Here is a 54,146-nt window from a genome sequence, read left to right as displayed (position 1 = left end):
CAAGGACGTGCGAGCCGGCAAGAGCATTCAGTAACCCGCTCTTCTCTCGTAAAAAAAACGCCCCGGCATCGCGATGCCGGGGCGTTTTGCCATTCAGGTTCCAGCCCCTCAGGTCTGATAGCCGTTCGGGTTGTTGCTTTGCCAGCGCCAGGTGTCGACCATCATCTGCGCCAGACCCCGCTCGGCCTGCCAGCCCAGCTCGTCCCGGGCCAGGGTAGGCTCGGCCCAGCACTCGGCGATGTCGCCGGGGCGACGGGGCTTGATCTGGTAGGGAATGGGGCGACCGCTGGCGGTTTCGAATGCCTTGACCATCTCCAGCACGGAATAGCCCTGACCCGTTCCCAGGTTGTAGGTGAAGACCCCGGTGTCGCCCTCGATGCGGGCCAGCGCCTTGAGGTGGCCGATGGCGAGATCCACCACGTGGATGTAGTCACGCACGCCGGTGCCGTCCGGCGTCGGGTAGTCGTTGCCAAAGACCCCCAGCTCCTTGAGCTTGCCGACGCCGACCTGGCTGATGTAAGGCAGCAGGTTGTTGGGAATGCCGTTGGGATCTTCCCCGATGAGGCCGCTCTCGTGGGCACCGACCGGGTTGAAGTAACGCAACAGCACTATGGACCAGCGGGGGTCGGATTTGGAGAGATCCCGCAATATCTCTTCGACCATCAGCTTGGAGCGGCCATAGGGGTTGGTGGCGCTGGTGGGGAAATCTTCCCTCAGGGGCACAGAGGCGGGATCGCCATAGACGGTGGCCGAGGAGCTGAACACCAGGCGGAACACGCCGGCCCTGGCCATCTCTTCGCACAGCACCAGGGTGCCGGTCACGTTGTTCTGGTAGTAGGTGAGCGGGATCTGGCTGGACTCCCCCACCGCCTTGAGGCCGGCGAAGTGGATCACAGACTCGATCTTGTGGGCGGCGAACAGCCGTTGCAGGCAGCTCCTGTCCAGAATGTCCCCCTCGACGAAGGTGACCGGCTTGCCGGTGATCCGCTCGACCCGCCTGAGGGACTCGGGGGAGGAGTTGGAGAGGTTGTCCAGTACCACCACCTGCTGGCCGGCACCCAGCAGCTCAACCAGTGTATGGGAGCCGATATAGCCGGCGCCGCCCGTGACCAGAATTGTCATTTTTTATCCCGTGCTTTGCTGAAACTGGGTCAGAGTCTACCCGCCCTGCCCGCGCGGGAAAAGCTCGGGATACCTATGACCCCCTCAGTAGTCGAGGCCGACATCCCCCCTGACGGTGCAGGAGCAGGCGAGCGCCACCCCGCTCTCCAGATCCTGCGCACTCAGCGTCATCACGCTCTGGCGCTCTATCTCCCCTTCCGTGGTGCAGCGACAGGCCCCGCATACCCCGGCGCGGCAGGCGGCCATCATGGTCTCACCCGCCCCCTCCAGCGCCGCCAGCAGGGTCTGGCCCGGCAGGATCTTCACCCTCTTGCCGCTCTTTTTCAGGGTCAGCCAGAAGTGGTCGCTGTCGGCGGCAACTGGCGCCGCACTCGATGCCGCCGCAGGCAGGCCGAAGGACTCCTGATGCAGCTGCGCCGCCGGCAACCCCAGCTCTGCCAGCATGGCGCTCACCACCGCCATATAGGGGGCGGGTCCGCACAGGTAGACGTGACGGCTCAGGAGATCCGGCGCCAGTTCCCTCAGCATCTCCGGGCTGAGTCGGCCCACCCAGGGATGAGCCGTCGGTGCTTCTTCCAGTATCAGTGCGTGGCGCACGCCGGCATGGGGCTCGGCCAGCGCGGCCAGCTCATCTGCGAAGATCACATCCTCAAGGGTTCTGGCGCTGTGAATAAAGCGGATATCCGCGTCTGGCCGCTTGGCCAATTCGTCGCGCAGCATGGCCCACATAGGGGTGATGCCGGAGCCGGCGCTCAGCAGCAGCGGCCGCTCGCAGGGCAGCGCCGTCAGGTTGAAGTCACCGAAGGGGCCGTCCACCCGGATCTGGTCCCCCAGCTGCAAGGTTTGGTGCAGATGATGAGAGACCCGTCCCACGTCCTTGATGGTGACCTGCCAGCAAGGATCCTGCGGGCTGGAGGAGAGTGTGTAGGCGCGGCACAGGGGCTCGCCGTCAATCTCGGTGTGCAGGGTCACGCACTGACCGGCGAGCACGGGGGGCAAGGCGCCATCGGCAGCGACAAACTGCCAGCTGGTCACGTCGTGGGTCTCCGCACGACGGCCGATGCAGCGCAGGGTGAGAGAGGTGGAGGTCATCGCAAGGCTCCTCTTGTCTTGAAGCGATCGTCTTGAAAAAAAGGCGAGCCATCAGGCTCGCCAAAGGCTTACAACATGCTGAATGGATCAGGCCGCCAGGATCTCGGCCAAGTCAGCCTCGGCCGTGGTGGTCCCTTTCAGGCCAAACTGCTCCTCCAGCACCTTGAGCAGGGCCGGGGTGAGGAAGGCCGGAGCGGTCGGGCCGGTGCGGATGTCCTTCACCCCGAGCGCCAGCAGGGTGAGCAGGATGACGATGGCTTTTTGCTCGAACCAGGAGAGCACCAGGGTCAACGGCAGATCGTTGACACCGCACTCGAATGCCTCGGAGAGCGCCAGGGCGAGCTGGATGGCGGAGTAGGCGTCGTTGCACTGGCCCACGTCCAGCAGGCGCGGAATGCCGCCGATGTCGCCGAAATCGAGCTTGTTGAACTTGTACTTGCCGCAGCCCAGGGTGAGCAGCAGGCTGTCCTGCGGTATCCCCTTGGCGAACTCGGTGTAGTAGGCGCGCTCGGCACGGTCGCCGTCACAGCCCCCCACCAGGAAGAAGTGACTGATCTCCCCGGCCTTGACCTTCTCGATCACCGCGGGGGCGGCCTGCATCAGGGCGTTGCGAGCAAAGCCGATGGTGATGAAGTGCTCCAGCTCAACGTGCTTGAAGCCTTCCAGCGCCTGGGCCTTGGCGATAACGGCAGAGAAGTCCTCTCCTTCCAGATGGGTCACCCCCGGCCAGCCGACGATGGAGCGGGTGAAGATGCGATCCGAGTAGTTGCCCACGTTCGGGTCGATGATGCAGTTGGAGGTCATCACCACGGCGCCGGGGAAGTTCGCGAACTCCTTCTGCTGGTTCTGCCAGGCGGAGCCGTAGTTGCCCACCAGGTGCGGATACTGCTTGAAGAAGGGGTAGGCCAGGGCCGGCAGCATCTCGCCGTGGGTATAGACGTTGATGCCGGTGCCTTTGGTCTGCTCCAGGATGAGCTTGAGATCCACCATGTCGTGGCCGGAGACCAGGATGCACTTGCCCGGCACCGGAGTGACGCGCACCTGGGTCGGCTCGGGGTGGCCAAACGCCGTGGTTTCGCCGAGATCCAGCATCTCCATGATGCGGAAGTTGAGCAGGCCTATCTCCATGGCGCACTTGAACAGGGGATCCAGATCGCTGGGATCCGTGCCGAGCCAGCTCATGATGCGGTGGAATTCGGCGGCTACCCCGGCATCCTGCTGATCCAGCACCCGGGCATGCTCCATATAGGCGGCGGCGCCCTTGAGGCCGTAGAGGCAGAGCAGACGCAGCCCCATGATGTCTTCATTGACCTCGCTCTTGCCGCGATTGACCGCAGTCTGGGGCGCATGGGCCAGCTGTTCCAGCAGCTCGCTGCCCGGCTCGAAGCGGGCGGCGGCAGGCAGATCGCTTACCTGCACCGCCAGCGGTGCCAGCTTGGCGGCCAGCTGCTGACGATAGGCCATCGCCTGATTCACATAGCCGACGATGCGCGCCGAGTCGAAGTTGACGTTGGTGAGGGTGGCGAAGAAGGCCTTGGGCACGAAGGCGTCGATCTCGTCATCGATCATGCCGTGCTCGCGGGCGGCCAGGGACCAGGCGCTGAGCCCCTGCAACGCATAGATCAGCACATCCTGCAGATCCGAGGTTTCAGCCGTCTTGCCGCACATGCCTTGTGCGTAAGCGCAGCCATTGCCTGCGGGGGTACGAATTGTCTGTTCACATTGCACACAAAACATCATGCCTCTCCTAATTGGACATTTCAGTTGTTTGTTTTGTGGCGATTCTATTCCCCCGGCTCAAAACTTAATAGGCATTCAATTTACCAATTAACTTTTCATTGATGCAGATCAAATACAAAAAAGCCGCCCAAATTGGGCGGCAAGCGGGTGGATAACATCAAAGACAATTCGGGATTGCAGCAACAGGGGATGCGGAACGATCGGGCCGGCGCCACTCGTGGCATCCGGCCCTGACTTCATCAGGCCAGATAGGCCCGCAGCATCCAGACCAGTTTCTCCTGCTGCTGCACATAGTCGGAGAGGATGGAGGCGGTACCCTCGTCACCGGCTTCGGCGGCCTGCCCCAGGATGCGGCGCTGGGCCACCAGTAGCTCGCGGAAACTCTCCAGCAGGGATTCGACGCAGGCACGGCCGTCGTGCAGCCCCTTCTGCTCGGGGATGGCTGAGACCTTGATGTAGTCGCTGAAGCTGTGCAGGGGCACCCCATCCAGGGTGAGGATGCGCTCGGCCAGGGCATCGACCTTCAGCAGCAGATCGTTGTAGATCTCTTCGAATTTCAGGTGCAGCTCGAAGAACTGGTTGCCGCGGATGTTCCAGTGGAAACCACGAACGTTCATGTAGAGGATCTGGTAGCTGGCCAGCAACTTGTTCAGCTCGGCGGCCAGGGCTTGTGATTGAACGGTATCAAGACCAATGGGGCTCTTCATCATTCACCTCCAGGTGGTAAACATTATCGGGAACGGAGTCAGCATATCCCCGCACAGACTCAAAGGACAATTGCTTGTACCTTGCCCATTGATAGCGATTGGCTATCGTCAGCAGGAAAAACACCCGCTCTCATCGCTCAAGCCGCTCGATATAGAGGATCACCTCCCCCAGATGAATGCCGAACTTGCTGATCTTCGCGCGATTGATCAGGCGATCTTCATCCAGCAGATACATCCAGTCATCGAAGCTCACCCGCACCACATCCCCGTCCGGCAGGGCCAGATCGAGTTGATAGCGCCAGTTCAGGGCAAAGCCTGCCGTCTTGCCCACCGCCTCCCCCACCACGTCCGAGGCGGTGCCGCGCCAGTGACCATCCGCCCCTTTGCTCAGAAACCAGGTGCGGGTCTGCTGGCGACCATCATCGAAATAGAACTGCTCGAACAGCTCCCCCTTGCCCTCTCGCCAGCGCCCCTGCATCTCGACCCGAAAGCGACTGGTCACTTCGCCGCTACGGTCCGTCACCAGGCCATGGGCCACCAGCTTGCCATTGAAGAAACGGGCGAGATCCCAGTTCGGGCCCTGCCCTCTATAGTCATCGAGGCTGGCGCCACAACCAGTCAGCAACAGCAGTGACCACAGCAGCAGAAGGCGCCATGTGCGGTAGAGAGGCATGCGGGACTCCAGTATCAGGGTTGGCCGCGCAGGCGGCGGGTAAGGGCGGGATCGCGACTGTTGTCGGCGAGCCAGATGGCCAGAAAGGCGGCGGAAAACTGCGGATCGGCAAGGGAACCCAGGGGCTTGTCCTGCCACCAGAAGTGACCGGCTCCCGCACTGTCCACATAGAAGGTGAGTCTGTCCCCAGCCCCGACATCGGGCCAGAGGGCGGCGAGCCGGCCGAGCCAGCGCTCGCGATCCGTCTCGCTGCCAAGGCCAAGCCGCTGCCACTCGGCGGCGGTGGCGCTCAGCAGATCTTCCCGCTCTATGGCTCTGGCATAGGTGAGGGTCAGGGCCTGCGGATAGCGACCCGGCTCGTAGCGTCCGCTCGCGCTGTAGAGGGTGGCGTCATAGAGCTTGAACCAGAGCCAGCTCATCTCCCCCTGCCCGACCGGGCTCAGTTGTTGCCAGGGGGTGGCAGAGGCCTGCACCGCACTGGCAAACAGCAGCGTCAGCGCCGCCAGCAAGGTGCTAGCTCCACCCCATGTGCCAATGGGTGGGATCTTCCAGTTCATGCCAGTCCATCTCCTGTTCCTGCAGGGTATTGATATCCTGCATCACCACGCTCGCCAGTTGACCTCGCGCATCCCGCTGGCAGGCCACCACCAGGTAGAAGCGGTCGGCCAGCTCGAACTGGCTCTCCTTGGTCCATTTGGAAAACAACAAGGCGTCGGTCGAAAAGGTGTTCATCTAGGCTCACCCTCCAGCGTCACCGTTACCCACAACAGTACGGGTAACCACCCCATCCAGATCACCGCCAGCAGCGCCGTGCTGATCCAGATGCCCCAGGGTAAGTGCATTGCCCCATGGCAGCCCCTGCCACATAGGAGCTCGCCCCCCACCATACAACAGCGCGCCTGCTGCCAGCGCGGCAAGGCCGAAGCCAGCGCAGACCGTGGGAGAGGGTCAGGGCAAAACCGCACCAGAGCAGCAACAGCCAGAGCGGGAAACCGGCCGGAAACTGGAACAGGCCGAGCCGCCAGAGCAGGATGTCGAGCAGACAGCCTGCCAGGGCGACGGGTATGAGCCGCCAGTCATACCGACGGCGGGGGGAGAAGAGAAAATGGAGCAACAACATCAGCAGCAGCGGGCCAGGTTGCTGCCATTTCACCGCCAGCAACCAGTAGAGGTTGAATCCCAGCAGGTGGGCCCACTGCCACATGGTCAGTGACCGCTCACTGGCAGATCACCGGACCAGCCAAGCGGGCCCGGCTTGGCCGCCTCCAGCTGCACCAGGCTGATGGCCCGCTCCCAGAAGCCCCCCTCGCAATAGGCAAAATAGAAGTGCCACAGCCGGATGAAGTCCTGGCTGTAGCCGAGCCTCGGCAGCTCGGGGGCCAGCGCCAGGAAGCGCTCGCACCAGTGGGCCAGGGTGCGGGCATAGTGGTGGCCGTGATCGTGCAGCCGCACCAGCTGCATATCGGTCTCCCGGGCGAGCAGCCCCGCCATCTGGGAGACGCTCGGCAGGCAGCCGCCGGGGAAGATGTAGCGCTGGATGAAGTCGACTCCGCGCAGATACTGGGCGTGGCGCTGATCGGCTATGGTGATGGCCTGGATCAGCAGGCGGCCACCGGGCTTGAGCAGGCGCGACAGCTGGCGGAAGTAGTCCGGCAGGAAGGCGTGCCCCACCGCCTCTATCATCTCGATGGAGACCAGCTTGTCGAAGTGCCCCTCCAGCTTGCGGTAATCCTCCAGCAGCAAGGTGATGCACTCCCCCAGCCCCTCCCGGGCAATCCACTCTTTGGCGTAGTCATGCTGGGCCTGGGAGATTGTCGTAGTGGTCACCCGGCAGCCGTAATGGCGGGCGGCATAGACGGCGAGGCCGCCCCAGCCGGTGCCTATCTCCAGCAGGTGATCCTCCGGTCCCAGCTCGAGCCGCTCGCAGATGGTGCGCAGCTTGGCCTGCTGCCCCTGCTCCAGGGTGGCCTCGGCGCTCGGGTAGATGGCGCTCGAATACTGCATGTGGCTGTCGAGGAAGCCCTGATAGAGGGCGTTGCCGAGATCATAGTGGGCGGCGATGTTGGATCTCGACCCGGTCAGGGTGTTGCGGCTGCGCCAATGACGCACCTTGTTGAACGGGAAGCTGAGCCAGCCGAGTCGCCGCTCCAGGGTGTCGAGCAGCGGCAGGTTGCGCGCCAGCAGCCGCACCAGCACCACCGGATCCGGGCTGGTCCAGAGCCCCTCCACCCAGGTTTCACCGGCGGCTATGCTGCCCCCCAGCAGCAGGCGGCGATAGAAGGCGGGATCCTGCACCACCACCTCGGCGTGCAGGTCAGTGCCCGCCACCCCGAAGCTGTGGCGCTCGTTGCCGTCCCGCAGCAGCAGTTGCCCCTGTTCGAGGCGTCCCAGCAGACTGAGCAGCAATTGCCTGGCCCCCTTGTCGATGAAAGAGGCAGAGAGGGTTGATTGAGCAAGTTCCATTAGCGGCTCTCCGGATGGCTAAAGATGGGAGTTCGTTTGATAAAAAGACGCAGGGCCTGCCAGTAGATCCCGAGCAGCACCTTGAGGGTCATCCAGGGCCAGCGGACGAGCAGGGCCGCGAGCCCAGGGCGCGACAGCGGCTCGCGGCGCAGCGCCAGGGTGGCGTCGAACAGCTTGGCCTCGCCGGATCTGGGATGACTCTCGATATGGATCAACGTCTCCTCTTCAGGCGGGCGGATGCGCCAGTGATAGCGCATGGCCAGCCCCATGAAGGGGGAGACGTGAAAGTCCTTGTCGTGGGGGGCCAGGGCCGCCAGATCCAGCAGATAGTAGTGGCGCTCGTTCCAGGGGGTGTTCGATACCTCCGCCAGCAGATAGCGCGCCTCCCCCTCCCGGTAGCAGAAGTAGAAGTTGACCGGGCTGAAGTAGAAACCCAGGCAGCGCACGTTGCCGAGCAGCAGCACCCGGCCGTCCGGCTCGGCGTCGCCACCCAGTTCGCTCACCTTGTCCCACACCGCCTGCTTGAGGGGCCCTTCGCCGCCAACCAGATAGTCGTTGCGGCGAAAGGAGAGCAGCCCCGCCCGCTCCACGCCAAACCAGCGTCCCTGGCTGAGCCCCGGCAGCTCGTCCAGATCCAGCCCCAGCATGAAGAGGCCGTAAGAGAAGGCGTGGCTGCGCGGCGCGAAGCGCCGGTGGCGCACCGAGCCCTGCCAGATGGCGCTGATGGTGTCGCTGGCGGCCTTCACAGGCTGGCTCCGAAGCGACTGGCTACGTCCAGGGCGCTGCGCACCCCGTCCTCGTGAAAGCCGTTGTACCAGTAGGCGCCGCAGAAATGGGTGTGCTGCCGGCTGCAGATCTCGGCCCGCCGCTGCTGGGCGGCGATGGAGGCCTGATTGAAGACCGGATGATGATAGACGAAGCGGCGCAGCACCTTGCTCTCGTCCACCCGGCCCTGGGGATTGAGGCTGACGCAGAAGGGTTGCGGCGAGCTTATCCCCTGCAAAATGTTCATGTTGTAGCTCACCAGGGGGCGCGCCTCGTCGTCGTCCCCGAGCTGATAGTTCCAGCTGGCCCAGGCCTTTGGCCGGAGCGGCAGGCAGCTCGCATCGGTGTGAAGCCAGACGTCGTTGGCCTGATAGGCCATGGCACCGAGAATGGCCTGCTCCCCTTCGCTCGCATCCGTCAGCAGGGCCAGGGCCTGATCGCTGTGACAGGCGAGGATCACCTCGTCAAAGTGCTCCTCCCCGTAGCCGCTTCGGATCAGCACCCCCTCGGCCGTGCGCCTTATCCCCTGCACCGGGCAGGCCAGCCGGATCCGCGGCAGCCAGCCTGCGGTGAGCGGGCCTATGTATTCCCGCGAGCCGCCCGGAATGACATACCACTGAGGACGGTTGGCCACATCCAGCAGGCCGTGGTTGGCAAAGAAACGCAGAAAGAAGCCCAGCGGAAAGGCGCGCATGTCCGCCAGGGTGGAGGACCAGATGGCCGCCCCCATGGGCAGTATGTAGTGACGGGCGAAGTAGTCGCTGAACTCCCCCAGTTGCAGGAAGTCCCCCAGGGTAGGTTCACTGCCACCGCCGTGGCGCCCAAGCTCCGCCAGCCAGGCGCGAGCCTCCCGGTTGAAGCGCAGTATCTCGGCGACGAAGCGGTAGAAGCGTGGGCTCAGCAGGTTGCTGCGCTGGGCAAACAGGGTATCCAGATTGTGGCCGTTGTACTCCAGCCCCTGGGGGCTCTTGACCGAGAAGCTCATCTCGGTGGGCTGGCGCGCCACCCCGATCCGCTCCAGCAGTTTCAGGAAATTCGGGTAGGTGCGATCGTTGAAGACGATAAAGCCGGTGTCGATGGCATAGCTGCGACCGGCCAGGCTGACATCCACGGTGGCGGTATGTCCGCCGAGCAGGGGGGCCGCCTCGAACAAGGTGATGTCGTGCCGCTTGTGGAGCAGAAAACCGGCGCTGAGACCCGAGATCCCGGAACCTATGATGGCGATCTTTTTCTTCATGAAGGGGATCCTTTCGAGATGAGGGTGCGCCCCAGCCGCAGCCAGAGCCCCGTCGGCAGTGCGCCCAGCAGGCGCAGCAGCCAGATGAAGCGACGGGGGAAGTGGATCTGGTGGCGACCGGCAGCCAGCCCGCCCATGATGGCGCGGGATGCCTCCTCCACCGTCACCAGACAGGGCATGGGAAAATCATTCTTCGCGGTGAGCGGCGTTTGCACGAAGCCCGGGCGGATCAGGGTGACCCCTATCCCCTTGCTGGCGAGATCGAGGCGCAGGGTATGGGCCAGATAATCGAGGGCCGCCTTGGAGGCGCCATAGGCCTCGGCCCTTGGCAGCGGCAGCCAGCTCACCGAGGAGCTGACGATGACGAGCCGCGACCCGGCCGCCAGCCGCGGCAGGAAGGCGGCCAGGGCGTGGCCGGTGGCGATGAGGTTGGTCTCGATCACCCGGGCAAACAGCGCGCTGTCAAATCCCTCGGCAACATCCATGTACTCGCAGTTGCCTGCGTTGAGGATCACCAGGTCCAGCGTGGGCAGACCGGCGGCGATCTCTGCCATGGCGACGCTGTCCCGTGCATCGAACTGCAGGGGAGTGATGCCGTGAAGCCCCAGCTCCTGCAGTCGCTCGCCGTCCCGGCCACAGCCCCACACCTGCCAGCCAGCGCGCCGATAATCGAGCGCCAGCTGGCGACCTATGCCGGAGGTGGCCCCGGTGATCAGCACGCGTCCGCTCATGCTCCCAGCCTCCCCTTGATGGCGCGCACCACGGGCCCGAGCAGCGGCAACTGCTCGTAGAGCATGGCGCCGAGATCGAAGTAGTCCCGGTGCAGGCAGATCTTGCCCCAGGCATCGAACTGCAGCCGGGTGGCGCCCTCGACCCGCACGGGCCGACCACCGGCGATCCTGGGGTGAGCGAAGATCATGACCCAGCTGAGCCAGGCTTCATTGCCCTGCTGCTGCTGGCTGGTGATCTCGAAGCGGCACTCCTTGAGCCGGTCGTAGAGGGAGGAAAAATAGCGGGTGAGCGCGGCCAGCCCCTCGATGCGGTGGGCCGGATCGATGAACACCACCTGCTCGGCATAGATCTCCGGCAGGCGGTGCAACTGGTGCTTGTCCAGCTGCAGGTAGAGGACGATGAAATGGGCCAGCGCGTCGTTCATGTTATTGCTTCTCCAGGTCACGGAACATCTCGATGGCCCTCACCCGTGCAACGGCATGATCCACCATGGGCGCCGGGTAGTCCTGCCGCCCCTTGAGCCGCAACCAGTTGTGGGGCTGGTGCACATGGGTGGCAGGCAGATCGGCAAGCTCAGATACCCAGGTACGGATAAACTCCCCTTGTGGATCAAATCGTTGCCCCTGAGTCGTCGGGTTGAACACCCGAAAGTAGGGGGCCGCATCGGCGCCTGTGCCCGCCGCCCACTGCCAGCCGCCATTGTTGGCCGCCAGATCCCCGTCGATGAGCTGGCTCATGAAGTAATCCTCCCCGAGCCGCCAGTGGATATGCAGATCCTTGGTCAGGAAACTCGCCACTATCATCCGCAGCCGGTTGTGCATCCAGCCGGTGGCGTTGAGGCAGCGCATGGCCGCATCGACTATGGGATAACCGGTGCGCCCCTCGCACCAGGCGGCAAACGCATCCGGGTCCCAGCTCCAGGGCAGGGCCGCCGTCTCTGGCTTGAAAGGGCGATTCATCGAGAGGGTCGGGATCAGTACCAGCAGGTGGCGATAGAACTCGCGCCAGATGAGTTCATTGAGCCAGACGAAACCGGGCTGCGCCTTGGACTGGGGCCGGCCGCCGAGTCGCTGCTGCAAGGCCGCCACGCATTGACGGGGGCTGACGATGCCCGCCGCCAGATAGGGGGAGAGGATGGAGGTACCCGCCAGCGCCGGAAAATCCCGGGTCTCGCCGTAGTCCAGCACCCCCTGATCCAGGAAGGCATGCAGCCGCCGCAGGGCCTCGGCCTCCCCCACCGGCCAGCGGGGATCCGGGGTCAGCTCCCCGATCCCCTCATCGACAGAGGCCCGCTCGGCCAGCGGCTGCCAGGGCAGGGGCTCGCCCCGGGGTGCCGGGGCTCTGTGGATGACGAAGCCATCCTCATCCAGCGCCTTGAGCCAGGCGCGGCTGAAGGGGGTGAAGACCTTGAACATCTCCCTCCCGCCGGTCAGCACCCGTCCAGGGGGCAGCACGCAGCAGCCGTTGAGCCAGTGGCAACTCACCTCCTGCTCTGCCAGCGCGGCGGTGACCGCATGGTCCCGGCGCTGTTCGTCAAGCTCGATGGCCTGATTGGCGTAGAGCTGGGTGACGCCGAGCTCGCGGCAGAGGTCAGCCAGCGCCGCAGGCACCTCGGCAAAGGTCTCGACTCGCAGCAGATGGAGCTGGATGCCGAGGGCCGCCAGCTCCCGGCCCAGCTCATCCACCTGGGCCAGGATGAAGCGCTGGCGGATGGGGGCCATCTTGTGCTGCCGCCACTGGGTGGGGGAGATGATGAAGAGTGCGGCGACCGGCTCATCGCTGGCGCAGCCATGACGCAGCGCCGGGTTGTCGGAAAGGCGCAAGTCATTGCGAAACCAGACCAGCCTCATGATCTCTTGCTCCCGCGCCCGCTCAAGCCACGGGCGGCAGGCCTGTCCGCCATCACCTCGGCCAGGGTCGCCCGCCAGCCGTGAGCGGCCAGCCAGTCAGCGTCATAGAGTCGCCCCAACTCGCCAAAGAGCCGGGTACCGGCAGGCCAGTCGGCGGCCAGCGCCGGCTTGCCGAGGCCGGCCCCCAGCAGCACCCGCCAGGGGGTGAGGGCTCGCCCCTCCAGCAGGGCGACGTGGCGCGGCTCCACCGCCCCCAGCAACTGCACCTCATAGCCCTGACCTATCAGCTCGTAGGCCGCCCAGACCAGATCGAGAGGGCCCACCTGACCCCAGCTCGCCAGGGTGACCGGCAGCCCCTTCTCCTGCTCGATGAGGTGGCGGGCGAAGCGGGTGTGGAGCCAGCCCAGCCACACCTGTTGCAGCAGCTCGCCATCCGGCCGCTCGCGCCACAGGCCCAGCAGCCGCTCCACCAGCGGCTGCAGCACCCGGCTGCGCACCAGCTCGAAGGGGTAGCTCGCCAGCAGGTCGTTAAGCTCGGCCTCCGCCTTGCGCTGGTTGAAGGCGAGCAGCGCCTGGCTGAACTGCTCCAGGGTCTGCTGCCAGTGATCGCTCACCGGCTGGGACTGGGGCTCGCTCAACAGCCCCTTCACCTGGCCTATGCTCACCCCCCGCTCCAGCCAGCTCAGGATCTCGCCTATCTGGCGGATATCCTGCTCGCTGTAGAGGCGGTGCCCCTTGTCGGTGCGGGCGGGCTGCACCAGGCCGTAGCGGCGCTGCCAGGCGCGCAGGGTGACGGCATTGACGCCGGTGAGGCGGGAGACCTCGCGGATGGGGTAGACCCCCTCGTCCGGCTTGGCGGCATCATCTTGTGGTACATCTGACATGGTGACTTCCATTCAACAGGGTATGGGCGCCCCGAGCCCAGAGGCTGCGGCGGGGCACAAGCGAATTCAGAGCTCGTCACGCAGCTTGCGCGTATCGGGATGTGGCTCTGGATAAGGCTGATCTCGCCATTCTCAAAGCCCGTAACGCAATTTCAGCGTATCGGGATGCGGGTTGAGATAGACCTGCTCGGACAAGTAGGCATTGGGGTATTCCCGCAGGTAGTGGCGGATCAGGGTGAGGGGCACCAGCAGCGGGAAGATGCCGGTGCGGTACTTGTCTATGGTGTCGCAGAGCTCCTGCTTCTGGGCCGGGGTCAGCACCCGCTTGAAATAGCCCTGCAGGTGCATCAGCACATTGGTGTGGCTGCGACGGTTGGCACGCAGGGTCAGGGCCGCCATCAGGCCCTTGATGTAGTTGTCGGCCACCTCCTGCAGGTTGGCCTTGCCGAGGTTGCCGAGCAACTTGCCAAGGGTGCGGTAGTGGGTGGTGGCGTGGGAGAGCACCAGGTACTTGTAGCGCGAATGAAAGCGGATAAGGGCGGCGGCGGTGATCCCGCTGGCGCAGAGCTGCTGCCAGTCGTGATAGGCGAAGACCCGCAGCACGAAGTTCTCCCGCAGTATGGGATCGCACAGGCGGCCGTCTTCCTCCACCGGCAGCAGGGGGTTGGCCTCCATCAAGGCCTTGGCAAAGAGACCAATTCCCTCCTTGGCGCTCCCTTCGTTGTTGGCGCCATAGATGCGCACCCGCTCCATGCCGCAGCTGGGTGACTTGGCACAGAGGATGTAGCCGGAGATGAAGTCGAGCTGGCGCGCCTTCTGCTCGCTGAAGGCGATGAGCCGCTCGGTGACGTCGAAGCTGCCGTTGCTCGCCTCGGCCCGCACCTCCCCATGGCGCTTGACCAGGCGGATGGCGGCGCGGGGTGCGCCGAGGCCGATGGCCATCTCGGGGCAGACCGGGTGATAGTCGAAGTGGGCGCCAAGATCCCGTTCGCAGAAACTGGAGCGCTTGTGGCCCCCGTCGAACCGCACTTCCTGCCCCAGCAGACAGGCACTGATACCGACCTTGATCTTGTACATGATTGCGCCCCTTGTATAAGCATTGAACCAGTTATAGCAGTTATACAAAGAAATGAAAGTTGTATAACTATTACGGACCGATACGACACAAGGGGGAAAACAGGATCACCGGAAAATGAAAAAGCCCATGACCGGGGTCATGGGCAAAATGGACGTCACGACAGACAGGGAAATCAGAAGCTGTATTTCACACCCAGGCTGGTGATGGATCCTTTCTGCAGATCCCAGTTGCGGTAGGTGTAATCGGCGGTGAGGGCCAGGTTCTGGCTCACCTTGTAGGCGGCACCCGCCTTGAAGTCGTGCATGTCGTCGGTCATGTTGGCGTAGCGATAGCCGGTGGAGAGCTCGACGGCGCCGATGTCGTAGCGCAGGCCTACTTCACCGTAGAGGCTGCCGCTCTGCTTGCGGGTGATGTCGTCCCAGCCGCTGTCGTTGACGTTGGAGGCAAGCTCGCGCTCCATGCTGTAGCCCATCAGACCCGCTTCACCGTACAGGTTCAGGCCGGTGCTGAGGGGAGTGAATACCCCCATACCCAGATTGGAGATGGCCATGCTGTCATTGCCGCTGTTGCGGGAGGTGTATTCGGAGCCGAAACGGCCGTAGAAGTTGGAGCCGAAGCTCTTGGAGAGATCCAGGCTCAGACCACCGAAATCGCGGTTGTTGCTGTCCTTGCCACCGACGTAGTCGGACTTGGTGTGTGCCCAGGTGGCAGATCCCTTGGCGTAGCTGAACGCATCTTGCGCCAGGACGGAGGTGGAAGAGAGGCCGGCCAGAACCAGAACAGACAGTGCGAGTTTTTGCATTTAGTTGACTCCGATTGTTGAGTTAGGCGGAACCTAACTGGAATGGAGCCATTGTGACGGGCGAGGGGGGAGGTGCCGAGCGGCAAGCTGTTGCCAAACCATGTCAGATGTAAGCAGATATTGCTGGCGGTTACCGGAGCAACACTCCATGGGGGACGGGCCTGCCCGTCCCCGCCGCTATCCTAGCGGAATTCCACTTCGTCGATCTGCACCCGCACCAGCGGCTTGCCGGTCAGATTGGCCGGGCGGGCCAGCTCGATGGCCCGCGACGGACGCTGCTCGCCCTTGCGCAGATAAGATTCAGGCAGACGATTCTCCCCGACCCAGAAGCGCACCGGCTGGGTCGCCAGCTGCACCCCCTCGGCACTGAACAGGGTCAGGCTGCCGTTGACCCGCACCACGTTGCGGCTGCCGGTGTTGCTCACCATGAACTGCAGACGCAGCGGATCCTCGCCCTCCACCTGGTTCAGGGTCACCGTGATCCCGTCCCGGGTCGCCTGGGCCAGCAGGTCGGGATTGGCCAGGGCCTGCTCGGTCAGCACGGGCGCCGCCACGCTCGTCGTCACCGTCTTGCCGGCCACCGTCTCGGCGGGCTTCACCAGCAGGTATTCCCAGGTGAAGTCGTCGTTGAGCTGCACCTGACGGCCATCGGCCAGGGTGACCTGGGTCAGGGGCGCGGCCTGGGCCAGCATGGGGGAGAGGCAGAGGGCAAGCAGCAGTCTGGACAAGGGTTTCATGGGCAGATGACTCGATAGGGATGCAGAAGGAGCAGTATAAAGAGTCGGGCTGCCCTTGCCTATGACCCGACTCACGTTACGGGCCTGGGCCGGGGTCAGATGACCAGCTGCTGGGGGTCTTCCCCCGATACCATGTCCAGGGTCACCAGATCGAACTGGGCGCTCTTGAGCGCCTTCTGGATGCTCGGCTGCATGTCGAACACCAGGGCCCGCATACGCTGGGGCACCCTGATCCTGGCCAGGGTGGTGACCCTGTCCGCCAGGGTATGGAAGAAGACCTGGGCCCCGTCCAACCCCATGTCGAACAGCATCTGCTCGGCCATGTCCACCATGCGCAGGTGGCGCCGGTCCAGGGACTCGACGTCGGAGAAGCGCTGGCTCAGGCAAGCCTCTCCCCCCGCCCCCCACAGGGCCAGCTGGCGCTTGTGGAAGCCATAGCGAAAGTCCCTGTGAGTCATGCCCTGCTCGGCAAAGATCCAGAGGGTATTGGCCGGCACGCTGTCGAAACGCCGCAGATACTCCCGCATCTCCTCCACCGAGGCCGACATCAGGATAGGGGGGCCGTCATCGTGCTCGAGCTGCTGGCAGAGGTAGCGCACCGGATCCGTCACCTCCGCGAGGTGGCCGAGGTGCACGCTGAAGATCATCTCGTCGGTCCTGATCACCTGGTGGGCGATGCCGTAGTGCTTGCAGTAGCGCTTGGCCCGGGCCACCGCCTTGCGACTCAGGGTCGGGTTGTCCAGGGTGATGGCCCGAAAGCGGACCCCGCTGGCCCGGCACAGATCCATGCTGTAGCAGGACTCCAGCCGGCCGGAGAAGGAGACAAGCAGTTCGCCGTAACCGGCCAGGGTATTGATGAGCCTCTGTTCCCTGGCCTGAAATAGCTGATCGTATCCCCGATTCAGCGCGACGACATTGGCATCCATAACAACGGCTCCGGATGATGAATAGGATGTTATTTTGCGATGACAAAGCTGAATAGACACTTAAAGAATGGGGACAAAGTTGTTCTTTATTCGTCCAAGAGGCAAATCAGCCCCCCTTTTCTCCGGGCCCGGCGAAGGGCCCCTCAGGCGGGCAACCATCCCTGCTCGACCAGCTGCCGGCGGCATGCGGGGGCGTCGGTGAACACCATGCCCTGCAGGCCGAGCGCCCGGGCCGCCGCCACGTTGGCCGGGCTGTCGTCGATAAAGAGACACTCTCCGGCCTTGAGGTCGAACGACACAAGCAGATAGCGGTAGATGTCGGGCTCGGGCTTGAGCATCCGCACCCGGGCCGACACCACCTTGCCGCTGAAGAAGCGCCAGAACTCCTGATGCTGCTCCAGCCAGTCGATGCTGGCATGGCCCATGTTGGAGAGGGCGTAGAGCCGGTGACCGGCACTGTGCAGCGCCTCGATAAGCGCCACCATGGCAGGATCCGGCTGCAGGGAGGCGGGCACCGCCTGCAGGATGGCGAGGTTCTGTGCCATGGGCAGGCCGGTGCGCGCCTCTGCCTGGCGCGCCATGGCGTGCAGGGAGAGGGTGCCCCTGTCCACCTCCAGCCAGTCGGGGTGGTTGAACAGCAGCTCCGCCAGGGCCTCGGCGCCATCCGGTCCACGCACCGAGCGCACTATGCCGACCGGATCCCAGCTCACCACCACCCGTCCCAGATCGAAGATAATCGCCATCCTCTCGCCTCCCTCTCATTGACCAGCAACAACGGGACCGGTGTGACACTCATTCGTCCAGGGATCCCGACCACCTACCCTGCCCCGTTCAACGCACCGGGGCAAGTTTTACTTGCATCGGCGTGCCAAATCCCTTAATGGTTATGACGTTACATTCAGGACAACATCATGCACACACCATTCTTCTTTGCTTTCTCGTTTATCCGGCCCTCATGAGGGAAGGCCCTGTCGTCGCATCAACAGAAAGCAAAGACGAATCGAGCCTCCCCCCGCGGAGGCTTTTTTTTGCAGCAACCACCACAGAAGATTTGGATAGGGAACCACCATGGCAACGCTCGACGAGATCAGACAAGACATCACCCAGTTGGATCAGGAGCTGCTCGCCCTGCTGGCCAAACGCAAGACCCTCAGCATCGAGGTTGCCCGCGCCAAGCAGGCCAATCCCCGTCCCATCCGCGACACCCAGCGGGAGCAGGATCTGCTGGTTGCCCTGATCCAGAAAGGGCGTGCCCTCGGACTGGATGCCCAGTACATCACCCGCATCTACCACACCATCATCGAAGACTCCGTGCTCTCCCAGCAGGCCTACCTGCAGAGCCTGCTCAACCCCCAGCAGCAGGAGCCCATGACCAGCGTCGCCTACCTGGGCCCGCGCGGCTCTTACTCCAGCCTGGCCGCCCGCAAATACCTGGCGCGCTACAAGGATCAGGTGATAGAGGTGAACTGCCAGAACTTCCGCGAGGTGCTGGACACCGTGGAGTCGGGGCGCGCCGCCTTCGGGGTGCTGCCCATCGAGAACACCAGCTCGGGCTCCATCAACGAGGTGTACGACGTGATGCAGCACACCACCCTCTCCATCGTCGGTGAGCTGACCTACCCCATAGAGCACTGCATCCTCACCGCCGTGCCCACCGAGCTGTCCCGCATCAAGACCTTCTACGCCCACCCCCAGGTGTTCCAGCAGTGCTCCCACTACCTCAGCAAGCTGGAAGGGGCGCGCCACGAGATCTGCGACTCCTCCTCCAGCGCCATGATGAAGGTGAAGGAGCTGGGGAGCCCGGAGGCGGCGGCCATCGGCAGCGCCGCCGGGGGCGAGCTGTATGGCCTCGACGTGCTGGCCGAGCAGCTCGCGAACCAGAAGGAGAACTACAGCCGCTTCATCGTAGTGGCGCGCAAGCCCATCGACGTGGCGCCCCAGATCCCGGCCAAGACCACCCTCATCATGTCCACCTCCCAGAAGCCGGGCTCCCTGGTGGAGGCGCTGCTGGTGCTGCGCAGCCACGAGATCAACATGACCAAGCTGGAATCCCGTCCGGTGCAGGGCAACCCCTGGGAGGAGATGTTCTACCTGGATGTCTCCGCCAACCTGCAGACCCCAGAGATGCAGGCCGCCCTGCTGGAGCTGACCAAGATCACCCGCTACGTCAAGGTGCTGGGCTGCTACCCGAGCGAAGACGTCAAGCCGACCGCAGTGCCGCCGGTGCTGATGGGCAGCTAAGCCCCGAACGGCAAGAGGCGAGCATCAGGCTCGCCTCTCTCTTTCGTCTCCTCCCCGCTGGCGGCGCCGCAGCCCCCAGTCCCCCGATTTAGCGTTCGGAAAAACTGAGCGACATATCCCCATCATTCACTCCTGTTATACGACCTGGGCCGCCAACCGGGCCCCAGACTCACGCCGGCGGGGTGCCAACCCCGCTCCTGCCCCCTGCCGACCCGACCCCCGGACAACAAAAAGGCGAGCCTGCGCTCGCCTTTGTCTGTGCTGTGACGACCGCCTGGCTCATGCCGGCGTCCGCACGCACCCGCCCTGGAACTGACCCGACATCGGCTGGCTCAGGTGACGGAGGATAACGTCCCGCTTCGGGTGCTAGAACTGGCCCGCCATCAGCTGGTTCAGGTGACAGAGGGTGGCGTCCCGCTCCTGGCGCTAGAACTGGCCCGCCATCAGCTGGTTCAGGTGATAGAGGTTGCGGGTGTCGAGCTCCAGCTCGGTGGCATAGGTGTTGCCACGGGGATAGGTCGCCACCACACGGGCACCGCGCACCATACCGGCCACAGACACATCCAGGGAGTTGGAGGTCTGGGTCAGGTCCTTGTAGCTGCTCTGGCCACGCACCTGCTGGCCGTTGAGCTGCTCCGCCAACTCCCGGTAGGCGTCCATCTTGGACGCGCGGATAGCCTGCAGCATCTTCTCCGACTGGGAGGGGCCGGGCTGGATGTCGATCACCGCGTAGCCCACCGCCTTGAGCACCGGGAAGTCATCCGGCTTCTCCCCCTGGTCGTAGTTTACGACCCGGTTCCCGCTACACGCCGTCAGCAACATGGCCATCAGGCAACCCAACAAGATTTTCATCGCTTTCTACTCCTCAGAAATCAGGGGGTCAGGTTGACCAGATGGCCGGACGCGCTCTGGCCGCCCCGCATCAGGTAACCCCGGTTGACCGATGCCCGGCCAAACGAGTTGCTGGCGCCGGACAGATATTGTTGCGGGATCAGGCTCTGGGCCGTGGTCTCCACCATCTTGGTACGCAGATCGATGATCCTGGCATTGACCAGGATCCCCTGCGAATTGCGGCTGAAGGTGCCGGTCAGGATCCGGGAGATGGGCAGGCGGGCGGAGAGATCCTTGTAGTTGCGGCTCATCACGAAATCTCCACTGGGGGTCACTTGAATGCTGCCCGTGGTCTTGAAGTCCACCACTACCTCACCGCGCCGGTTCAGCTCGTAGATGAAGCTCTCCTCGATCTGCAACCCCATCCAGTTGGTGTCTTTCAGGGTGTCGAGATCGACGAAGGAGGCGACGGCGATGGGCTCGCTCAGGGTGGTGAGGGACTTGCGCTCCATCAGCTGATCCGTCATGCGGGCCACCAGCCAGTTGAGCTCCATCCCCTTGGCCGCCTGCCGGGGATCCCCTTGATCCCGGTTGATGGGGTCGGCCGACCCGCAGCCGGCCAGCGCCAGCGCAATCGCCAGCGCCGTGATAATTCTGTTCATGGATACCTGTTCCTGTATCTACACCTGACTTGTTATCGGTCGCAGCGGCCAACACTTGAGACGGGAATGCGCCAAGGATCGCCCGATGATCCGCCAGAGGGCCTTGGGCGGCGCCAATAAAGAGGCTGGAGCCTGGAAATGCGGCGAGCTGTACACCCTTTCGCCGGAACAAGGCATGGATCTTGCTTTTATTTGCGCACCCGGTGCAAACCAGGCCAGTGTCCATGAAGCCGCTCATCCGCCCCCCGGGGTGCAAGAGGGGTTCGTCTATTCAAGGTGTACGTTATGAAAGTTGTGCTGCTGTCAACCCTGTTGCTGGCCAGTCTGTCGGCCCGCGCCGAGCTCATAGAGGCGCAAGGCAGTGCCGCCATCCTGGGGGGCGACGAGGTCTATGCCCGCGAGCAGGCGACCCGGGATGCGCTGCGTCAGGCCCTGCTGGCCAGCGGCGCCTCCGTCTCCAGCATCCAGCGCCTGGAGAACGGCAGCCTGCGCTCCGAGCAGATCCAGATCCGCTCCGGCGGCGACATCCGCCAGTACCGCCTCAAGCGCGAGGAGGTGCGCAACGGCCGCATGTACATCACCCTGGTGGCCGACATCCAGGCCGAGCGGCAGATCTGCCAGACCCAGCACTACGCCAAGGATTTGACGCTGGTACGCCTGCGCATGCGCTACCCGGATCAGGCGAGCACCGGCGCCCTCGACGACATGCCGGCGGATCTCTCCCGCCGCCTGTTCGAGACCCTGGCGGCGGTGCCCCAGGGGGTGGTCGCCCGCCAGTGGCTGGACGAGAACCTGCGCATCGATCCCCTCCACCTGCAGCAGGGGGATCGCAGCGCCCTCGAGGAGATCAAGGCCCTGAGCCTGCGCACCGACAGCCAGTATCTGGTGCTCGGCAGCATCGACGATCTCTCCCTCGAGCCCCAGGGCAACCAGCTGACCAGCTGGTATGAAGACCCGATCCGCAACTTCCGCATGCAGCTCTACCTGTTCGACGGCATCAACGGCAGCCTGCTCGGGCGCAAGGAGTATCAGGGCCGGGCCAACTGGACCTTCTCCAAGCGGGAACAGGTGGGCAGCCACAGCGGCCAGTTCTGGCAGTCCAGCTACGGCCAGGAGGTGAGCTACCAGCTGAAGGAGGCGGCCCAGGACATCATCGCCGAACTCGCCTGCGCCCCCGTCACCGCCCGCATCGTGGCCCAGCACGAACGGGGCCCCCACATCAGCCTGGGCCGTCGCAACGGGGTCAAGCTCGGGGATCAGTTCCGCGTCCAGCACAGCGCCGACTTCATCGACCCCTATGGCAAGTCCCGGGTGATGCGCAACCCCGCCGACGGCCTGTTCGAGGTGGTGCAGGTGTTCGAGGATGGCGCCATCATCAGCAGTCAGAACAAATATTCGCCGTTTAATGTACAAATCGGTGATTTGGCCGTATTGGAATAGGAATCAAGGGTTTAAAAGCACAATGCTTCTTGTATAATGCCCGCCACAAGGTTCCCGTAGCTCAGCAGGATAGAGCGGTCCCCTCCTAAGGGACAGGCCACTGGTTCGACTCCAGTCGGGAACGCCATACAAAACAAGGGGTTGGCATCGAAAGATGCCAACCCCTTGTGCCTTTCTGGCCCAGGCGGCCAGCCCCGACCCTCCCAGGCAAAGCCTCCCGGCACCAAGCGGCGCGCCAGATACGGATCCCCGCTCGCCTGCTCCCTTCCTGACCGAAACAACTGTCATCTACGCTTGAAGTGCGCCGTCCGGGATGACGGCCACTCCTCATCCGTTCGAGAAAAAGAAGGACATCATGGCTAGCAAGAAAAAATCCAAAGCAGAACAGCCGGTACCGGTCACCGAGCCCAAGCCCCTTGGCAACAAGGCATACGAGAAGGAGCTGCGTCGCCTGCACGTGGAGCTGGTGAAGCTGCAGCAGTGGGTAGTGCACAAGGGGCTCAAGGTCTGCATCGTCTTCGAGGGGCGCGACGGCGCCGGCAAGGGGGGCACCATCAAGGCGATCACCGAGCGGGTCAGCCCCCGGATATTCAGGGTCATAGCGCTGCCGGCCCCCACGGAGCGGGAGAAGAGCCAGCTCTATTTCCAGCGCTATATTCCGCATCTGCCGGCGGCGGGCGAGATCGTCATCTTCGATCGCAGCTGGTACAACAGGGCCGGAGTGGAGCGCATCATGGGCTTTTGCAGCCAGGAGGCGAGCGACAAATTCCTGGCTGGCACCCCCATGGTGGAAAAAGCGCTGGTGGACTCTGGCATCATTTTGCTGAAGTACTGGCTGGAGGTGACCCCGGAAGAGCAGGAGCGACGGCTGCGGGATCGCATCGACGATGGGCGCAAGATCTGGAAGCTCTCCCCCATGGACATCAAGTCCTTCGATCGCTGGGATGACTACACCCGGGCGCGGGACGCCATGTTCATCGCCACCGACACCGCCTGGGCCCCCTGGTTCGTGGCTCGCTCAGAGGACAAGAAACGGGTGCGGCTCAACATCATCTCCCACCTGCTGAACCACATTCCCTACGAGGAGCTGCCAGCCGAGCCGGTCAAGCTGCCAAAACGCAAGATTGGCAAGGTCAAGGCCTCGGAGCACCCGCTCCGGGTGATCCCGGAACTCTTCTGATCACCGTCAAGGGGCAGCCTCCGGCTCGCCCCTTGTCCCCTCACTCCCTGCTCTGCTGATACTGGCGGATGAGTGTCCTGGCATTGGGGGGCTTCTGGCTCGTCCCTTGCCCCCTCAATCCCTGCTCTGCTGATACTGGCGAATGGCCGCCCAGGCATTGAACAGGGCATTGGGGAACCTCCGGATCATTCCTTGCTCTCTCACTCCCTGCTCTGCTGATACTGGCGAACCGCCGCCCTGGCATTGAACAGCATGCGATCCTCCCCCAGCTGGTCGGCCAGCCCGCTGCGGCGCACGTTCTCGAGCACCCCGGGATTGAGCCCAGCCAGCCAGAGGGTGACCCCCCTGGCGCGGGCCTGCTGCTCCCCCTCCATCAGCATCATCAGCGCCGAGTACTCCACGTCCTGCACCCGGCTCATGTCCAGCACCACCACCTCGGGCTGGTGAGTCTCGGTCAGCTCGCGGATCCGGGCCGCCACATGCTGCACATTGATGAAGAAGAGGCGCCCCTCCGGCCGCAGGATGAGCAGGCCAGGAATCGTCTCGTCATCAGGATGGCGCGCGACCAGCGGCCTCAGCACATCCTCCCCGGGCTTGCGGCCAATCACATAGACGGGCGGCTGCGCCGTCTGGCTGGCCAGCCCCAGCAGGGAGGCCAGGATGGCGACCACTATCCCCTCCAGGGTGCCAAACAGCAGCACCCCCAGGCAGGCGATGGCGGCCCAGCGAAACTCCATCATGCGAATCTGCCCTATCTTGCGAAACTCCCCCGGCTGGATGAGCCCCACCGAATAGACGATGACCACCACCGCCAGGGTGGCGCTCGGCAGCCAGGAGAGCAGCGGGGCGAGGAAGATCATGGTGGCCAGCGCCATGGCGGCGGTGACGGCGGAGGCCCACTGGCTCAGGCCCCCGACGGAGCGCACCACGGCGGTCTGGGAGGTGCCGCCCCCCGCCGGCATGCTGCCGCAGAAGGCGCCCCCCAGGTTGGCCAGCCCGGTGGCCACCAGCTCGCGGTTCGGGTTGATCTCGGGCTCTTCCTTGCCCACAAAGGCCCGCCCTGCGGCTATGGTCTCGGTGAAGCTCATCAGCGCTATGCCCGCCGCCCCCGGCAGCAACTGCAACACCAGGGTCAGGTCCGGCATCGTCAGGGCGGGCAAGCCGGTGGGGATGGTCCCGACTATGGCCACCCCCGCCTCGTTCAGGCCAAAGCCCCACACCAGGGCGATGCCGATGCCCACCCCCAGCAAGGGGGCGGGGGAATGGGGGAAGCACCACTCCATGAACACCAGCACCACCAGGGTGGCCAGGGCGACTCCCAGGGTCAGCCAGGAGCTCTGGGGCAGGGCCAGCCCCAGGTGGTAGAGATCCAGGAAGAAGTTCTCCTTCTGCAGGTGCACCCCGAACAGCTTGGGCAGCTGATCGAGGATGATCACCAGCCCTATGCCGCTCTTGAACCCCACCAGCACCGGCAGGGAGATGAAGTTGGCCACGAAGCCGAGCCGCAGCACCGCCGCCAGCATCAGCATGGCCCCCACCAGCAGGGTCAGGGTGGCGGTCACTGTGAGCAGCCGACCGGGATCCCCGTCCGGCACCACCAGCCCGAGCTGGGTCGCGGTCAGGATAGCCAGGGTACTGGTGGAGCTGACGCTGAGCACCCGGGAGGAGCCCAGCAGGGCGTAGAGCAGCATGGGCACGAAGGCGGTGTAGAGACCGACGGCCACCGGCAGACCGGCCACGCTGGCATAGGCCATGGCCTTGGGCAGCACGACCGCCGCCGCTGTGACGCCGGCCAGCAGGTCGGACAGGGAGCGCCTTGGCGCCGACGCGGGTGATGACATCTTATCCTCCATGAACTCATGGCCCTATGGCCCCGATGCTGCACCGGCGCTCGAATGACCGTTGCCAGCCTATGACCATGGCCGCTCGCCCAGGCGTGCGAGCCATGTCTCATCGCACCATCAAGTGTACGCGCCCCGCCTTGCGTCGGGCTGAATGCCTTGAGAGTCGCGGCGGGGAAAGCCCGCAGAGCGGGCCATCGCTCTCCCTCTGTTGGCAACCCCCTATACTTCAGCGACGTTGCGCCGCCGGCCAGCCCCCCTTCCAAGAGGAGATCCCCCTTGCTGCGACTGCTTCCACTTCTGCTGATCTGCCTGGTGAGCCCGCTCCGGGCGCTGACACTGACGCCCCTGGTGGAGGGGCTCAACCATCCCTGGGGGCTGGTCCTGCTGCCGGGGGGCGGCTATCTGATTGGCGAGCGCCCGGGCCGCCTGCTGCGCATCGACGCCGACGGCGAGCGCCATGTCATCTCGGGTCTGCCCCCCATCGCCAATCAGGGTCAGGGGGGCCTGCTCGATCTCGCCCTGGACGACGAGGGCTGGCTCTATCTCAGCTACAGCGAGCCGGGGGACGGCGGAGCCGGCACCGCCGTGGCCCGGGCCCGGCTGCAAAAGGATACCCTCGTCGACTGGCAACTGCTGTTTCGCCAGCAGCCCAAGGTGGCCGGCGGCGCCCACTTCGGCTCCCGCCTGGTACTGACCGAGGACGGCTATCTCTTCATCACCCTAGGCGATCGCTACAGCGAACGGGAGCGGGCCCAGACGCTGGATAACCACCTCGGCAAGACGGTGCGCCTGCACAAGGATGGCCGGGTGCCCGCCGACAATCCCTTCGTCAAGACGGCGGGGGCCCTGCCGGAGATCTGGAGCCTGGGCCATCGCAACATGCAGGGGGCCGCCCTGCGCCCAGGCAGCCAGCAGTTCTGGGCCCACGAGCACGGCCCCCAGGGCGGGGACGAGGTGAACCTCATCCTGCCGGGCCACAACTACGGCTGGCCCAGAGTGACCTTCGGCGAGGAGTACGGGGGCGGCAAGATTGGTGTGGGCCAGAGCGCGCCGGGTCTGACGCCGCCGCGCTGGATCTGGGTGCCCTCCATCGCCCCCTCGGGCATGGCGTTTTATCAGGGCGCCCTGTTCAAGGTGTGGCAGGGAGATCTGCTGGTCGGCGCCCTGCGCGGTCAGGCCCTGCTGCGCCTTCGCCTCGCGGGGGACAAGATTGTCTCGGAGGAGCGGCTGCTGACCGATCTCGGGGAGCGGATCCGTACCCTGCAGGAGGGAGCGGACGGCGCCCTCTATCTGCTGACGGACTCAGGCAAGGGGCGCCTGCTCAAACTGACCCCATGACATGGAGGCCGGCCCCGGACCGGGCGCCGGCGAGGAGGAAGCATGAACAAGAATCGAACCCTGCTGGTGCTCTGTGCCAGCCTCTGGTTGCTGGGCTGCAACACCATCCACGGGGTGGGACGGGACATAGAGAAGGCGGGCGAGGTGATCCAGGGATCCGCCAACCTGACGAGCGAGCCTCAGGCCGGCAAAGAGTGACAGGCTGACACAGTCACTCGACGCCGGAGGCCAGGCTGGCCAGCGGCGCCATGGTCACCCTGACCCCGTGCTGCGCCAGCGCCTCCCGGGCGCTCTGGGGCAGTTGCTCGTCGGTGATCACCTGATCGATCGCATCCCAGCCCACCACGTTGAAGGTGCCCACCTTGCCATATTTGGACGAGTCGCAGATGAGGATGCGGGTCGCCGCCGACTCCACCACGGCCCGCTTCACCGGCACCTTCTGCTCGCTCGGGGTGGAGATCCCCTGCCCGTCCCAGGAGGAGGAGGAGAGGAAGGCAACGTCCAGATGGAGGTTGCGCAGGAAGTGGGCGGTGGCCTCACCGGCGCAGGACTGGTTCTCGCGAATGACCTGGCCCCCGGTGTGATAGAGGCGGCAGCGACCGTGCTCGATGAGGTAGGCGCACACCATGAAGTCGTTGGTCACTATCATCAGATCTTCCCGCAGCGCCAGCTCCCGGGCCAGCTCCAGGGAGGTGGTGCCGGCATCCAGATAGACGGTGCTCCCCTCGCTCACCTGGGCGGCGGCGAGCCGGGCGATGGCCAGCTTGGCCCCCTGCATCAGGCTGCGCTTGGTGGCGTGAGAGGGCTCGCTCTTGATCCGCTGGGAGAGGCTGACCCCGCCCGAGACGGAGAGCACCCGCCCCTGCTCCTCCAGCTTCTGGATGTCGCGCCTGATGGTCATGTGGGAGACCTGCAACCAGTCGGTCAGCTCCACTATGCTGACCACGCCGCGCTCTGCCAGCAGTTGCAGGATACGTTGCTGTCGCTCTACGGGAATCATCTTGCCTCGCACCTCGGGGAAGGGAAGGCGCCATTCTACCCCAGCGACCTGGGAAAAAATGATAATTAACCTGAAACGAGCTCACAAATCACATTTTCTCACAAAAATGGCGCCATTTATTGACTCGAAAGAATCTCAACCCTCAGAAATAACAAAAATTAACACACAATAAGTTATTTTTTGTGACACCTGCCTGATATTTCATCGCCGCAAGCCTCTACTATCGGCTCATCAGTCGTAATCGAGGAATCACGAGATGAGCACTCCCTATCATGTTGCGGTCATCGGCCTGGGCGCCATGGGCATGGGCGCCGCCCGCTCCTGCCTGCGGGCCGGGCTCACCACCTATGGCATCGACCTCAGAGAGCAGGCCCGCAGCCAGTTGCAGCAGTCCGGTGCCGCCGCCGTCATGGCCGATGCCAGACCCCTGGCCGAGACCCTCGATGCCGTGCTGTTGCTGGTGGTCAACGCCACCCAGGTGCGCCGCATCCTGCTCGGCGAAGAGGGGCTGGCCCGCCACCTCAAACCGGGCACCGCCATCATGGTCTCTTCCACCATAGCGGCCGAAGAGGCGAGCGCCCTGGCCGCCGAGCTGGCGCAGCTGGGGCTGCCGATGCTGGATGCGCCGGTTTCCGGGGGCGCCATCAAGGCCGATGCCGGCGAGATGACGGTGATGGCCGCAGGCTCAGACGCCGCCTTCGACAAGCTGGCCCCGGTACTGGATGCAGTGGCCGGCAAGCTCTACCGGGTCGGCAGCGAACCGGGCCAGGGCAGCACGGTCAAGATCATCCACCAGCTGCTGGCCGGGGTGCACATCGCGGTGGCCGCCGAGGCCATGGCCCTGGCCAGCCGGGCCGGCGTCTCCCTGGATCTCATGTATGACGTGGTGACCCATGCCGCCGGCAACTCCTGGATGTTTGAAAACCGCATGCCCCGGGTGCTGGCCGGTGACTACCAGGCCCGCTCCGCGGTGGACATCTTCGTCAAGGATCTCACCCTGGTGGCGGACACCGCCAAGGCGCTGCGCTTCCCGTTGCCGCTCGCGAGCACCGCGCTGAACATGTTCCTCGACGCCAGCAACGCAGGGCACGGCCAGGAAGATGACAGCGCCGTCATCAAGACGTTCTCCGGCATCCAGCTGCCGGGTCAGGAGGAGCAAGCATGAAACTCGGTGTCATCGCAGACGACTTCACCGGCGCCACCGACATCGCCGGTTTCCTGGTGGAGAACGGCCTCTCCACCATCCAGTTTGCCGGCATCCCGACAGCGGCGGATCTGACCGGGGTCGATGCAGTGGTGATCAGCCTCAAGAGCCGCTCCTGCCCGGCCGATGAGGCGGTGCGCGACTCCCTGGCGGCCCTGGCCTGGCTCAAGGCCCGCGGCTGCCCGCGCATCTACCAGAAATACTGCTCCACCTTCGACAGTACGGCGACGGGCAATATAGGCCCGGTCACCGACGCCCTGCTGGCGGCGCTGGAGAGCCGGTTCACCCTGATCTGCCCGGCCCTGCCAGTGAACGGTCGCACCGTCTATCAGGGCAACCTCTTCGTCGGTGCCCAGCCGCTGGCCGAGTCCGGCATGCGCCACCACCCCATCACCCCCATGACCGACAGCAACCTGCTGCGGCTGATGGAGGGGCAGGCCGCTGGCCGCGCCGGTCTGGTGCCGTTCACCACCATAGCGCAGGGTGCCGCCGCCATTGCCGACGCCTTCGAGCAGCTAACACAAGCTGGCGTGCGCTACGCCGTGGTCGACACCCTGACCGAGCAGCACCTGCTGGACATCGCCACCGCCGCCCTCCACATGCCCCTGGTGACCGGCGGCTCCGGCCTCGCCATCGGCCTGGCCCGTCAGCTTGGCAGCGGCGATCAGCAGGGTGCCCGCGAAGCGGGCTGGCCCAGAGGCACCCGCGCCGCTGTGCTGTCGGGCTCCTGCTCCGAGATGACCAACCGCCAGGTGGCCCGCTATCGCCAGCACGCCCCCGCCCTGGCGCTGGACGTGGTGCGCGGCCTCGAAGAGGCCGACTATCCGGCCGAGCTGGCGCGCTGGGTGCTGGACCAGCCCCTGTCCCCGGCGCCGCTGGTCTACGCCACCACCAGCCCGGTTGAGCTGGCCCGCATTCAGGAGACCCACGGCCAGCAGGCGGCCAGCGATGCGGTGGAGCACTGCTTTGCCCGCCTCGCCCAACTGCTGCAAGGCGCCGGGGTGGACCGCTTCATCATCGCCGGTGGCGAGACCTCGAGCCGGGTCACCCAGGCCCTCGGCGTCAAGGCGTTCCACATAGGCCCGCAAATCGCCCCCGGTGTGCCCTGGGTGCGGGCCATCGACGCCCCCCTGTCGCTGGCCCTCAAGTCCGGCAATTTCGGGAGCGACGACTTCTTCGACAAGGCTCAGGAGTACTTCCATGACTGAACAGGCACTGCGCGACACCATGGTGATGCTGGGGGCCTCCCTCTTCCAGCGCGGTTATGCCACCGGGGGCGCCGGCAACCTCTCCGCCCTGCTGCCGGACGGTACCCTGATCGCCACCCCCACCGGCTCCTGCCTGGGACGTCTGAGCGCCGACAGGCTCTCTCACGTCAACCTGCAGGGGGAGCACCTGGGGGGTGATCGCCCCTCCAAGGAGGTGGCATTTCACCTCGCCATCTACCACAACAATCCGCACTGCCGGGCCGTGGTGCACCTGCACTGCACCCACCTGACCGCCCTCTCCTGCCTGGAGGGGCTGGATCCGGCCAACGTCATCCGCCCCTTCACTCCCTACTACGTGATGCGGGTCGGCCAGTTGCCGCTCATCCCCTACTACAGGCCGGGGGATGCCCGCATCGCCGAGGAGCTGGGGCGCCGCGCCCCCGAGGGCAACGCCTTCCTGCTGGCCAACCACGGCCCAGTGGTGACGGGCAAGGATCTCGTCGATGCGGTCAACAACATGGAAGAGCTGGAGGAGACGGCGCGCCTGGCACTGATGCTCCATGGCCACTCCATCCGCTACCTGAGCGAACCAGAGATCGATGAATTGAGGAGGATGAAACCATGAGCCAGCCCTGGATCACCCCTCTGACCCGATACAAAAACAACGCATTGAGGAGCATCACGCCATGAGCAAGTTTGCCGCCAATCTCACCATGCTGTTTACCGAGCTGCCGTTCCTGGAGCGCTTCGCCGCCGCCCGCGACGCAGGCTTCGCCGCGGTGGAGTTCCTCTTCCCCTACCAGTGGCCGGCCGCCGAGCTTGGCCGCCGCTTGCGCGAGCAGGGGCTCTCCCAGGCCCTGTTCAACATGCCGCCGGGCAACTGGGGCGCGGGGGAGCGCGGCATGGCCGCCATCCCGGGGCGGGAGGCGGAGTTTCGCGCCCACCTGCCAACCGTCCGTGACTACGCCCTGGCGCTCGGCTGCACCAAGGTGCACGCCATGAGCGGCATTGTGGACCCTGCTCATAGCCTCTCGGCCCACCGCCAGACCCTGATCGACAACATCCGCTTCGCCGCCGACTTCCTGGCCGAAGACGGCATCAAGGTACTGCTCGAGCCGCTCAACGATCGGGACGTGCCCGGCTACTTCCTGGCCCACCAGCTCGACGCCCTGGCCCTGGTGCAGGAGATAGACAGACCCAACGTGGGGGTGCAGCTCGACCTCTACCACGCCCAGATCATGGACGGGGATCTCACCCGTCTCATCGGCAAGCTGGGCCCGGCCATCGGCCATGTCCAGATCGCCTCGGTACCGGATCGCCACGAGCCGGACGAGGGGGAGATCGCCTACCCCCACCTGTTCAAGGTGCTGGCGCAGGCGGGCTACCACGACTGGATAGGCTGCGAGTACAACCCCAGAGCCGGCACCCGGGAAGGGCTGGGCTGGCTGACACAACAATAACGACCCTGAACATGAACGAGTCTGAGGATAACAAGATGCAGATCATCATCACCGGCGGCGGTGGCTTCCTGGGCCAGAAACTGGCCCGGGCCCTGCTGCAAGGCCCCCACCCCTTCACCGAGCTGCTGCTGGTAGACATCCAGCAGCCGCAATCCCCCCTGCCGGACCCCAGGGTTCGCTGCCTGCGGGCCGACCTCACCGAACCCGGTGTCGCCGAGTCCCTCATCAGCGAGCGGACCGCCGTGGTCTATCACCTGGCGGCCATCGTCAGCAGCCATGCGGAGCAGGACTTCGATCTGGGCTGGAAGGTCAACCTGGACACCACCCGCACCCTGCTGGAGGCCTGCCGCCATGCCCGCCCCGGCATCCGCTTCGTCTTCACCAGTTCGCTCGCCGTCTATGGCGGCCCGCTGCCGGCGCTGGTGAATGACGGCACGGCGCTCACCCCCACCTCCTCCTACGGTGCCCAGAAGGCCATGGGGGAGCTGCTGGTCAACGACTACAGCCGCAAGGGCTATGTGGATGGTCTGGTACTGCGCCTGCCCACCATCTGCGTGCGGCCGGGCAAGCCGAACCGCGCCGCCTCGTCGTTCGTCAGCAGCATCATCCGCGAGCCGCTGCAAGGGGAGAGCGCCCTCTGCCCGGTGAGCCCGGATCTGCGCCTCTGGCTCTCCAGCCCCGCCACCGTGGTCGCGAACTTCCTGCTGGCGGCCAGACTTCCCGCCACAGGTGACGCCCGCAGCATCAACCTGCCCGGCATCAGCGTCACCGTCGGCGAAATGCTGGAGGCCCTCGCCCTGGCCGGTGGCCAGGCGGCCCGGGATAGGGTGCAGTTTGCCGCCGATCCGGCCATCGAGCGCATAGTCGCGAGCTGGCCGGGACGCATCGACAACCAGCGGGCCAGCGCCCTCGGCTTCGCGGCAGACAGGACGTTTGCCGACATCATCGACAGTTTCATCACCCATGACATGCAGGAGGCATCATGAGCGACATCCCAACCCCCATCATAGGTCTCATCATCGCGGTCTTCGTGCTGGTGTTCCTGGTCATCCGTACCCGGGTGCACGCCCTGATCGCCATGCTGGCGGCGGCCTGCATCGCCGGCATCACCGGCGGCATGAGCATCGACAAGACCCTCACCGTGATCACCCAGGGCTTTGGCTCCACCCTCGGCAGCATCGGCATCGTCATTGGCCTGGGGGTCATGATGGGTCGCCTGCTTGAGGTCTCCGGCGCCGCCGAGCAGATCGCCTACAGCTTCATCAAGTGGCTCGGCAAGCGCCGCGAGGAGTGGGCCCTGGCCATCACGGGCTACATCGTCAGCATCCCCATCTTCGTGGACTCCGCCTTCGTCATCCTCTATCCGGTGGCCAAGGCGCTGGCGAAAAGCGGCAAGCGCTCCATCCTGACCCTGGGGGTCGCCCTGGCGGGCGGCCTGGTGGTGACCCACCATACGGTGCCACCGACCCCGGGCCCGCTCGGTGTCGCCGGCCTGTTTGGCGTGGACATCGGCGCCATGCTGCTGACCGGCATGGCCCTGGCCATCCCCTGCGTGCTCGGCATCGTCTTCTATGCCCAGTGGCTCGACAAGAAGTACCCCGAGTTCGGCGCCCAGGCAGCCCAGGCCCCGGACGAGCTGCAAGCCACCTACGAGCAGTACCTCAAGGAGAAGGAGGGCAAGACCCTGCCGAGCCTGACCCTGTCGCTGCTGCCGATCCTGGTGCCCATAGTGCTCATCTTCGTCAAGGCCATCTTCACCACCCTGGCCACCCTGGAGGGCATGGACGGCCTGATGGCGAATCCCCTGGTGCAGGGCATCAACTTCATCGGCACCCCCATCATAGCGCTCGCCATCAGCGTGCTGCTGGCGGTCTATACGCTAGTCCCGCACATGGACAGACATGCCACCGCCGCCCGTCTCGAAGAGGGGTTGCAATCGGCCGGCATCATACTGCTGGTGACCGGTGCCGGCGGAGCCCTGGGGGCCGTGCTGCGCGACAGCGGCGCGGGTCAGCAGCTCGCCGAGCAGATAGCCCAGCTGCCCATCTCCCCCATACTGATCCCCTTCATAGTGGCAACCCTGGTGCGCCTCATCCAGGGGTCCGGCACAGTGGCCATGGTGACGGCGGCCTCCATCTCCGCCCCCATACTGGCGCAGATCCCCGGGGTCAACATGCTGCTGGCCGCCCAGGCCGCCACCATGGGGTCGCTCTTCTTCGGCTACTTCAACGACAGCCTGTTCTGGGTGGTCAACCGCATGATGGGGATCTCCGACGTGAAGCAGCAGATGATCGTCTGGTCCATCCCGACCACCATCGCCTGGGCCATCGGCGGCACCGGCGTCGCCCTGCTGAACCTGATGTTCGGCTCCGGCGGCACCTGGTTCGACCCCGTGCTGCCGCTGCTGGTGCTGGCGCTCATCGTCTGGTACGTCAAGGGGCAGTCCCTGACCCCGGCGGCCGGCGCCGTCCCGAGCCGGGAGTCCTGACCCGCGCCGTCAAGGCAACGCTGTGTGACGAGGGCCAGTCTGCTAGACTGGCCCTCTTTTTTCTTCATCTTGCAAAGGAGTGTTGGATGTCTGCTTCTTCCTGGTGGGACAAGTCCACCGGTTTTGCGCTGCTCACCATCTTGCTGTGGGCCTCCCTCGCGGCGCTCACCTCCCGGATCACCAGCGTGTCTCCCCTGGTGCTGGTGGGGCTGGTGCTCTTCTTCTGCGGCGCGGGCACCCTGCCGTTCTGGCGCCAGTGGCGCGCCAGCCGTCTCACCTGGCTGGTGACCATCACGGCTCTGCTGCTCTATCACCTGCTGCTGTTCATGAGCTTTCGCCACGCCCCGGTGCTGGAGGCGAACCTCATCAACTACCTCTGGCCCCTGTGCATCATCTTGTTCACGCCATTGCTGCTGCCGGGCCACCCCCTGAGCCTGCACCATCTGCTGGCCGGGGCCCTGGGTCTGGCGGGCTCGGTGCTGGTGATGGTCGATGGCAAGCTGCAACTGCAACAGGCCCATCTGCCGGGCTACCTGCTGGCCCTCGGCGCCGCCATCGTCTGGGGCGCCTATTCGGTGCTCTCCCGCCGCCTGCCCCCGGCCCCCGCCGTGGTCACGGCGGCCGCCTGCCTGCCCGCGGGGCTCCTGGCCCTGCTGCTGGCATGGATGCTGGAAGGCCCCTTGCCATTCGCCCAGATCCCCCAGGGGGACTGGCTGCTCATCGCCGGGCTGGCCCTCGGTCCCATGGGGGCGGCCTTCGTCACTTGGTATCTGGCGCTGCGAGACGGGGATCCCCGCCGCATCGGGGCCCTGGCCTACCTCACCCCCTTGCTGAGTACCCTGCTGCTGGTCTGGCTCAACGGCGAGCAGCTCACCCCGCGCCACCTGCTGGCGGGGACCCTCATCATGGGCGGTGCCCTGCTCGGCTTGCTGGTAAAGGCCCCCGGGAGCCGCAAAGCGGCACAACCGCTGTCATAAAAACGCCATCTCCCCTGCTTAAGCTCACGCCCATTGCGTGCTTCTAGCAGGACTCAGATGTGAAAATTGCCCATTATGCCTCCCTCTCTTCCCTCGTCTTGTTGCTGGTGGCCGGCGTTCAGGCCACCGCCCTCTATCACGGCTGGCAGCAGTTCAATCGGGCCGAACAGGCCCAGCGCCAGCAGGAGCGCCTGCAACAACAACTGAGCGGTCCCCTGCAGGGGGCCCTTCGCGACTACCTCGGCAGCGGCGATCCCCTGCGCCTGGCCGAGGCCCAGGGGGTGCGCCAGCAGGCGCTCGCGCTGCTTGCGCAGCTGGACGGGCAGCAAGCCGACCCGCTGCGCGCCCGGCTCGAGCAGATGGGGGCACGCATCGAGGGGGACTATCTGGCGGCGGGCAAGCTCTCCGGCAACAGCCAGTGGCTGCTGCAAAACGCCGAGAACGAGCTGAGCACCCAGGCCCGGGCGCTGCTGCGTTACGGCCAGCAGGAGGCAGACCGGGATCCGGCCAGCGCCGAGGCCTATCGCCAGGGGGCTGCCGACATACTGGCGACCCTGCCCGCCCTCGCCCACCAGCGCCAGAACTACATGGAGCAGGCCAGCGCCAAGCGCCTCGAAGGATTGCAATTCGAACTCGCCGCCCTGCAAAAGCAGGCGGATTCCCTGGCGGCCCTGCCGAGCCTGAACCTCTTCGAGGAGACCGCCGCCGACGAGTTCACCCTGGGAGAGCCGGTGCGCAAGGAGCTCGGGGAGCTGCCCAAAGCCGAGCTGGTCTCCCTGCTCAAGCGCTACCCCATGGAGCTCGAGAACAGCAGCAAAGGGCTGCAACAGCAGCAGCTGGCGCGCCAGATGGTGCAGCAGGACATCACCCAATTGCTGCAGGCCGGTGAGCAGCTGGGTGAGCGGCTCGCCGCCGCTCGCCAGACCATGAACCGGGAGCTCGCCACCGTGCTCGGCTCCCTGGCGCTCTGCCTGGTGGTGGTCGCCCTGCTGTTCGCCCTGGTGCAGCGCCGCTGGCTGGTCAGGCCCCTGCTGCGACTGCGGGCGGCCTTCCTGCAACTCGATGCCACGGGTCAGGCGCAGTTGCTGGCAACGGGGCGCGAGCGCAACGAGCTGGCCGACATAGTCGCGAGCTACAACCGCCTGATCCAGCGCCTGCAACAGGATCAGCAACAGAAGGCGGGCCAGCTCTCCAGCGTCTCCTCCAGCCTGCAGGAGATGGTGGAGCAGGTGCAGGAGATCCATCACAGCACCCGCACCACGGAGCAGGCGGTGGATGAGAGCGATACCATGATGCAGGAGCTCAATCAGCTCGCCAGCGAGGTGCACCAGGTCGCCGCCGAGATAGCGGAGCACGCCCAGCACAACGAGCACTCCATGAGCCAGAGCGAGCAACTGGTGGGGGGCATGCTGGCGGCCACCGCCCAGACCGGGCTTGCCATCGACGAGAGCAGCGGCGCCCTGGCCCAGCTGACCCGCTCGGTGGAGGATGTGACCGCCATCGTCGACGTCATCGGCCACATCTCCCAGCAGACCAACCTGCTGGCCCTCAACGCCGCCATCGAGGCGGCCCGCGCTGGCGAGCAGGGGCGCGGCTTCGCGGTGGTGGCCGACGAGGTGCGCCACCTCTCCGCCGACACCCAGCGCTCCCTCGGCCAGATCACCGAGATCCTGGCGAGCCTCACCCAGGCGGGGGATCAGCTCGCCACCGTGCTGACCCGCATCACGACGGAGGCGGCCGGGCAGCGCCAGCAGGCCGAACAGTTGCGCCAGACCACCCAGACGGTGCGGGAGATGGCGCGCAGCACCGCCGTCATCGCCCTGCAGGGGGCCGACAACGCCAGAAGCCAGGAGCACAGGCTGGCCAGCTTCGCCGCCCTCATCGGCCGCATCAGCCAGCACGCCCGCCAGGGCAGCCGTCTCTCGGTGCAGGTCTCGGAGCACATCCACCACCAGGCCCAGCAGATCCCCCGGATCCTGAGCCAGGCCTGAGTCAGCCGCCCCTCGGCTGGCCCGGCGTCCCTATGTGCGCCGGGCCTGCCCCCTCATCTGCCCTCATTCAAGTCCGCCCCCGCGCGGCCCTGCCGGATGCAGTGACCCCTGCCGGGGAGTCGGCTCGACGCCACCCGGCCAGGGGCGCCGACCCGGCAGGGCGGACATCTTTTTTTGTGACACAAAATTATATGTTGCCGTCAGGTTAACAAAGAAAGTTCTGCTTCCACGTCAAGATCCCCCCAGGTAAACGGAAAAAACCACCTGAAAGCGTTCTCATTGCCGACATGAGTGGGCTGGGAGTGCCCACATCAAGAATCATGATTATTTGCACTCGGTCATATTTTTGAAACTTCAAGGGAACTTCCGGTTGATATTTCGCACCGCGAACGTACTCTTGGTGGTGTCCGATCGCCAAGGGTCGGTACATAAAAAACAATGACTGTAAATATACAGATGACCCCTAGCCAATGCGCCAAGGCATTCGGGAACCAGGGGACGACACAGACAAGAATTTTTTGCCCTACGGGGTGTTGATTGCAATGCCAATGCCGAGCGGCGGGCCTCTGCCCGACTGCCGGAAAAAAAAGCTAAGTCCATAAAATCAGGAGCAATAACAAATGGAAAAAGTGATCTTCAAGCGCGCCTCTTTGAGTGCCGCCGTGGTTGCGGCGCTGCTCGCCCCCGGCATGGCATCCGCGGCTCAAGACATGATGAGCCCGGAATATGGCAAGTCCTATGAAGCCTTCATCGACGAAGGCAAGCTGACAGGCGGCCTGTTCTACTTCCAGCGCGAGCGTGATCGCGTCCAGGCCGGTCCGGGTCAGGATGGCAAATACCACTCCAACCTGAGCCATGCCACCACCCAGGCAGCCCTGAACTACAACTCCGGCTATGCCTGGGGCATGGTCGGGCTGGATGTCGGCGGCTTTGGCGCCTATGACCTGGCCGTTGACGAGAGCAACGGGGTCAACGAAGAGAACGAATTCTCCTTCTGGGGCGACCAGTGGGGTTCAGGTGGTGACGGTGTTCCCGAGAATGGCTTCAGCCTCTCCACCGCCGCCCTGAAACTCAAGTTCGGTGACGCTGTCACCGCCAAGGGTGGTTACACCCAGCTCTATGTACCCGGCATCCTCGGCGTCAACTGGTCCTATCAACCCGGTACCTACCGCGGTGGCCAGATCGAAGGCAACTTCGGCGGCCTCTACCTGACCTACGCCATCGCCGATGAGTACAAGGCGCCCTGGTTCAAGAACACCGCCGGCTTCTCCAAGAGCAGCCCCTATGCCAGCGATCCCTTCACAGATGCGAACAAGATCGACTACATCCACGGTCTGGCAGCCCGTTACACCTTTGAAGACGGCACTGCCATCACGGGTGGCTTCGGTCAGTCCGAAGGCTACATGGACAGCTACCACTTCAAGCTGGCTCACAAGTTTGACGTGCTGGGTGGCCTGAACACCAGCTACCAGTTCTACGGTTCAGACACCGAGAACGAAGACTATGACGGTCTGGCATGGCAACAAGCCCTGACCGCAAGCTGGGCAGCCGGTCCCTACTCCTTCCGCCTGGAAGGTATGTACACCAAGGCCGAAGGGGATCTGGGCAACTACCTGCCCCGTCTGACCCGTGGCTACGGCAACTCCCAGGGTGCGAACGAGATCTGGTGGGATTCCCGCTCAGACTGGAACCACAACGAAGAGAAGGCCGTCTTCTTCGGTACCACTCGTACCCTGGATGATCTGGTCGGTGCTCCGGGTTGGGCCGCGGGTGTCTCCGGTGCCTACGGTTGGGATGCCAACAATGGCGACGGCACTCTGGAGCCGGGCAAAGAGTGGGCCGTCAACTTCGACGTCATGTACACGGTGCAGGATGGCAAGCTGAAGGGCACGCTGTTCAAGCTGCACTACACCGATTACAACAACGAGCAGGACGACAAGGGCAGCTGGTACTACCCGAACATGTTCAGCTCCGAGCATGACGTCAAGTTCCACATCATCATGCCGTTCACCATCATGTAATCAGGCATCTGTTCTGATCGAAAACCGGGCCACGTGGCCCGGTTTTGTTTTTGGTGGCGCTCGGGCTACCATGCCATCTTCGGCCCTGTGCTGGCCGCCAATCAGGATGATCTTCATGCCCCACCCCTTCGTGCTTATCACCGGCTGCTCCAGCGGCATCGGCCTCGCCGCCGCCAACGCGCTCGGCGCCCACGGCTTCACCGTGATCGCCTCCGCCCGCAAGGCCGAGGATGTCGCCCAGCTGCAACAGCAGGGTCTGCTGGCGGTGCAACTGGATCTGGCGGACACCGCCAGCATAGAGCGGGGGGCGGCAGAGGCGCTGGCCCTGGCCGGGGGACGTCTGTACGGGCTGTTCAACAACGGCGCCTACGGCCAGCCCGGCGCGCTGGAAGACTTGCCGACGGAGGCGCTCAAGGCGCAGTTCAACACCAATCTGTTTGGCTGGCACCATCTCATTCGTCAGGTGCTGCCGGCCATGCTGGCCGTGGGCGAGGGTCGCATCGTGCAGAACAGCTCGGTGCTTGGCCTGGTGGCCATGAAGTATCGCGGCGCCTACAACGCCAGTAAGTTCGCGCTGGAAGGCTACACAGACACCCTGCGCCTGGAGCTCGAGGGCAGCGGCGTGCACATCAGCCTGATCGAGCCCGGCCCCATCGACACCCGGTTTCGCGCCAATGCCCGCGACGCCTTCGTGCGCCACATAGATCCGGCCCAGAGCCGCCATCAGGGCGCCTATCGCCAGACCCTGACCCGGCTGGAGAAGGAGGGCGCCACCAGCGGCTTCACCCTGCCGAGCGAGGCCTGCATACCGCCGCTGCTGCACGCGCTGCAGAGCAAACGCCCCAAGCATCGATACCCGGTCACCCTGCCCACCAGGCTGTTCAGCATACTGCGCCGCCTGTTGCCGAGCCGCTGGCTTGACCGGATCCTCGGCAAGTCGGCCTGATCCCCGGCGGGGGCTGATCCCCGCCTAAGCACCCGCATCTGTTCAGTAGTGCTGGCCGTTGCTGTCGCACCTGGACTTGACCGTCTGAACAGCAGCTCTATCCGCCGTGACATGCGCTCAGTAGTGCTGGCCATTGCTGTCGTACCGGGACTTGACCGTCTGGACAGCAGCTCTATCCGCCGTGACATGCGCTCAGTAGTGCTGGCCGTTGCTATCGCACCTGGACTTGACCGTCTGAACCGCAGCTCTATCCGCCGTGACATGCGTTCAATAGTGCTGGCCGTTGCTGTAGTAGGCGCTCTTGACGATGGGCAGCACCTGCACCACCACATAGGTCTGCTCCCCCAGCACCGCCTTGAGATGGCGGGTGATGAGGGCGGCGGCGGCATCCTGCATCTCCTGCGGGCGCTCGAACCAGACCAGCTCCACGAAGGGGAAGCCGGCCTCGGGCTGGCCGTCTCGTACCCACTGGCTCGGCACGCACTCCAGGGTGACGAACTCCGGCTTGCCGCCGGTCAGGGCGCAGAGATCCGCCAGCAGGGGCGTGCTTATCTGCTGCAGGGTGTCGACAGAAACTGCCCGAAAACGAAGGTGGGGCATGGGAAACCTCTTGGCTGTGACAAATGAGGACTTATCATAGAGCACTGATCCCGCTCACATAAGGTGCCTCATGAGATTCCATCGCACGCTGCTCTCCTTACTGCTTTGGCTGCTGCTGCCGCTGAACGCCTTTGCCGATCCGGCCTTCTATCGCATCAGCAAGGGCAGCGAACAGCACTGGCTGCTGGGGTCCATCCACGCGGGCAAACCCTCCCTCTATCCCCTGCCGGATCCCGTGGAGCGCGCCTGGCAGCAGAGCCGCGCCCTGGTGATGGAGGTGGACATGACCCACATCAGCCAGGCGCAGTGGCAGGAGATGGGGGCCATCACCCGGCTGGTGGATGGCAAGACCCTCAAGGATCACCTGCCCATCGACCTCTACCGGCGCACCCTGATCGCCGCCGGCCAGAACGGTCTGACCGAGAGCATGCTGGCGCCGCTGCGCCCCTGGTTTGCGGCCATCACCCTGACCCAGGCGGCCCTGGAGCGTACCGGTTATCGCGGCGAGTTCGGGGTGGATCAGCACTTCGCCAGGCGGGCAAACGACGGCGGCAAACCCATAGTCGGGCTGGAGACCCTGCTGGAGCAGCTCGGCTATCTCGCGAGCGTCGGTGACAACCAAACCCTGATGCTGGAGAGCACCCTGGATGAGCTGCCCGAGCTCAAGACCGGTTTCGATGCGGTGATGAAGGCATGGCAGGAGGGCGATCAGGCCACCCTGATCAACCTGCTCAAGGAGGAGATGGCGCCGCCCAAGCTGCAAGCCTGGCTGGAGCAGACCCTGCTGGCGGAGCGCAACCGCAACTGGGTCAAGAAGTGGCCCGACCTGCCAAACGAGAGCTTTATCGTGGTAGGGGCCCTGCACCTTTACGGCGAGCAGGGCCTGCTCGCGCTGCTGGAGCAGCAGGGCTGGCGCATCACGCCGCTCACCGAACCCGCAGCGGCAAACTGAGTCCGCCAGACCGGCCCCCTGCCGCCAGGCGGGGCGCCGGGTGCGAGGCCGCTCACAGAATGGGTTGCCGATTAAATAACCGCCGAGGGACTTGATCGAGATCATCTCACCCCACCCAAAGAGGTATCTATCATGCCTGTCATCGCGCAATGACAGGAGTGGACGAGATGGAATTCTGGATGAACCTGATGTTCGGCAACAGCGTGGGGCTGATGTCCATGCTGGTGATTATCGGCACCTTCCTGCTGATCAGCGCCTATGCGGTCTATTTCATCTACAAGGTGATGCACGCCGAGCCGCCGAAAGAGGGTCAATAACCCGGCGCGTCACCGGGTGCTGGCCCCTGAGCCCGCCCCGCCCGCCATTCTAAGCACGGGTCAGGGCCGCTATAATGCCCCCTCATTCTCATGCGGGGAGCCTGCCGTGTCTCATAACGACGAACTCTCACTGTTCCTGCAGGAAGTGGCCGACGTGCGGCCGCTGCGCAGCGACCACATAGCCCCCGTTGCGGGCAACAGCCTGCCGACCGAGGCGCAACTCGCGCGCCGGGAAGCCGCCACCGCCGAACAGCTCAATCTGGATCACCTCGGCATGGAGGCGGTCGAGATGCTGGATCCCCACGACATCGTTGGCTTCAAGCGCGACGGCGTGCAGGAGGGGGTCTACAAGAAGCTGCGGCTCGGCAAGTACGAGCTGCAAGGCTCCCTCGACCTGCACCACAAGACCATCAAGGAGGCGCGAACCGCCCTGGTGCAGTTCATCCAGGAGTGCGAGGTGCGGGACATCCGCTGCCTGCTTATCCTGCACGGCAAGGGGGAGCGCAGCACCCCGCGCGCCCTGCTCAAGAGCCATGTCAGCGCCTGGCTGCCGCAACTGCCTGCGGTGATGGCCATGCACAGCGCCGAGCGTCGCCACGGCGGCAGCGGCGCGCTCTATGTGCTGCTGCGAAAGAGCGAGCGCAAGAAGGCCGAGAACCGCGAACGTCACCAGAAGCGCCTCGCCTGACCGCCTGAGGGTGGCCCCCGCCCGCGGCTCAGTGCTAGCATCGGGCAGCCCCGATCATGCCAGGTACGGGGTGCATACCATCAGGGACGATAACAAGGACAATCCCATGTCATACCAGAAACTCGAACAACATCAGCAACAACTGCACCGCCTCTCCCACCTCTCCGCCATCTGCGGCTGGGATCAGGCCGCCATGATGCCGGAGGGGGGCAACGAGGCCCGCGCCGAGGCGATGGCGGAGCTCGGCGTGCTGATCCACCACAAGCGCACCGCCCCCGAGCTCGGCGACTGGATTGCCAGGGCAGAGAGCGAGCCGCTGGACGCGACCCAGCGCGCGAACCTCGCGGAGATCAAGCGCCACTGGCAGGATGCGAGCCTGCTGCCAAGCGAGCTGGTGGAGGCGCTCTCCTTGGCCGGCAGCAAGTGCGAGCACGCCTGGCGCCGCCAGCGCAAGGAGAACGACTGGGCGGGCTTTGCCCCTAATCTCGAGGAGGTGGTGCGCCTGTCGCGGGAGGTGGCGACCTTGCGCGCCGAGGCGCTCGGGGTGCGCCCCTATGACGCCATGCTGGCGCTGTACGAGCCCGGCATGACGAGCGCGCGGCTGGATCAGATCTTCGGCGATCTGACGAGCTGGCTGCCCGGCCTCATCCAGACCGTGAGCGAGCGGCAGAAGCGCGACGCCATCCTCACCCCGAGCGGCCCCTTCCCCGTCGCGACGCAGCAGGCGCTCGGCCAGGAGGTGATGGGGCTGCTCGGCTTTGATTTTGCACACGGCCGGCTCGACGTGAGCAGCCACCCGTTCTGCGGTGGCGTGCCGACGGACGTGCGCATCACCACGCGCTACAACGAGGACGAATTCGTCTCCAGCCTGATGGGCATAGTCCACGAGACGGGCCACGCGCGCTACGAGCAGGGCTTGCCGTGCCATCTGCTCGGCCAGCCGGTCGCCGAGGCGCGCTCCATGGGCATTCACGAGAGCCAGAGCCTGTTCTGCGAGATGCAGCTCGGCCATCACCCCGCGTTCCTCGCACTGCTGGCGCCGCGCATCCGCGCGCACTTCGGCGAGCAGGCCGCACTCGCACCGGCGAACCTCGAGAAGCTGTACAACAGGGTCGAGCCAGGCTTCATCCGCGTCGATGCGGACGAGGTGACGTATCCGGCGCACGTGATCCTGCGCTACGAGCTGGAGCGCGATCTCATCGAGGGGCGCATCGAGGTCGCGGACATCCCGGCGCTGTGGGATGCGAAGATGCAGCAGTGGCTCGGCTTGTCCACCAAGGGCAACTACCAGAATGGCTGCATGCAGGACATTCACTGGACGGACGGGTCGTTTGGCTACTTCCCGAGCTACACGCTCGGCGCCATGTACGCGGCGCAGCTGCGCTTCGCGCTGGAACGTGAACTCGGCGACATGGGCACGCTCGTGGCGTCTGGTCGCCTGCCGGAGATCTTTGGCTGGCTCGGTCGCCACATCTGGTCCCAGGGCAGCCTGCACGGCACGGACGAGCTCATTCGTCGCGCGACCGGCGAGGCACTGAATCCGCAGTGGCTGCGCAAGCACCTCGAACAGCGCTATCTGAAATAACCGCTCCCGGGCGCGCCCCTCGTCGCGCCCGCTTTTCCCCCTGCCCCACTATTTTTGCTATCTCTGTCCGTTTTTGGCTAGTCACCCCTCTCGCCCCCGCTTAGTCTCTGGGACATGCCCACAGAAATCCGAGTCATGCCATGAACACAGCGCCCCCAGTCCCAACGCCCCAGGACGAGATCATCCCCGGCCTCACGCGCGAGCAGTGCCATGCCGCGCGGCTCGCGCGAGACGCGCGTTTCGACGGCCGCTTCTTCACCGGCGTGCTGTCCACCGGCATCTATTGCCGCCCCATCTGCCCTGCGCGGGCGCCGCACGAGCACAACGTGCGCTATTTTCGCTTCGCGGCGGCGGCGGAGCAGCACGGGCTGCGTCCCTGCCTGCGCTGTCGCCCGGAGCTCGCACCGGCGCAGAGCGGGGATATGCCGCCCCTGGTCGCCCAGGTGCTGGCGCGCATCGAGCGCGGCGAGCTCGCGGAGCACAGCCTGGGCGCGCTCGCGGCGCAGGCCGGGATAACTGAGCGCACGCTGCGGCGCCAGTTCGAGCAACACCTCGGCGCCTCGCCAAAACAGGTGGAGCAGACGCGCCGCCTGCTGCTCGCGAAGCGGCTGCTGACGGAGACGCAACTGCCCATCACGGACGTCGCGTTCGCGTCTGGCTTTGCGAGCATTCGCCGCTTCAACGACGCCTGGCAACAGGCGTACGGGCTGACGCCGGGCGCCCTGCGCAAGCGGGAGGGCGGTGCGCCGGCGCAGACGCCGCAGGCGAGCCTGCAGTTGCAACTGATGTACCGCCCGCCGTTCGATGCCCAGGCCATGCTCGCGTTCTACCGGCTGCGCGCCATTCCGGGGCTGGAGCGGGTGGATGAGCACGGCTACGAGCGCCGCCACCGGGTCGGCGAACAGGAGGGGCTGGTTCGCATCGAGCCCCTCGAGGGGGAGAGGCTCAGGCTGACGGTGCAGGATCTGCCGCCGAGTGCGCTGCCGGACATACTGTATCGCGTGCGCCGCATGTGGGATCTCGATGCGGACATGGTGCGCATCGGCGAGCAGCTCGGGCAGGATCCGCTGCTGGCGCGGATACAGGGGCGCTGGCCCGGGGTGCGGCTGCCGGGGGGCTGGGACGAATACGAGGTGATGCTGCGCGCCATCGTCGGCCAGCAGGTGTCGGTCAAGGGGGCCATCACCATCATGGGGCGCCTGGTGGCACGCACCCAGGCGCAATTCGGGGTGGCGCAGCTGCCCACCCCGGCCCAGCTGTGCGCGCTGGATCTGGGCGGCATCGGCATGCCGGGCAGCCGTATCCGCACGCTGCAGGGGCTGGCCGCGGCGCTCGCGGGCGGCGCGCTCACCCTTGGCGGCGCGAGTGATGCGCAACTGCTCGCGCTGCCGGGCATAGGGCCCTGGACAGTCGCCTACTGGCGGCTGCGCTGCGGGCTGGACACAAATGCCTTCCCCGCCTCGGATCTCGTGCTGCAAAAGGCGCTGGGAGGCGGCACCAAGCTGCCGGTCAAAGAGGTGGAAGCGCGCAGCGCCCCCTGGCAGCCGTGGCGCGCCTATGCCGCGAGCTGGCTGTGGCACGCCATGAGCGAGCAGCCCGCGCTGCTGGCAGAACCGGCCCGGGCGCACCCGGACAACGAACCCAAGGAGACAACCCCATGATCCGCTACGACATTATGCCCACCCGCTGCGGCGATCTGCTGGTCGCCATCGATGAGCAGGGGCTGGTACACGTGGACTTTGTGGCAGGGCTGCGGCCGCTGCCCGACATGAGCGACTGGCGGCAGGACGGTGAGGCGCTCGCCCCCTTCCTCGCCGAGTTTCGAGACTACTTCGCGGGCCGGTTGCAGCGCTTCACGCTGCCGCTCGCGGCGCGGGGCACGGCGTTTCAGCAAGCGGTGTGGCAGGCGCTGTGCGACATCCCCTATGGGGAGACCCGCAGCTACGGCGACATCGCCCGCGCCATCGGCAAGCCGAGCGCGAGCCGCGCCGTCGGGGCCGCGAACGGTCGCAATCCGCTGTCGATCATAGTGCCCTGCCATCGCGTCATCGGCCAAAGCGGCAGCCTGACCGGCTATGCGGGCGGCCTGCCCATCAAGCAGGCGCTGCTGCGCCTCGAGGGGATCCAGCGCTGACCCACGGCTCTGTGTCTCCACAACCAGGGGCCGTCCGGCCCCTGGCCGTTCATCTCACCAGCCTGCACAGCCAGACAGCACCTCGCCTGGCACCAACCAGGCAAGAGATTGAAAAAAAACGGTTATACCGATGACTCCGAGAAGGTGAAAGCGGGGACGCCGCCCCCGGGTTGAATACTTGCCGGTCATGGGCCTCAAACCACGGCGCCGACGGGAGTTTGGGCGAATACTTCGAATACCGGGATGACGCCGCGCGTTGGCAGCTTGCTGACTATCGAGATCACGGCGTGTTTCCTGGCGATCCGATCGCTGCCATTGCCGCGATCCGTTTGAAACGAGGAGGAAACATGTCCACTCCAGTCACCGTCACTGAATTCCAGGTGAAGTCCCACGGCGCCCCAGACGAGGTGCGCACCCCCGACAAGACCCGGGTCGAGGTCGTCAAACTCGATGGCTACACCATAGGGCGGTTCAACTTCGCCCCCGGCTGGCGCTGGTCTGACTGCATCAAACCGGTCGTCAAGACGGAGCAATGCCAGCTCTCGCACCTGGGTTACGCCGTCTCGGGGTCACTCACGGTCCGTCTCGCAGACGGCACCCTCAAGACCATCAACGCCGGGGAGTCCTACACCATACCGCCGGGGCACGATGCCTGGGTCGAGGGTGATCAGCCGTTCGTTGGCATAGAGGTGCTCAGCGCCGATCAGTTCGCCAAACCATAGTGTGTCGTCGGCAACCCGCCAGGGTTGCGACCGAACCCACCGGTGGGCGCTCGCCCACCGGTACAGACCTCCCAGCAGCCTCGTCTTGTCCACCCGCCATGGTTCCACAGCCATACCGTTTCCCCCTGACGGCTGGCGCCGTGGGCAAGAATTCACATGGTGCCGCTTGCCCGCATGCGTGCCCGGCAGCCCTAGCGCCCCTTGCTCAGGGTCGCCTTGAGACTCGGATTGAAGACGCGCTTGAGGGAGGCGGGGTTGTTCGCCAGCTTGGCCGCCGGGCGGCGCGGACGCCTCACCAGCTCGCCGCCGCAGTTGGGGCAGACAAGGTGCAGATACTGATCGTTGCACTCGGCACAGAAGGTGCACTCGAAGGAGCAGATATAGGCCGTCGCCGTGTCGGCGGGCAGATCCCGGTCACAGCATTCACAGTTGGGTCTGAGTTCAAGCATGGGCAAGATCCTGAAGCACAAGGGGAAACGGGAGAGCACGCGGCTCAGTCGACGATAAAGAGGCGGGCGCCCAGTTCGGTGTAAGAGCGATGAGGCTCGGCGTTGTCGGCCACCTGATAGCTCATGCCTGGCGTCAGGGTGAAGACGCGGCCATCCTGCAGCTCGGTGTGCAGCTCCCCCTCGAGGCAGAGCAGCACGTGCCCCTTGCTGCACCAGTGATCCGCCAGATAGCCGGGGGAGTACTCCACCATCCGCACCCGCAGCGCCCCGAACTGCTGGGTGTGCCAGCGGGCGACGCCGCGCTCCCCCTGGTGTTCGGTCGGCGGGATGTCGGCCCAGCGGGTCGTGCAAAATGGCAATTCGTTGATATTCATGACAGCTCCTTTGTCAGCAGAGGAAGGCTTGGGGAAGGCGGCTCACCACGGGACGTCCGTGACAAGGCAGCCCCCTCATACTGCCATCAAATCCGCCCCCGCCCTATGCCCACACGGGCAGCCATCACCCCTTGAGGCTGCCCATCACCTGCATCTCGCAGCGGTGGCAGTCAAAGCGCAGGCGGAAGGTATCCTTGCCCATCTTCAATTCCAGCGGCTCGGCCTTGAGACCGGGCACCTCCTTCGGGCAGAGGTGCTGGCTGTAGCGGATGCAGTGCTTGGTGATCATCAGCACCACTTCCCCCTGCTCCTTGTTCGCCTCAAAAGCGGGGGCGATACGCCCCACCCCGTGTTCGCGAAAGAACTGCTCCGCCGCGCTGTTCAGCACGTTGCCGAGGTAGGAGAGGCAGTGCTGGGGATAAATGACGTCGCTCAGGGGGATGCGCCGCTCGGGTCGCCGGTAGGCGGCCAGACGGGCTGCCTCCAGGGCGGCTATGCCGTCCCGGCGCAGGCCGTTGAGCACGGATGCGGCAATAAACAGCGGCCTCGTTAGCACCAACTCAATCCGGCGTGCCACAAACAGGGTGTTGCCGAGCTTGGCGAGCTGGTCCCGGGCCTGTTGCAGCGCCCGCGCCGGGTTGTCGGCCGGCTGCTTGTCGCAGGGGAGCGTGACGGCGGCGCCGATGCCCTGCTCGTCCACCAGTTCGAGTCGCAATCCCTCGTCGTACTCGACAAGCTGCATGTCCACCCGGATGCGGCGATCCGCACTCGGCTTTTCCAGCAACTTGCTGAATGCCTGATCGTGGTTGCGGAAGATCTCGGTGCCCACCTTCAGCCCCGGCATACGCTCCGACAGCAGTAACTGCTTGCCTTCCACCTTGTTCAGGCGCATCCCCACCAGCTCGCCCCCCGGCTTGAAGAAGCCGAGGCCATCGCCGTTGTTGAGGCTCACGGGCTTGCCGTCGATCTCGATGCCATCCTTGGTCACCCTGCTGACGCGGCCCAGGGGTTCACCGACATATTTCGGGCTCCTGGTGGCGTCTATCCCCGGCTGGCGGCCATGGAGGAAGTAGTCGGTGCTGCCCCGGTTGAAGCTCTTCTTCGGATCCGGTGTGAAGCCGTAGCTGCAACGACCGGCGGAAGCAGCCACCAGTTCGGGGCGCCTATCCAGGATGGCGTCCAGCTTCTGGCGATACCAGGCGGTGACATTCTTGACGTAGTCCAGTCCCTTGAGGCGCCCCTCGATCTTGAAGGAGCGGATGCCAGCTGCGATCAGCGCCTCCAGGTTCGCGCTCTGATCCATGTCCTTGAGGGACAACAGGTGGCTGTTCTCCACCAGCACCTCACCCCCTGGGGTTTGCAGGGAGCAGGGCAGCCGGCAGAGCTGGGCGCACTCGCCACGGTTCGCGCTGCGGCCGGTGCGAGCGTGGCTGATGTTGCATTGGCCGCTGTAGGAGACGCACAGGGCCCCGTGGATAAAGAACTCCAGCTGCACCCGGGTCTGGGCGCTGATGGCACGGATCTGCTCGAGGGACAATTCCCGGGCCAGCACCACCTGGGAGAAGCCCACATCCTGCAGAAACTTCACCTTTTCTGGCGTGCGGTTGTCGGTCTGGGTGCTGGCGTGCAGCGCTATGGGAGGAAGATCCAGGGCCAGCAGCCCCATGTCCTGCACGATAAGCGCATCGGCCCCGGCTTCGTAGATCTGGTGGGTCAGGCGCCGGGCCTGCTCCAGCTCGTGGTCGTGCAGCAATGTGTTGAAGGCGACGAACACCTGGGCGCCGAAGCGGTGGGCGTGGCGGGCCAGCGCTTCGATGTCCTCGATGCTGTTGCCCGCCGCGCTGCGGGCACCGAAGGCGGGGCCGCCCATGTAGACGGCATCGGCGCCATGGTTGATGGCTTCGATGCCATAGGCGAGGTTCCTGGCCGGGGCCAGCAGCTCGAGGCGGTTAGTCTGGGTGTGATCCTGCATGGGTCTGATCTGAAGGCGGACGAGAAATGCCCGTCACTCTAGCGAGACCGGGCGCCCTTCGCCTTGATCCCGCTTAAGATCACCGCAGAATGCAGGATTGACCCGGTACAAGGACAAGCACATATGGCTGCCCCCTCATCCCCAGCCCTTCTCCCGCCAGGGGAGAAGGGAGCAGAGAGAGTGCCGACTACGCTGGCACCCGACGCGGGTCTAGATCACCACCTTGAGCGCCAATCCCAGCAGCACCAGGCCGCTCACCTTGTCGATCACGAAGGACTTGGCCTTGAGCCAGGAGAGCCACTGACTGACCGCGGGAGAGCTCAGATCACCACCTTGAGCGCCAATCCCAGCAGCACCGGGCCGCTCACCTTGTCGATCACGAAGGACTTGGCCTTGAGCCAGGAGAGCCATGGACTGACCGCGGGAGCGCTCAGATCACCACCTTGAGCGCCAATCCCAACAGCACCAGGCCGCTCACCTTGTCGATCACGAAGGACTTGGCCTTGAGCCAGGAGAGCACTGGCCCGCGAGAGAGCACCAGGGCCACCAGCACGTACCAGAGCGCGTCTATGCCGCCGGCAGTCAGCATCATGATGCTCCCCTCGCGCCAGCCGGTATCGGCGTGCACGAACTGGCTGAACAGGGCGATGAAGAAGATGGCGAGCTGGGGGTTCAAGAAGGCCACCATAAAGCCTTCGAACGCCCCCTGACGGCCACGGGCACCGTGCACCGCCTCGTCGGCAGCGTCGCCACTGGCGGGCTTGGCCAGCAACGCCTTGATCCCGAGCCAGGCGAGGAAGGCGGCGCCGCCGTAGCGGATCAGATCAAACAGCAGCGGGGTCTGGGTGATCAGCAGCGAGAGACCCAGCGCCGTGATCAGGGCATAGATCCCCACCCCCAGGCCGTGGCCGAGCGCCGTGGCCACCCCGTGGCCCTGCCCTCCCTGCACCGTATTGCGGATGATCAGCGCCAGGCTGGGCCCCGGACTGATGGCCCCCATCACGCAAATGGCGGCGAGCGCCAGCCAACTCGTCATTTCCATACCCTTTCCTTCTCTCTAGTCGAATGTCTCTACCTGGGATCAGGGTAGGAGGCGGCCAGCTATGCCAGAAGTGAAAGTTATGAATAGAGTCCATAGCCAACGGCTATAGGCTGGCATAACAAACTGTCCTAGCGGAGGTGGTCCGTCTTCAGATCCAGCTGCTTGCGGCTCTCCCCCAGGGTGCGCTGCAGGTGATCCCGCAGGAAGGGGTAGGCCAGCTCGCGAAACCAGCGGTGGGCCGGATCCAGGTGGTGGCGCTGGTGCCACAGCAGATGATACTGCTGGACCCGGGTGGCGAAGGGCAGATCGCAAAAACTCAGGGCATGCTCCCGGGAGAGCTGCCAGGCGATGTGGGCCGGGGTGGTCATCAGGCAGTCGGTGCGCAGCAGTACCTCCACCGCCGCCTGGAAGAAGGGCACCCGGGCGAACCAGCGGCGGGAGAGCCCCAGGGGGGCCAGCACCTGCTCCACCGGGCTGTCCTTGTCGCCGCCGCCGCTCACCTGCAGATGAGGCCAGGCGAGGTAGTCATCCAGGCTGGGCGCCGTGCCCGAGAGCGGGTGGTGGCGCCCCATCAGCATCACCAGCCTGTCCTCCCCCTGGTGCAGGCCGCGGATCTGATCCGGCACCAGCTCGGTGATGGTGGAGACCAGATCCAGCTCGGACTGCCACAGCTGCGGCAGTTGGCGCTTGTCCCACAGGCTGTACTCCAGCGCCGCCAGGGGGGCGGCCCTGGCCAGGGCCGCGCAGATGTCGGGCAGGATATGCTGGGCCACGTAGTCGGAGGAGGCGAGCCGGAACACCCGCTCGCAGCGCTCGGGAGCAAACTCGGGCGCCGCATAGAGCCGCTCCAGGGCACCGAGGGAATCGGCAAGCACCGCCGCCAGGCTCTCGGCCCGCGGCGTCAGCAGCCAGCGCTGTCCCTCCCGCACCAGCAGCTCGTCACCAAACTCGCTGCGAAGCTGGCCGAGCTGCTTGCTGATGGAGGGCTGGCTCAGATGCAGCAGCTCCGCCGCCCGGCTGATGTTGCGGGTCTCCAGCAGCACCTTGAGGGTGGGCAAGAGGTTGAGATTCGCTTTGTGCACTGACAACACCTCGGGAAGGGAGAGCCTGGTTCGGCTCTCATCTTAAGACAAGGAGAAGCGGGAATTTAAGCAAAATCACCACCTTGTTCCCCCTGCGCCCCCTTGCGCTCCCCTCCCCGCGGGATGACACTGGGAAGCCTGTACGACATAATTGCGCACTTTTCCGCCCGCGGGCGATCCACAACAAGAAGCGATAACAAGATGAAATACGCCAATATCACCGGCTGGGGCAAATGCCTCCCCCCCGCAGTGCTGACCAACGATGATCTCAGCACCATCATGGATACCTCGGATGAGTGGATCTATCCGCGTACCGGCATCAAGGCCCGCCGGGTCTCCCACGTCAGCACCCAGGCACTCGCCACCCTGGCCGCCCGCCGCGCCCTGGCCTGCGCCGGTCTGGACGCCGGTGAACTCGATGGCATCATACTGGCCACCGCCACCCCGGGCACGCTGGTCCCGAACTGTGCCTCTGCCGTGCAGCAGGCCCTGGGCGCCCACAAGGCGGCGGTGTTCGACCTCAATGCCGCCTGCACCGGCTTCGTCTACGCGCTCTCGGTCGCCACCTCCCTGGTGCAGACCGGCATGATGCAGAAGGTGCTGGTGATAGGCGCCGAGCGTCTCATCCAGTTGCTGGACTGGGCCAAGCGCGACACCGCAGTGCTGTTTGGCGACGGCGCCGGCGCCGTGGTGATAGAGGCGAGCGAGCAGAAGAGCGGCCTGATTGCCAGCAAGCTCGGCTGTGACAGCGAGGCGCGGGAGATACTGCACGTGCCGAACTTCGGGACGGATCGGGTGCGTTTCGCCGACATCGACGGTCTGTTCACCTTCAACTTCGAGGGGCAGGAGATCTTCAAGCGCGCCGTGCGCGGCATGGGCGAGGCCACAGGTGCCGTGCTGGCCCAGGCCGGCATAGCCCCCGAGCAAGTCGACCTCATAGTCCCGCACCAGGCCAACGTGCGCATCATTGAGACCCTGGCCAAGCGGATGAACGCCCCCATGGAGAAGGTGATGGTCAACATCGAGCAGTACGGCAACACCTCCGCCGCCACCGTGCCCATCGCCCTGTGCGAGGCGCTGGAGCAGGGCCGGGTCAAGCCAGGCAGCCACCTGCTGACCGCCGCCTTCGGGGCCGGCCTGACCTGGGGCGCCGCCCTCATCAAATGGGGCCCTCGCGTCACCCCGCTCGGTCACTGTGACGAGGAGCTGCCCCCCTGCGAGCAGAGCGCCCTCGAGCTCATCGCCCACGCGGTTCAGGGCTGCCAGCAGGCGCGCACCTCAGACGCCTGAGCCTCGCCACGGCCACCCTCTCCCGCATAAAAAAGAGGAGCCTATCGTGGCTCCTCTGTGCACGCCCTCCCTGCCGGCCCCCTCGGACATCGGCATAAAAGTCATTGAAAAGCGTGAATTTTGAGCGAAACATATCAAAAAATAACCACTTGACACTTTTTTGTCGTCAGAATGCGGCCAAGGGGTTCACAACCTTGCCGGATCTGGTAGTATGCGGCCTCGCACTTGGGGAGGGGTTCCCGAGCGGCCAAAGGGATCAGACTGTAAATCTGACGGCTCTGCCTTCGAAGGTTCGAATCCTTCTCCCTCCACCATTCAAGTGCGTCAAGTAAGTAAAAAATCAGGAAAATACCCCGTGGAGGGGTTCCCGAGCGGCCAAAGGGATCAGACTGTAAATCTGACGGCTCTGCCTTCGAAGGTTCGAATCCTTCTCCCTCCACCATCTTCCTGCATTGAGTGAAAGGCCTGTAAAAAGTAGTACCCCTGTGGAGGGGTTCCCGAGCGGCCAAAGGGATCAGACTGTAAATCTGACGGCTCTGCCTTCGAAGGTTCGAATCCTTCTCCCTCCACCATCCTTCAGAAAACCCGGCCTGGCGCCGGGTTTTCGCATTTATGACCAGTGGTCATTTGGCACTGTCAGATCTGACAATTGCCCCGCCCCCGCTTTTTCGAAACAGTAGAAGCCTCGAGTCGCAAGGATCGCCCTCATATGTTTGAAATCTGGGATGAAAGGGGCCGTGAGCAAGGGCTGACGCTGCCCGAGCTGCAACAACGACTGCGCCATTATCAGGGTGACGTCATGGTGCGCTATCTCAACCGCCTCGGCCTGCCGAGCACCCTGTTCCTGACCGTTGCGCAAGGCCAGGCCTACCAACGCTTCAAGGCCGGCTCCCCCAAACTCGACTGGGAGTGGCTGGCCCAGGCCATGCATACTGTTCATGTCTCTGAGATCAACATGCAACAGCTGAATAACGCTCTCCCTTAAACATCGCTTTCCCTATGGTCAGCCCGTTCACTGTGCGCCCAGATAAACCTGTGCCGCCTGCCACCCCATCAGATAACCCTGTTCCAGTCGTGCCGAATCTGTGGTCATGCGACCGACCCTGAACGCCTCGGGTGGATAGATGAACCGGATGCGGCAATCCGCGGGTGGATTAAGGATGAAGTCGATGGCGTCGTTGTAGCTCTGATGGCGGGCCAGGCTGGCGCGGGCCAGCGCCGGGGTCTGCCGCAGCAGGTAGCGGTGCAGGGCGGGCAGACGCGGCGCCCGCTTGCGATAGCCGAGCGGGCGGGAGAGCAC

Annotated in this window: 57 protein-coding genes, 4 tRNA genes and 1 other annotated feature (2 of these 62 cut by a window edge); of the genes, 29 read left to right on the top strand and 32 right to left on the bottom strand. The window is 64.9% G+C overall.

Annotation, left to right across the window (positions count from 1 at the left end; genetic code table 11):
• Window positions 1-34, top strand: partial view of a DsbA family protein gene (locus tag ACWPWQ_RS00520; RefSeq protein WP_202046968.1) — the end only. The gene continues 716 nt to the left of window position 1, outside the view; only the last 34 of its 750 coding nucleotides appear in the window; its start codon lies off the left edge, out of view; its stop codon occupies window positions 32-34.
• Between the two features lie 74 nt (window positions 35-108).
• Here ACWPWQ_RS00520 and galE read toward each other — a convergent pair whose 3' ends face one another.
• From galE to ACWPWQ_RS00420, 20 genes are all read right to left on the bottom strand, one after another.
• On the bottom strand, window positions 109-1,122 hold the full coding sequence (gene galE, locus ACWPWQ_RS00515) for a UDP-glucose 4-epimerase GalE (protein ID WP_454008758.1): 1,014 nt from the start codon (window positions 1,120-1,122) through the stop codon (window positions 109-111).
• Between the two features lie 84 nt (window positions 1,123-1,206).
• Entirely contained in the window at window positions 1,207-2,214 is a 1,008-nt protein-coding gene (locus ACWPWQ_RS00510) for an FAD-binding oxidoreductase (RefSeq protein ID WP_454008757.1), read from the bottom strand.
• 87 nt (window positions 2,215-2,301) lie between these two features.
• A complete protein-coding gene (hcp, locus tag ACWPWQ_RS00505) occupies window positions 2,302-3,951 on the bottom strand; it encodes a hydroxylamine reductase (protein ID WP_454008756.1) in 1,650 nt (549 codons plus the stop codon).
• 242 nt (window positions 3,952-4,193) lie between these two features.
• Window positions 4,194-4,661, bottom strand: a complete 468-nt coding sequence (locus tag ACWPWQ_RS00500) for a Dps family protein (RefSeq protein WP_139434208.1) — start codon at window positions 4,659-4,661, stop codon at window positions 4,194-4,196.
• Window positions 4,662-4,791: 130 nt separating this feature from the next.
• Window positions 4,792-5,334, bottom strand: a complete 543-nt coding sequence (locus tag ACWPWQ_RS00495; protein ID WP_454008755.1) for a DUF3833 domain-containing protein — start codon at window positions 5,332-5,334, stop codon at window positions 4,792-4,794.
• 14 nt (window positions 5,335-5,348) lie between these two features.
• Window positions 5,349-5,891, bottom strand: a complete 543-nt coding sequence (locus tag ACWPWQ_RS00490) for a chalcone isomerase family protein (RefSeq protein ID WP_162519112.1) — start codon at window positions 5,889-5,891, stop codon at window positions 5,349-5,351.
• A complete protein-coding gene (locus tag ACWPWQ_RS00485) occupies window positions 5,848-6,066 on the bottom strand; it encodes a TIGR02450 family Trp-rich protein (protein WP_454008754.1) in 219 nt (72 codons plus the stop codon). Before ACWPWQ_RS00485 ends, ACWPWQ_RS00490 begins: the two co-directional genes overlap by 44 nt.
• A gap of 61 nt (window positions 6,067-6,127) precedes the next feature.
• The gene (locus ACWPWQ_RS00480; protein ID WP_454008753.1) at window positions 6,128-6,538 is read right to left on the bottom strand and encodes a DUF2878 family protein; all 411 of its coding nucleotides are present in this window, start codon (window positions 6,536-6,538) and stop codon (window positions 6,128-6,130) included.
• 2 nt (window positions 6,539-6,540) lie between these two features.
• Window positions 6,541-7,797, bottom strand: a complete 1,257-nt coding sequence (locus tag ACWPWQ_RS00475) for a class I SAM-dependent methyltransferase (RefSeq protein WP_454008752.1) — start codon at window positions 7,795-7,797, stop codon at window positions 6,541-6,543.
• On the bottom strand, window positions 7,797-8,543 hold the full coding sequence (locus tag ACWPWQ_RS00470; RefSeq protein WP_454008751.1) for a DUF1365 domain-containing protein: 747 nt from the start codon (window positions 8,541-8,543) through the stop codon (window positions 7,797-7,799). Before ACWPWQ_RS00470 ends, ACWPWQ_RS00475 begins: the two co-directional genes overlap by 1 nt.
• On the bottom strand, window positions 8,540-9,799 hold the full coding sequence (locus ACWPWQ_RS00465) for an NAD(P)/FAD-dependent oxidoreductase (RefSeq protein WP_454008750.1): 1,260 nt from the start codon (window positions 9,797-9,799) through the stop codon (window positions 8,540-8,542). The genes ACWPWQ_RS00470 and ACWPWQ_RS00465 overlap by 4 nt, the downstream gene beginning before the upstream one ends.
• On the bottom strand, window positions 9,796-10,530 hold the full coding sequence (locus ACWPWQ_RS00460) for an SDR family NAD(P)-dependent oxidoreductase (protein ID WP_454008749.1): 735 nt from the start codon (window positions 10,528-10,530) through the stop codon (window positions 9,796-9,798). The genes ACWPWQ_RS00465 and ACWPWQ_RS00460 overlap by 4 nt, the downstream gene beginning before the upstream one ends.
• On the bottom strand, window positions 10,527-10,955 hold the full coding sequence (locus tag ACWPWQ_RS00455; RefSeq protein WP_202046980.1) for a nuclear transport factor 2 family protein: 429 nt from the start codon (window positions 10,953-10,955) through the stop codon (window positions 10,527-10,529). Before ACWPWQ_RS00455 ends, ACWPWQ_RS00460 begins: the two co-directional genes overlap by 4 nt.
• A gap of 1 nt (window position 10,956) precedes the next feature.
• On the bottom strand, window positions 10,957-12,381 hold the full coding sequence (gene phrB / locus ACWPWQ_RS00450; RefSeq protein WP_454008748.1) for a deoxyribodipyrimidine photo-lyase: 1,425 nt from the start codon (window positions 12,379-12,381) through the stop codon (window positions 10,957-10,959).
• Window positions 12,378-13,265 (bottom strand): MerR family transcriptional regulator, encoded by an 888-nt coding sequence (locus ACWPWQ_RS00445; protein ID WP_454008747.1) that lies wholly within the window; start codon window positions 13,263-13,265, stop codon window positions 12,378-12,380. The genes phrB and ACWPWQ_RS00445 overlap by 4 nt, the downstream gene beginning before the upstream one ends.
• Window positions 13,266-13,397: 132 nt before the next feature.
• On the bottom strand, window positions 13,398-14,342 hold the full coding sequence (locus ACWPWQ_RS00440) for a YbgA family protein (RefSeq protein WP_265435762.1): 945 nt from the start codon (window positions 14,340-14,342) through the stop codon (window positions 13,398-13,400).
• Between the two features lie 173 nt (window positions 14,343-14,515).
• The gene (locus tag ACWPWQ_RS00435) at window positions 14,516-15,145 is read right to left on the bottom strand and encodes an autotransporter (RefSeq protein ID WP_139434196.1); all 630 of its coding nucleotides are present in this window, start codon (window positions 15,143-15,145) and stop codon (window positions 14,516-14,518) included.
• 182 nt (window positions 15,146-15,327) lie between these two features.
• Window positions 15,328-15,882 carry a DUF3157 family protein gene (locus ACWPWQ_RS00430; RefSeq protein ID WP_139434195.1) on the bottom strand — a complete coding sequence of 185 codons (555 nt, stop codon included), beginning with the start codon at window positions 15,880-15,882 and terminating at the stop codon, window positions 15,328-15,330.
• Window positions 15,883-15,977: 95 nt separating this feature from the next.
• A complete protein-coding gene (locus ACWPWQ_RS00425) occupies window positions 15,978-16,808 on the bottom strand; it encodes an adenine nucleotide alpha hydrolase family protein (RefSeq protein WP_202046984.1) in 831 nt (276 codons plus the stop codon).
• A 143-nt stretch (window positions 16,809-16,951) separates the two neighbouring features.
• On the bottom strand, window positions 16,952-17,551 hold the full coding sequence (locus ACWPWQ_RS00420) for an HAD family hydrolase (RefSeq protein WP_454008746.1): 600 nt from the start codon (window positions 17,549-17,551) through the stop codon (window positions 16,952-16,954).
• 164 nt (window positions 17,552-17,715) lie between these two features.
• Window positions 17,716-17,838 (top strand) — a sequence feature (Phe leader region).
• Between the two features lie 38 nt (window positions 17,839-17,876).
• Here ACWPWQ_RS00420 and pheA point away from each other — a divergent pair.
• Window positions 17,877-19,049 carry a prephenate dehydratase gene (pheA, locus tag ACWPWQ_RS00415; RefSeq protein ID WP_202046986.1) on the top strand — a complete coding sequence of 391 codons (1,173 nt, stop codon included), beginning with the start codon at window positions 17,877-17,879 and terminating at the stop codon, window positions 19,047-19,049.
• 426 nt (window positions 19,050-19,475) lie between these two features.
• Here pheA and ACWPWQ_RS00410 read toward each other — a convergent pair whose 3' ends face one another.
• Window positions 19,476-19,901, bottom strand: a complete 426-nt coding sequence (locus ACWPWQ_RS00410; RefSeq protein ID WP_171272455.1) for an LPP20 family lipoprotein — start codon at window positions 19,899-19,901, stop codon at window positions 19,476-19,478.
• A gap of 20 nt (window positions 19,902-19,921) precedes the next feature.
• Window positions 19,922-20,542, bottom strand: coding sequence for a FlgO family outer membrane protein (locus ACWPWQ_RS00405; protein ID WP_042650349.1), 621 nt, complete (start codon window positions 20,540-20,542; stop codon window positions 19,922-19,924).
• Between the two features lie 285 nt (window positions 20,543-20,827).
• Here ACWPWQ_RS00405 and ACWPWQ_RS00400 point away from each other — a divergent pair, with 285 nt between their 5' ends.
• The 3 genes from ACWPWQ_RS00400 (at window position 20,828) to ppk2 (ending at window position 23,162) form a co-directional block, all read left to right on the top strand.
• Entirely contained in the window at window positions 20,828-21,982 is a 1,155-nt protein-coding gene (locus ACWPWQ_RS00400) for a flagellar assembly protein FlgT (RefSeq protein ID WP_404837016.1), read from the top strand.
• 50 nt (window positions 21,983-22,032) lie between these two features.
• Window positions 22,033-22,109 (top strand) — tRNA-Arg (locus tag ACWPWQ_RS00395).
• 228 nt (window positions 22,110-22,337) lie between these two features.
• Window positions 22,338-23,162, top strand: a complete 825-nt coding sequence (gene ppk2, locus ACWPWQ_RS00390) for a polyphosphate kinase 2 (protein ID WP_247627116.1) — start codon at window positions 22,338-22,340, stop codon at window positions 23,160-23,162.
• A gap of 200 nt (window positions 23,163-23,362) precedes the next feature.
• Here ppk2 and ACWPWQ_RS00385 read toward each other — a convergent pair whose 3' ends face one another.
• A complete protein-coding gene (locus tag ACWPWQ_RS00385) occupies window positions 23,363-25,003 on the bottom strand; it encodes a SulP family inorganic anion transporter (protein ID WP_454008745.1) in 1,641 nt (546 codons plus the stop codon).
• Window positions 25,004-25,282: 279 nt separating this feature from the next.
• Here ACWPWQ_RS00385 and ACWPWQ_RS00380 point away from each other — a divergent pair, with 279 nt between their 5' ends.
• Both ACWPWQ_RS00380 and ACWPWQ_RS00375 read left to right on the top strand, forming a co-directional pair.
• A complete protein-coding gene (locus tag ACWPWQ_RS00380; protein WP_454008744.1) occupies window positions 25,283-26,344 on the top strand; it encodes a PQQ-dependent sugar dehydrogenase in 1,062 nt (353 codons plus the stop codon).
• Window positions 26,345-26,386: 42 nt separating this feature from the next.
• Complete coding sequence (locus ACWPWQ_RS00375; RefSeq protein ID WP_139434185.1) at window positions 26,387-26,542, top strand: entericidin A/B family lipoprotein; 156 nt, start codon at window positions 26,387-26,389, stop codon at window positions 26,540-26,542.
• A gap of 13 nt (window positions 26,543-26,555) precedes the next feature.
• Here ACWPWQ_RS00375 and ACWPWQ_RS00370 read toward each other — a convergent pair whose 3' ends face one another.
• Entirely contained in the window at window positions 26,556-27,344 is a 789-nt protein-coding gene (locus ACWPWQ_RS00370) for a DeoR/GlpR family DNA-binding transcription regulator (protein ID WP_202047020.1), read from the bottom strand.
• A 256-nt stretch (window positions 27,345-27,600) separates the two neighbouring features.
• On the opposite strand from ACWPWQ_RS00370, the gene ltnD reads away from it, so the two are divergent.
• The 10 genes from ltnD (at window position 27,601) to ACWPWQ_RS00320 (ending at window position 39,639) form a co-directional block, all read left to right on the top strand.
• Complete coding sequence (ltnD, locus tag ACWPWQ_RS00365; RefSeq protein WP_454008743.1) at window positions 27,601-28,509, top strand: L-threonate dehydrogenase; 909 nt, start codon at window positions 27,601-27,603, stop codon at window positions 28,507-28,509.
• Window positions 28,506-29,756 (top strand): 3-oxo-tetronate kinase, encoded by a 1,251-nt coding sequence (otnK, locus tag ACWPWQ_RS00360; protein WP_454008742.1) that lies wholly within the window; start codon window positions 28,506-28,508, stop codon window positions 29,754-29,756. Before ltnD ends, otnK begins: the two co-directional genes overlap by 4 nt.
• The gene (otnC, locus tag ACWPWQ_RS00355; RefSeq protein ID WP_404837023.1) at window positions 29,749-30,381 is read left to right on the top strand and encodes a 3-oxo-tetronate 4-phosphate decarboxylase; all 633 of its coding nucleotides are present in this window, start codon (window positions 29,749-29,751) and stop codon (window positions 30,379-30,381) included. The genes otnK and otnC overlap by 8 nt, the downstream gene beginning before the upstream one ends.
• A 61-nt stretch (window positions 30,382-30,442) precedes the next feature.
• Complete coding sequence (gene otnI / locus ACWPWQ_RS00350; protein WP_454008741.1) at window positions 30,443-31,216, top strand: 2-oxo-tetronate isomerase; 774 nt, start codon at window positions 30,443-30,445, stop codon at window positions 31,214-31,216.
• Between the two features lie 35 nt (window positions 31,217-31,251).
• Window positions 31,252-32,202, top strand: a complete 951-nt coding sequence (gene denD, locus ACWPWQ_RS00345; RefSeq protein ID WP_454008740.1) for a D-erythronate dehydrogenase — start codon at window positions 31,252-31,254, stop codon at window positions 32,200-32,202.
• Entirely contained in the window at window positions 32,199-33,704 is a 1,506-nt protein-coding gene (locus ACWPWQ_RS00340; RefSeq protein ID WP_429107208.1) for a GntP family permease, read from the top strand. The genes denD and ACWPWQ_RS00340 overlap by 4 nt, the downstream gene beginning before the upstream one ends.
• 86 nt (window positions 33,705-33,790) lie before the next feature.
• Window positions 33,791-34,681, top strand: a complete 891-nt coding sequence (locus ACWPWQ_RS00335; protein WP_454008739.1) for a DMT family transporter — start codon at window positions 33,791-33,793, stop codon at window positions 34,679-34,681.
• A 59-nt stretch (window positions 34,682-34,740) separates the two neighbouring features.
• A complete protein-coding gene (locus tag ACWPWQ_RS00330; protein WP_454008738.1) occupies window positions 34,741-36,672 on the top strand; it encodes a methyl-accepting chemotaxis protein in 1,932 nt (643 codons plus the stop codon).
• A gap of 620 nt (window positions 36,673-37,292) precedes the next feature.
• The gene (locus ACWPWQ_RS00325; protein ID WP_404837028.1) at window positions 37,293-38,693 is read left to right on the top strand and encodes an OprD family outer membrane porin; all 1,401 of its coding nucleotides are present in this window, start codon (window positions 37,293-37,295) and stop codon (window positions 38,691-38,693) included.
• A 115-nt stretch (window positions 38,694-38,808) separates the two neighbouring features.
• Window positions 38,809-39,639, top strand: a complete 831-nt coding sequence (locus tag ACWPWQ_RS00320; protein WP_454008737.1) for an SDR family oxidoreductase — start codon at window positions 38,809-38,811, stop codon at window positions 39,637-39,639.
• Window positions 39,640-39,906: 267 nt separating this feature from the next.
• Here the strand turns inward: ACWPWQ_RS00320 and ACWPWQ_RS00315 are convergent, their stop codons facing one another.
• A complete protein-coding gene (locus ACWPWQ_RS00315) occupies window positions 39,907-40,239 on the bottom strand; it encodes a DUF1904 family protein (RefSeq protein WP_139439700.1) in 333 nt (110 codons plus the stop codon).
• Between the two features lie 70 nt (window positions 40,240-40,309).
• On the opposite strand from ACWPWQ_RS00315, the gene ACWPWQ_RS00310 reads away from it, so the two are divergent.
• The 7 genes from ACWPWQ_RS00310 to ACWPWQ_RS00280 all read left to right on the top strand — a co-directional run bounded on the left by ACWPWQ_RS00310 (window position 40,310) and on the right by ACWPWQ_RS00280 (window position 46,637).
• Window positions 40,310-41,191, top strand: a complete 882-nt coding sequence (locus ACWPWQ_RS00310) for a TraB/GumN family protein (protein ID WP_454008736.1) — start codon at window positions 40,310-40,312, stop codon at window positions 41,189-41,191.
• A gap of 167 nt (window positions 41,192-41,358) precedes the next feature.
• On the top strand, window positions 41,359-41,508 hold the full coding sequence (locus ACWPWQ_RS00305; RefSeq protein WP_081805766.1) for a DUF3149 domain-containing protein: 150 nt from the start codon (window positions 41,359-41,361) through the stop codon (window positions 41,506-41,508).
• Between the two features lie 106 nt (window positions 41,509-41,614).
• Window positions 41,615-42,196: a DNA endonuclease SmrA gene (smrA, locus tag ACWPWQ_RS00300; RefSeq protein WP_454008735.1), complete on the top strand. Its 582-nt coding sequence runs from the start codon at window positions 41,615-41,617 to the stop codon at window positions 42,194-42,196.
• Window positions 42,197-42,302: 106 nt separating this feature from the next.
• Window positions 42,303-43,781: a carboxypeptidase M32 gene (locus tag ACWPWQ_RS00295; protein WP_454008734.1), complete on the top strand. Its 1,479-nt coding sequence runs from the start codon at window positions 42,303-42,305 to the stop codon at window positions 43,779-43,781.
• A gap of 140 nt (window positions 43,782-43,921) precedes the next feature.
• On the top strand, window positions 43,922-45,442 hold the full coding sequence (locus ACWPWQ_RS00290; protein WP_454008733.1) for an AlkA N-terminal domain-containing protein: 1,521 nt from the start codon (window positions 43,922-43,924) through the stop codon (window positions 45,440-45,442).
• On the top strand, window positions 45,439-45,915 hold the full coding sequence (locus ACWPWQ_RS00285; RefSeq protein ID WP_454008732.1) for a methylated-DNA--[protein]-cysteine S-methyltransferase: 477 nt from the start codon (window positions 45,439-45,441) through the stop codon (window positions 45,913-45,915). The genes ACWPWQ_RS00290 and ACWPWQ_RS00285 overlap by 4 nt, the downstream gene beginning before the upstream one ends.
• Window positions 45,916-46,262: 347 nt before the next feature.
• Entirely contained in the window at window positions 46,263-46,637 is a 375-nt protein-coding gene (locus ACWPWQ_RS00280) for a cupin domain-containing protein (RefSeq protein ID WP_041206310.1), read from the top strand.
• A 191-nt stretch (window positions 46,638-46,828) separates the two neighbouring features.
• Here ACWPWQ_RS00280 and ACWPWQ_RS00275 read toward each other — a convergent pair whose 3' ends face one another.
• The 6 genes from ACWPWQ_RS00275 to ACWPWQ_RS00250 form a co-directional block, all read right to left on the bottom strand.
• The gene (locus ACWPWQ_RS00275) at window positions 46,829-47,086 is read right to left on the bottom strand and encodes a DUF1272 domain-containing protein (RefSeq protein WP_205641158.1); all 258 of its coding nucleotides are present in this window, start codon (window positions 47,084-47,086) and stop codon (window positions 46,829-46,831) included.
• Window positions 47,087-47,130: 44 nt separating this feature from the next.
• Window positions 47,131-47,460 carry a DHCW motif cupin fold protein gene (locus tag ACWPWQ_RS00270; protein WP_319917102.1) on the bottom strand — a complete coding sequence of 110 codons (330 nt, stop codon included), beginning with the start codon at window positions 47,458-47,460 and terminating at the stop codon, window positions 47,131-47,133.
• 124 nt (window positions 47,461-47,584) lie between these two features.
• A complete protein-coding gene (locus ACWPWQ_RS00265; protein ID WP_454008731.1) occupies window positions 47,585-49,432 on the bottom strand; it encodes a peptidase U32 family protein in 1,848 nt (615 codons plus the stop codon).
• 210 nt (window positions 49,433-49,642) lie between these two features.
• Complete coding sequence (locus ACWPWQ_RS00260; protein ID WP_454008730.1) at window positions 49,643-49,843, bottom strand: hypothetical protein; 201 nt, start codon at window positions 49,841-49,843, stop codon at window positions 49,643-49,645.
• A 19-nt stretch (window positions 49,844-49,862) separates the two neighbouring features.
• Window positions 49,863-50,474: a LysE family translocator gene (locus tag ACWPWQ_RS00255; RefSeq protein ID WP_454008729.1), complete on the bottom strand. Its 612-nt coding sequence runs from the start codon at window positions 50,472-50,474 to the stop codon at window positions 49,863-49,865.
• Between the two features lie 128 nt (window positions 50,475-50,602).
• Window positions 50,603-51,556, bottom strand: coding sequence for a LysR family transcriptional regulator (locus ACWPWQ_RS00250; RefSeq protein ID WP_454008728.1), 954 nt, complete (start codon window positions 51,554-51,556; stop codon window positions 50,603-50,605).
• A 201-nt stretch (window positions 51,557-51,757) separates the two neighbouring features.
• On the opposite strand from ACWPWQ_RS00250, the gene ACWPWQ_RS00245 reads away from it, so the two are divergent.
• The 5 genes from ACWPWQ_RS00245 (at window position 51,758) to ACWPWQ_RS00225 (ending at window position 53,831) form a co-directional block, all read left to right on the top strand.
• Window positions 51,758-52,846: a beta-ketoacyl-ACP synthase 3 gene (locus ACWPWQ_RS00245; RefSeq protein WP_454008727.1), complete on the top strand. Its 1,089-nt coding sequence runs from the start codon at window positions 51,758-51,760 to the stop codon at window positions 52,844-52,846.
• A 229-nt stretch (window positions 52,847-53,075) separates the two neighbouring features.
• A tRNA-Tyr gene (locus ACWPWQ_RS00240) sits at window positions 53,076-53,160 on the top strand.
• Between the two features lie 43 nt (window positions 53,161-53,203).
• Window positions 53,204-53,288, top strand: a tRNA-Tyr gene (locus ACWPWQ_RS00235).
• Window positions 53,289-53,333: 45 nt separating this feature from the next.
• Window positions 53,334-53,418: transfer RNA gene (locus ACWPWQ_RS00230), tRNA-Tyr, on the top strand.
• A 137-nt stretch (window positions 53,419-53,555) separates the two neighbouring features.
• Window positions 53,556-53,831: a hypothetical protein gene (locus ACWPWQ_RS00225; RefSeq protein ID WP_454008726.1), complete on the top strand. Its 276-nt coding sequence runs from the start codon at window positions 53,556-53,558 to the stop codon at window positions 53,829-53,831.
• Window positions 53,832-53,858: 27 nt separating this feature from the next.
• Here the strand turns inward: ACWPWQ_RS00225 and ACWPWQ_RS00220 are convergent, their stop codons facing one another.
• On the bottom strand, window positions 53,859-54,146 hold the 3' end of the coding sequence (locus tag ACWPWQ_RS00220) for a patatin-like phospholipase family protein (protein WP_454008725.1). 549 nt of this gene lie beyond the right edge of the window; 288 of the gene's 837 nt are visible here — the last part of the coding sequence; its start codon lies off the right edge, out of view; its stop codon occupies window positions 53,859-53,861.

The sequence above is a fragment of the Aeromonas sp. Marseille-Q7275 genome (genome assembly GCF_965119515.1).
The sequence above is the reverse complement of the archived record's forward strand: the minus strand, read 5'-3'. Positions and strand labels throughout refer to the sequence as shown.

Excerpts from the sequence above, each read along its gene's own strand:
- galE (WP_454008758.1), bottom strand. The coding sequence starts at position 1,122 with ATGACAATTCTGGTCACGGGCGGCGCCGGCTATATCGGCTCCCATACA.
- ACWPWQ_RS00510 (WP_454008757.1), bottom strand. The coding sequence starts at position 2,214 with ATGACCTCCACCTCTCTCACCCTGCGCTGCATCGGCCGTCGTGCGGAG.
- hcp (WP_454008756.1), bottom strand. The coding sequence starts at position 3,951 with ATGTTTTGTGTGCAATGTGAACAGACAATTCGTACCCCCGCAGGCAAT.
- ACWPWQ_RS00500 (WP_139434208.1), bottom strand. The coding sequence starts at position 4,661 with ATGAAGAGCCCCATTGGTCTTGATACCGTTCAATCACAAGCCCTGGCC.
- ACWPWQ_RS00495 (WP_454008755.1), bottom strand. The coding sequence starts at position 5,334 with ATGCCTCTCTACCGCACATGGCGCCTTCTGCTGCTGTGGTCACTGCTG.
- ACWPWQ_RS00490 (WP_162519112.1), bottom strand. The coding sequence starts at position 5,891 with ATGAACTGGAAGATCCCACCCATTGGCACATGGGGTGGAGCTAGCACC.
- ACWPWQ_RS00485 (WP_454008754.1), bottom strand. The coding sequence starts at position 6,066 with ATGAACACCTTTTCGACCGACGCCTTGTTGTTTTCCAAATGGACCAAG.
- ACWPWQ_RS00480 (WP_454008753.1), bottom strand. The coding sequence starts at position 6,538 with ATGTGGCAGTGGGCCCACCTGCTGGGATTCAACCTCTACTGGTTGCTG.
- ACWPWQ_RS00475 (WP_454008752.1), bottom strand. The coding sequence starts at position 7,797 with ATGGAACTTGCTCAATCAACCCTCTCTGCCTCTTTCATCGACAAGGGG.
- ACWPWQ_RS00465 (WP_454008750.1), bottom strand. The coding sequence starts at position 9,799 with ATGAAGAAAAAGATCGCCATCATAGGTTCCGGGATCTCGGGTCTCAGC.
- ACWPWQ_RS00460 (WP_454008749.1), bottom strand. The coding sequence starts at position 10,530 with ATGAGCGGACGCGTGCTGATCACCGGGGCCACCTCCGGCATAGGTCGC.
- ACWPWQ_RS00455 (WP_202046980.1), bottom strand. The coding sequence starts at position 10,955 with ATGAACGACGCGCTGGCCCATTTCATCGTCCTCTACCTGCAGCTGGAC.
- phrB (WP_454008748.1), bottom strand. The coding sequence starts at position 12,381 with ATGAGGCTGGTCTGGTTTCGCAATGACTTGCGCCTTTCCGACAACCCG.
- ACWPWQ_RS00445 (WP_454008747.1), bottom strand. The coding sequence starts at position 13,265 with ATGTCAGATGTACCACAAGATGATGCCGCCAAGCCGGACGAGGGGGTC.
- ACWPWQ_RS00440 (WP_265435762.1), bottom strand. The coding sequence starts at position 14,342 with ATGTACAAGATCAAGGTCGGTATCAGTGCCTGTCTGCTGGGGCAGGAA.
- ACWPWQ_RS00435 (WP_139434196.1), bottom strand. The coding sequence starts at position 15,145 with ATGCAAAAACTCGCACTGTCTGTTCTGGTTCTGGCCGGCCTCTCTTCC.
- ACWPWQ_RS00430 (WP_139434195.1), bottom strand. The coding sequence starts at position 15,882 with ATGAAACCCTTGTCCAGACTGCTGCTTGCCCTCTGCCTCTCCCCCATG.
- ACWPWQ_RS00425 (WP_202046984.1), bottom strand. The coding sequence starts at position 16,808 with ATGGATGCCAATGTCGTCGCGCTGAATCGGGGATACGATCAGCTATTT.
- ACWPWQ_RS00420 (WP_454008746.1), bottom strand. The coding sequence starts at position 17,551 with ATGGCGATTATCTTCGATCTGGGACGGGTGGTGGTGAGCTGGGATCCG.
- pheA (WP_202046986.1), top strand. The coding sequence starts at position 17,877 with ATGGCAACGCTCGACGAGATCAGACAAGACATCACCCAGTTGGATCAG.
- ACWPWQ_RS00410 (WP_171272455.1), bottom strand. The coding sequence starts at position 19,901 with ATGAAAATCTTGTTGGGTTGCCTGATGGCCATGTTGCTGACGGCGTGT.
- ACWPWQ_RS00405 (WP_042650349.1), bottom strand. The coding sequence starts at position 20,542 with ATGAACAGAATTATCACGGCGCTGGCGATTGCGCTGGCGCTGGCCGGC.
- ACWPWQ_RS00400 (WP_404837016.1), top strand. The coding sequence starts at position 20,828 with ATGAAAGTTGTGCTGCTGTCAACCCTGTTGCTGGCCAGTCTGTCGGCC.
- ppk2 (WP_247627116.1), top strand. The coding sequence starts at position 22,338 with ATGGCTAGCAAGAAAAAATCCAAAGCAGAACAGCCGGTACCGGTCACC.
- ACWPWQ_RS00385 (WP_454008745.1), bottom strand. The coding sequence starts at position 25,003 with ATGTCATCACCCGCGTCGGCGCCAAGGCGCTCCCTGTCCGACCTGCTG.
- ACWPWQ_RS00375 (WP_139434185.1), top strand. The coding sequence starts at position 26,387 with ATGAACAAGAATCGAACCCTGCTGGTGCTCTGTGCCAGCCTCTGGTTG.
- ACWPWQ_RS00370 (WP_202047020.1), bottom strand. The coding sequence starts at position 27,344 with ATGATTCCCGTAGAGCGACAGCAACGTATCCTGCAACTGCTGGCAGAG.
- ltnD (WP_454008743.1), top strand. The coding sequence starts at position 27,601 with ATGAGCACTCCCTATCATGTTGCGGTCATCGGCCTGGGCGCCATGGGC.
- otnK (WP_454008742.1), top strand. The coding sequence starts at position 28,506 with ATGAAACTCGGTGTCATCGCAGACGACTTCACCGGCGCCACCGACATC.
- otnC (WP_404837023.1), top strand. The coding sequence starts at position 29,749 with ATGACTGAACAGGCACTGCGCGACACCATGGTGATGCTGGGGGCCTCC.
- otnI (WP_454008741.1), top strand. The coding sequence starts at position 30,443 with ATGAGCAAGTTTGCCGCCAATCTCACCATGCTGTTTACCGAGCTGCCG.
- denD (WP_454008740.1), top strand. The coding sequence starts at position 31,252 with ATGCAGATCATCATCACCGGCGGCGGTGGCTTCCTGGGCCAGAAACTG.
- ACWPWQ_RS00340 (WP_429107208.1), top strand. The coding sequence starts at position 32,199 with ATGAGCGACATCCCAACCCCCATCATAGGTCTCATCATCGCGGTCTTC.
- ACWPWQ_RS00335 (WP_454008739.1), top strand. The coding sequence starts at position 33,791 with ATGTCTGCTTCTTCCTGGTGGGACAAGTCCACCGGTTTTGCGCTGCTC.
- ACWPWQ_RS00325 (WP_404837028.1), top strand. The coding sequence starts at position 37,293 with ATGGAAAAAGTGATCTTCAAGCGCGCCTCTTTGAGTGCCGCCGTGGTT.
- ACWPWQ_RS00320 (WP_454008737.1), top strand. The coding sequence starts at position 38,809 with ATGCCCCACCCCTTCGTGCTTATCACCGGCTGCTCCAGCGGCATCGGC.
- ACWPWQ_RS00315 (WP_139439700.1), bottom strand. The coding sequence starts at position 40,239 with ATGCCCCACCTTCGTTTTCGGGCAGTTTCTGTCGACACCCTGCAGCAG.
- ACWPWQ_RS00310 (WP_454008736.1), top strand. The coding sequence starts at position 40,310 with ATGAGATTCCATCGCACGCTGCTCTCCTTACTGCTTTGGCTGCTGCTG.
- ACWPWQ_RS00305 (WP_081805766.1), top strand. The coding sequence starts at position 41,359 with ATGGAATTCTGGATGAACCTGATGTTCGGCAACAGCGTGGGGCTGATG.
- ACWPWQ_RS00295 (WP_454008734.1), top strand. The coding sequence starts at position 42,303 with ATGTCATACCAGAAACTCGAACAACATCAGCAACAACTGCACCGCCTC.
- ACWPWQ_RS00290 (WP_454008733.1), top strand. The coding sequence starts at position 43,922 with ATGAACACAGCGCCCCCAGTCCCAACGCCCCAGGACGAGATCATCCCC.
- ACWPWQ_RS00285 (WP_454008732.1), top strand. The coding sequence starts at position 45,439 with ATGATCCGCTACGACATTATGCCCACCCGCTGCGGCGATCTGCTGGTC.
- ACWPWQ_RS00280 (WP_041206310.1), top strand. The coding sequence starts at position 46,263 with ATGTCCACTCCAGTCACCGTCACTGAATTCCAGGTGAAGTCCCACGGC.
- ACWPWQ_RS00275 (WP_205641158.1), bottom strand. The coding sequence starts at position 47,086 with ATGCTTGAACTCAGACCCAACTGTGAATGCTGTGACCGGGATCTGCCC.
- ACWPWQ_RS00270 (WP_319917102.1), bottom strand. The coding sequence starts at position 47,460 with ATGAATATCAACGAATTGCCATTTTGCACGACCCGCTGGGCCGACATC.
- ACWPWQ_RS00265 (WP_454008731.1), bottom strand. The coding sequence starts at position 49,432 with ATGCAGGATCACACCCAGACTAACCGCCTCGAGCTGCTGGCCCCGGCC.
- ACWPWQ_RS00260 (WP_454008730.1), bottom strand. The coding sequence starts at position 49,843 with ATGGCTCTCCTGGCTCAAGGCCAAGTCCTTCGTGATCGACAAGGTGAG.
- ACWPWQ_RS00255 (WP_454008729.1), bottom strand. The coding sequence starts at position 50,474 with ATGGAAATGACGAGTTGGCTGGCGCTCGCCGCCATTTGCGTGATGGGG.
- ACWPWQ_RS00245 (WP_454008727.1), top strand. The coding sequence starts at position 51,758 with ATGAAATACGCCAATATCACCGGCTGGGGCAAATGCCTCCCCCCCGCA.
- ACWPWQ_RS00225 (WP_454008726.1), top strand. The coding sequence starts at position 53,556 with ATGTTTGAAATCTGGGATGAAAGGGGCCGTGAGCAAGGGCTGACGCTG.